Genomic DNA, 48,992 nt, shown 5'->3' with positions numbered 1-48,992 from the left:
GTTGCGGGACGTATAATAGGGGGAGGCATAAACGTTGTAAAGCATTGTTTTAATGAAAAAGAACTGTTTGCTTGTTTTGTGGTCACACCTATAGACGGATGAAGTCTGATGGAATGCTCAAAAGGGCGCTTGTTACAGTATTTTGTAGAGTATTTACTTTATGTTGTGGTTACTTAATAAAATAGTGTTTTATTGCTATCTTAATGAAAAGTAAGAATAAAATGACTTTGAGTAAACATGTGTTCGCCCGAAAGTGTTTGCAACATATTGTGAACTAATTCAAAATTAACTGGTATAGCCAGTTGTGCTGAATTTATCTAAGGGTTTTTATGAAAGTCACGAATCTATTTAAAGACAAAGTTGGTGCGATTTCTGCTCACCAATCAGAGTTTATGAATTGGATGTCTCCAACGCTACGCGATTACTGGAGTGACTTCTTAGGTCGAGCACAAAGCAGCTTCCTATTTTCTAAAGTTCGCGATCACCAGCAACCAGCGGTAAACGAAGAGGTGATTCCTCAACCTGAGCCAATCGTGCTAAAGCCTGAAGCGCAAGTTCTATTTAATGAGCTAAGCGAGAAGGTGGGTGAAGTGATCCATGTAGGTGATTGGGTTCACGTATCTCAAGAGCGCATTAATCAATTTGGTTCTGTAACCGAAGATATGCAATGGATTCATACAGATCCAGAGCGTGCGGCTTCTGAATCTCCATTCAAAACAACGATTGCACATGGCTTCCTAACACTAGCGCTGTTGCCTAAGTTGACAGATTCTGTGGATCCAGAAAAACCAATGTTCCCAACAGCAAAACTAGTGGTGAACCTAGGTTTGAACCAAGTACGTTTCCCTTACCCAGTAAAAGCGGGCAACAACGTACGTGCATCAAGTACGCTAACTAAAATTACGCCAATTAAGAAAGGTCTTGAGATTGAGCGTGAAATCAAAGTAGAAATTGAAGGCGTACGTCGACCTGGTGCTGTAGTTGTTTCAGTGATTCAATTGCACTTCTAATCGAATTCAAAGATTCAAACGAAAAAGAGAGCCGAAATTGGCTCTCTTTTTTTGTGTCTGCGTTTTATTGATTAAAGCTTTTTACTGGGGTGTAGCCGTAATCTGCAATCGCTTTTTGACCTTGCTCCGATTTCAAAAACTTCACGAAGTCTTTACCTGCTTTATCTAAACCATCCACTTTGTACAAAACTAAGAATGGACGAGCGAGTTTGTAGCTGTGGTTAGCGATGTTAGTTGCGGTTGGGTCTGTACCTTCAAACTGAATGGCTTTTACAGAGCGATCAACCGAGCCTACCGAGATAAAACCAATAGCGTGTGGGTTATGGTTCACAATGGTTTTTACCATACTGTTGCTGTTTACCACCAAGTTGTTCGGATTGATGTCTGATACCAAACGGTCGTTGATGATCTTAGTGAGACCTAGCAAGCTTTCAAAGCTGTAACGAGAGCCAGAAGAGGCTTCACGCGTTACAACGGCGATAGGTTGGTCTGATCCACCCACCTGTTTCCAGTTGTCGATTTTACCTTTGTAGATATTAAACAGTTGTTGTTCCGAAAGGTTAGTTACAGAGTTAGTGCGGTTAACGACAACAGCAAGACCATCATAAGCGATAGGGAATACGTTGAGATCTTCGCCTTTCTCGCTTTCTGTTAGATAACGTGAGCTCATTCCAATTTCAACTACGCCCTTGTTCACCATAGTGATACCAGCGCTTGATCCAATGCCCTGTACTGCAATGTAATCGTCAGGGTGCGTTTTATTATATTCTTCAGCCAGTACATCCATTACGCGTGCCACAGAGGTAGAACCTGAAATGTTGACTTCTTTTGCCATAGCAGAAGGAAGAGACAAAGCCATGGCTAGTAAGGTCGCCACAGAAAGACGTAACATATTTAACTCCAAATACGGTATAAAGCAGCGCTCATCATATTTCGTTCAGGTTACACTTTTGTGAATGGTCGTTGATATCCATAGCGAAAGATCGATTGCACTCACTTTAAGTTGATAACTATCAGTAATGTAGGATGAGTGGATTTTACTGATTTGAAACGAAAGAGGTGACACAGTTAGCTTTTCGGCATCAGATGGGGTGTTATTCTATGTTTGAGCGGGCGCATGCCCCGATGGTGATTTCTGCCTCTCTCAGGCACTTGGGTATATACTAAGAACAACATATCAGGAGTACGCTCATGTCCGTGTCTCAAATGGCGACCAGTCGCTTGCACAAGTTGGTTCAAACGCTCTGCGCTAGGCGTAATGTCAATTTGCCAGTAGAAGCGATAGGGAAGTGTTTATACGAGCCCATAGAGAACGGTGTAGAGCTTTATCACGCACACTTCTTACTTGATTCACAACACAGTGAATACACGTCTCCCATCGCTAAAATTCTATTTGATGCCAACACTCAACTTTGGTGTTTCTATGTGCCTACATATCGTGGAGAGGAGTTGATGTGGGTGCCTTATGAAAAGCTACCAAGTAGTGAGACGCTTGAGGTGCTTCTCGCCGAATTAGAAAGCGATCCTCAAGCGTGTTTCTGGGATTAACAGGTTTCTCTATCTGCTAATGCGTAACGTATCAAGCGTTACTTTGCGATTTGGCTACGAAATTCTTTTGGTGTAATGCTATAAATCGATTTAAACGCAGTACTAAAGTGTGCGGCGCTCTTAAAGCCGGATTCAAATGCAATTTGAGTAATCGACTTTTGTGACACTCGCAGCTGTGTTGCTGCGTGGTTGATGCGTTTCACCTTCAAAATGTGCGAGAACGAAAGGTTTTCTGCTGCCAGTCTGCGTTTCAATGTCGCGATAGACATGCTCATGTGTGTTGCTAGCGCTTCCAACGTGATGTCTTTCTCGATGTTCTTTTCAATGTACTTAATTGCCTTCTGAGAGGCAGTGAGACTGCTTGCGTCATCAATGATCGATAAGATGTCCGGCTGTACTTCAACCATCAGTGATAACAAGGAAAGCGCAATATGACCTTGGGCGTATTGTGGCGCTTTATTGTCTGCTAACTGAATTAACGTGTCTTTAAGCTTTACAATTGATGATTGGCTTTCTGAAGAGAAAGGGTAGAAGCGACGCTCTTCTGTCTCTGATTGTACGCCTGGATGCGTAGATTTAAACTCGCTAAACAAGCCAATATCAAACACAAGCGCGAGTGCTTTAAACACTCCGGGCTTAGCTTCAGCGCTGCGTAGGTCTGCAGAATTATATAGAGTGAAGTCTCCTGCGTTTAATTCAATTTGCTCACCACTTGGTTGGTTAATGATGAGTGAGCCTTCTTCAACAACATATAAGCCATTGTGAGTGGCGGTGTAGCGTTCACTTTTGCGGGCAGTGAAGTGATTAAAGCGAATGATCTCAATGTTCGGCATATTCGTTCTTATCTTTTTGCATGACATATAAAAAAGGCGCTCCATTGAGCGCCTTTAAACTTCAATCGGTATTATTCACTCACAGTTTCTTCTGTTTGTGGCGCTGGTTTATCAGCGAATACCTGGGTCGGCTTTGCAACGATGCTGCGGTTCTCTTGGTTCACGTCTGCTAGAACGATTTCCAATGTATCACCTAACTTGTATACCACTTCTTTATCGATAGAAATGGTACCGTTGTCGCCGTTACACTCAATTCTTTCTTTATTATCAAGAATCAAGCTACCAGGAATAAAGGCTGCTGCGCCATTTTCGAGAAGTCGAACACGTGCTCCGGCACGATTAATATCGAAAATCTCACCTGTGAAACACGTTTGCTTGTTCGGCTCGTCTGCAAGAGTGCGTGCGTATAGCCAATCAGACACGTTTCGCTCGGCAATTTTGTGGTGTTTACGGTGTAGAGCTAGCTCTTCGCCCACTTCATCGTCTGGCTTTTGAACCGGTTCTTTGTTCAAAATCACGGCTTTCAGCATGCGGTGGTTGATCATGTCACCGTATTTACGAATTGGTGAAGTCCAAGTTGCGTAGATATCAAGACCCATTGCATAGTGAGGAAGAGGTTGATTGCCCACTTCGCTGTACGTTTGGAACTTACGGATACGGTTATCTAGGTAAGAAGTCTCTTGCTCACCCAACCAACGGCGAAGCGCTGCGAAGCCTTCTAGTGTCGCGATAGATTCAGCAGTGAACTCTAGTGCGCCTTCTGGGTTTACCAGTTCAACCACTTCTTCAATCTTCTCAGCTTTGAAGCCAGCATGCGTATTGAATACACCCGTTTCGAACTTTTCACGTAGCGTACGACCCGCACAGATGTTTGCCGTGATCATAGATTCTTCAACTAGGCGGTTTGCGCTGCGACGCATGTCAGCATGGATTGCAACAACGTCGTTGTCTTCGCTTAGTTCGAAGCGGTAGTCAGGGCGATCTGGGAATACCACGGCATTCTTTTCACGCCATTCAGCACGAGCGCGAGAGAAGTCGAATAGGTCGCGTACGATAGTCGCGATCTCTTCCGACGGTTGCCATACGTCTGAACTGCCGTTTTCTAACCAGTCTGATACGTGATCGTAAGCTAGGCGAGCGTGTGATTTAATGTTCGCTGCAAAGAAGTTGATGTCATCACCAATCACGCCTTCTTTATTTACTGTCACTGTGCAGCAGATAGCGGGGCGGACTTCCCCTTCAATTAGAGAACATAGGTTGTCCGCTAGATCACGAGGTAGCATTGGGATGTTACGACCTGGTAAGTAGATAGTGTAGCCACGTTCACGCGCCACTTTATCCATATCATCTTCAGGTGTGATGTACGCTGTTGGGTCTGCGATTGCGATAGTCAGTTCGAAATCACCAGATTCTGTTTTCTTCGCGTAAAGTGCATCGTCCATATCTTTGGTTGATTCACCATCGATAGTTACGAAAGGAACGTGTGTCATGTCTACGCGTTCTAGATCGGCGTCGTCTTTCAGTTCCCAGTTCTCGATGCCTGCTGGCTCAGAGTTTGGTAGATCATTCTGAGCAAGCGTTACCCACCAAGGCGCGATCTTGTCGTTTGAATCGGTAATCTTCTCCGAAATTTCTACGAAGAAAGTGTTATCACCTTTAAGTGGGTGACGAATAAGATGCGCGACAACCCAGTCACCTTCAGCAAATTCGTCAGGTTTTAGACCTTTCTTTAGTTTTGCTTTAAGAGAAAGCTTTTTAAGCTGTGGGTGATCAGGAGCTACGTTTAGCTTGCCTTTGAACATTTTTACTCGACCAATAAAGCGAGTTACGGCTTGTTCTAGCAGTTCTTGTGGTTCTGCGACTTCACGTTCGTTTTCAGTGCGGATGATGGCAACGACTTTGTCGCCGTGCATGCACTTTTTCATGTACGCAGGTGGGATGAAGAAGCTGGTTTTACTGTCCACTTCCAGGAAGCCAAAGCCTTTATCGGTTGCTTTGATTGAGCCTTCTTTTTTAGGCAGGTTTTCTTGGATTTGCTGCTTAAGCTGAGCTAATAGCGGGTTATCTTGAAACATCTTTTCTTAACTTACCGTTGGAATTGGGCACACTATAATCATTGCGCACTATTATTACTACCTAAAGCACAGAAATTCGCTGTGAATTATTGATGAATTGAACAGCTTGTTGGTGCTTTTCTCTCCGGAGAATGGGGGGAGAGGTGGAAATTTATGCGAATAATACCATTAGTGAGAATAAATTGTGATGTAATTCAATTTTTTCTAGCTTTTTTTATGCATTTAAGGAATAATCCGCCTCCCTTAGTCGTCCCTAATGGCTTATCGCGGTTGTGTACTGTACTAGCTCCTGTCTGAACGGATTTAGTAATTGGATGGATCAGTATCGAATTGGAAGAGCATATGGGACTGTTTTTTTGTTTAATTAAGTAGGATCCCAATGCAAGATTCTGTTATTCAATTCAGCGATTTATCTCTGAATGATTCTATCCTTTCTGCTCTAGACGGAATGGGTTTCGTGTCACCAACTCCAATTCAGGCTGCGGCAATCCCACACCTGTTGGAAGGTGCTGACGCGCTGGGTAAAGCACAGACGGGTACAGGTAAAACGGCAGCATTCTCTCTGCCTCTTCTAAACAAGCTTGATCTTGACCAACGTAAACCACAAGCAATCGTACTTGCTCCAACACGTGAGCTAGCGATTCAGGTTGCGGCTGAGATGAAGAACCTTGGTAAAAACATCAAGGGTCTTAAAGTTTTAGAAATCTACGGTGGTGCATCTATCGTAGATCAAATGCGTGCACTTAAAAACGGTGCACACGTAGTAGTTGGTACTCCTGGTCGTGTACAAGACCTTATCAACCGTGAACGTCTGCATCTAGACGAAGTTAGCACTTTCGTACTTGATGAAGCGGACGAAATGCTAAACATGGGTTTCGTGGACGACGTAACTGCAATCATGGAGCACGCTCCGGAATCTGCACAGCGCGTTCTTTTCTCTGCAACTATGCCTCCAATGCTTAAAAACATTGTTGAGCGTTTCCTACGTGATCCTGTAACTATCGACGTTGCTGGTAAAAACCACACTGTAGACAAAGTTCAACAACAGTTCTGGGTAGTGAAGGGTGTAGAGAAAGATGAAGCTATGTCTCGTCTTCTTGAAACTGAAGAAACTGACGCGTCAATCGTATTCGTACGTACTCGTCAAGACACTGAGCGTCTAGCTGATTGGCTATCTGCACGTGGCTTTAAAGCTGCTGCACTACACGGTGATATTCCTCAGTCTCTACGTGAACGTACTGTTGATCACATCAAACAAGGTGTTATCGATATCCTAGTTGCAACTGACGTTGTTGCACGTGGTCTTGATGTTCCACGTATTACTCACGTATTTAACTACGACATCCCATTCGATGTTGAGTCTTACATCCACCGCATCGGTCGTACTGGTCGTGCTGGACGTAAAGGTAAAGCGATCCTTCTAGTTCGCACTAACCAAATCCGTATGCTTCGCACTATCGAGCGCGTAACTAAGTCATCTATGGAAGAAATCCAACTTCCTCTACGTGACCAAGTTGCAGAAGCTCGTCTAAACAAGCTAGCGGCTGAACTGGAAGCAGAGAAAGAGCACAAAGCTCTAGACAAGTTCGCAGAGCTTGTTGAGAAGCTACAAACTTCTCTAGAAATCGACCCAACAATGCTTGCTGCAATGCTTCTTAAGCGTCAGCAAGGTAAACGCCCGCTATTCTACATTGGCGAAGACCCAATGATTGAAGCGATTGAGCGTGACAAGCAACGTCGTAAAGAGCGTCGTGAAGGCGGTCGTGACGGTGGTCGCAACTTCAACAACCAAGACTGGGATACTTACCAGCTTCAAGTTGGTCGCGAGCAAGGCGTTCAAGTTAAAGACATCGTTGGTGCTCTTGCAAACGAACTAGGTCTAGGTAAAGGCTCTATCGGTGCAATCAAGCTAGCACAAGGTCATACATTCGTTCAGCTACCTAAAGCAATGACTTCAGATGCTGCGAACAAGCTAAGCAAGCTACGTATCCGTCAACAAGATGTTGGTGCTGTAGTATGTGACTTTGATGACTTCCGTGAGTCTCGTGGTGGTCGCCGTGACGGTGGTCGTCGCGATGGCGGTCGTCGTGATGGCGGCGGTTACCGTGGCAACCGTGATGGCAACCGCGAAGGTGGTCGTCGTGAAGGCGGTCGTCGCGAAGGTGGCTTCCGTGGTAACCGTGATGGCAACCGCGATGGTAACCGTGAAGGTGGCGAACGTCGTTTCGATCGTAACCGTGGTGGTGACCACCGTGGTGCACACCGTGGTGAACGTGGTCACGGCCGTGGTCGTCGCTCACAAGAAGCATAATATCTGCACACTATTGCATTAAAAAATAGTTGAATTTGAAAGCCGAGCAGTTAGCTCGGCTTTTTTGTCCCTGCTCATCCATGCCCAATTCATTCAAAAAAATTCGTAATATTTTTGCTTTATTCTTCATTTATTGACGTTTTTTAAGTGTCTGGTTCCACTTTAGTTGAATGAGTCGATATATTTCATGGTTCAAATAAATTTTAAACTTGCGGTAGATCAATAAAATTTACGCAAACGAACAACTAACTCTAAAAGATAGTTGAAAGATTAAAAAATTATTGAATAATAGAAGGCACAAACAAGAAGTACGCAGCGCGGAAGCGCAATTACAACCTCTGCTCCACAACAGGAAACTATTTCATGTCTAATTCGTTTGTACTGGTGATCAACTCTGGTAGCTCATCACTAAAATTTGCAGTAATCGACTCTCAATCTGGCGATGCTGTGCTAAGTGGTCTGGGCGAATGCTTTGGTCTATCAGACGCTCGTATGAGCTGGAAATTCAACGGTGAGAAATTTGAGTACGCTATTCAAGGCGATGAGAATCACCATCAACTTGCAGTAGCAAAACTAGTTGAGTTAGTAAAAGAGTACAAATTAATTGAAGATGTTGTTGCTGTTGGTCACCGAGTGGTTCACGGCGGTGAGAAGTTTACCAAAACGGTCCGTTTAGATGAGTCTGTTATTGCAGACGTAGAAGCGCTAAGTGATTTGGCTCCTCTACATAACCTTGCTCATGCGATTGGTATGCGTGCTTCAATGGCGGCATTCCCTGAGCTACCTCAGTTTGCTGTGTTTGATACTGCTTTCCACCAAACAATGCCTGCAAAAGCTTACACTGGTGCAATCGCGAAAGAGCTTTACTCAGACTTCGGCATCCGTCGTTACGGCTTCCACGGCACTAGCCACTACTTTGTAAGTCGCGAAGCTGCGAAGATGATTAACAAGCCGGTTGAAGAATCGAGCTTCATCTCTGTTCACCTTGGTAACGGTGCTTCTGTTTGTGCAATCAACAACGGCGAATCTGTAGATACGTCTATGGGCTTCACGCCACTGTCTGGTCTAATGATGGGTACACGTTGTGGTGACCTTGACCCAGGCATCATTGAGTACCTACTGAAGAAAGGTTGGTCTCAAGAGAAAGTGTTCAACTCATTGAACAAAGCTTCTGGCTTCTTAGGTGTTTCTGGTCTAACAAGCGATGCACGCGGTATTTTGGAAGCGATGGAAGAAGGTCACGAAGGCGCTGCTCTAGCATTCCAAGTATTCACATACCGTGTGTCTAAATACATCGCGTCTTACCTTGCTGCTCTTGATTCATTCGACGGCATCATCTTCACTGGCGGTATTGGCGAAAACTCTATGCCAATTCGTCGCGAAATCCTAAACAACCTAAAACTTCTAGGTTTTGTTGAAGATGTGAAAGGTAATGAAGATGCACGATTTGGTAACGCAGGTGTTGTTGCTACATCTGAGTTACTTGGTGCGAAAGCGCTAGTTATTCCTACCAATGAAGAGTGGGTTATCGCTCAACAGTCGGTGGAACTGCTGTAAAACGGCAAAAATTTTGGGAACTAAGTCAAAGCCCTTTCCGGTTGGAAAGGGCTTTTTTTCGTCTTGGAGAGAGGCGAGTAACGATTTTATCGATACTGTTACTCCTCATTCCCTTGGTAGTTTAAGTATTGAATGCACAGCTCATGGAAAGCTTTAGCTTGAGGCGATATTGTTCGGTCCGTTAAGGTAAAGATTCCCACCTGCCTTTTCAAAGGTGGATCAATAAGCGGAATCCAAACTAATCGAGTTTCATTGGTTGGGAACGCTAACTTTGGCAAGGTGGTGACACCAATACCGAGCTCAAGGACTGAGAACAAAGACGTGATGTTTTCAACAGAATACAAAGCTTGTTCACTTAACGCGCGCGCAGGAGTGGGATCGAGTAGGGTGCAAGTTCCGTTGCGAATAAAAGGTTGCTCTAACAGCGTTTGCCACTCAATACCTTCCGGATGCTGAGCGATAGGGTTATCCTTCAAACACACCACACCAATGGGGTCAGAGATTAACGGGGTAAACTCGATACCGCCTTCGTCCAAGTGTGATGGGTTACCCAACGCTAAATCCACTTCGCCTGATAACAAACGCGCTTCGACGCCAGCGGCGTTATCATCAATTAGGCTGACTTCTACATTCGGGTATCGTTCACAGAATGCGCCGAGCACACTGGGAATCAGCTTGGCAGCAACAGAAGGAACGCTGGCGATGCGTACCCGCCCTTGCTGCCCTGCGGCGGCGGCTTTCAAGTCATTATCCAGTGCGTTATAGATGTTGAGAAACTGAATGATCTTAGGCAGGCAGATCTCGCCGAAAGGTGTGAGTTTGGATTTATTTCCAGATTCAAATAGGCTCTGACCAAGTATCTTTTCTAGTTCTTTTATGGATGTCGACAGTGCTGCTTGAGAGCGATTTGCTCTATGTGAAGCGGCTCGAAAGCCACCTTCCTCGACCACCATCACAAAATGCTTTAATTGTTGAAGCTTGATACTCACGGCGAAACCTCTGCAATCCCTTTATTTACCTTAGTTTTAATAAGGTGATAGATTTTTCTTATCAAATGTAAAAAATTTACCGTTCGATTTATCGCCTGTCAATGTGCAGTATTTAACCATCTTGAAACAAGGTTGTTACAAAGGTTGAAAGGCACGTGAATACTTCTACGAAAAAATACCCAGTCAAAACTGCATTGTTTGCCTCTAAAGCGCCGCTTGAATGGGCAATCGTCAACAATGGTACTTTATACACCGCGCAAATCCCGATTGATGATACTGGTGCTGTCGTGGAAGGCGGTATCGAAGCGCAAACTCGTCAAACCTTTAATAATCTCGTTCACACGCTGGAGTGTGCAGGGGAGTCTTTAGATTCTGTTCTGCAAGTGCTGATTTATGTGACGGATCGTGAGTACTTAAAAACGGTTAACCAAGTCTACGCTGAGTATTTTGACGCACCTTACCCTAATCGTGCCGCTATGGTTGTGGCAGGACTAGCGCGTGAAGAGATGCTGGTGGAGTTTGTGGTGTATGCATCAGCGAGTCAACCAGAGTAAAGAATAATAATCAAAGCCTCATCACCGGGCTTTGTCAGTGAGATCAGTGAGCTGGTGGCGATCACCAGACGTCAGGAAGAATAAGGACAGAGCAATGACTTTTATCAATAATGTTCAAGCAGAGAAATCTCTCTACATTGCAGGCGAATGGCAATCTGGTATTAATACGATTGCGAACATTAACCCTTCAGACATCAGTGAGAATTTAGGCGATTTTGCTCAGGCGAGTGAAGGTCAAGTAGAGCAAGCCATTCAAGCTGCCAAAGTCGCACAACCAGAGTGGGAAAAAACGCCGATTGAGCGCAAACAAGCGGTTTTGCAGGCGATTGGTGACGAGCTAATTGCTCGCTGTGATGAACTTGGCACTTTGCTTTCACGTGAAGAAGGTAAACCTTTTGCTGAAGGTCGCGGTGAAATCTACCGTGCAGGTCAATTCTTCCAATATTTCGCGGCGGAAGTGCTGCGTCAAATTGGCGATAACGCAGCTTCTGTCCGTCCAGGCGTTTCCGTTGAGGTCACTCGTGAAGCCGTCGGCGTTATCGCCATCATCTCTCCTTGGAACTTCCCAACCGCTACGGCTGCATGGAAAATCGCGCCAGCACTTGCGTTCGGCAACAGCGTAGTATGGAAGCCCGCTAACCTAACACCTGCTAGTGCGGTTGCACTGACAGAGATTATCCATCGTCAAGGCTTACCAGCAGGCACGTTCAACCTTGTGTTGGGCAGCGGCTCGCAAGTGGGTAACACGCTTATCAACTCGAAAGATGTAAATGGTGTGAGCTTTACTGGCTCTGTGGATACCGGACGTAAAGTAGCGGCAGCCACGGCACCGAATTTTGTTCGTTGCCAGTTAGAGATGGGCAGTAAGAACGCACTTGTGGTTGCTGATGATGCAGACATTCAAATCGCCGTTGAAGCAACCATTGCAGGCTCTTTCTCTGGCGCAGGTCAGAAGTGTACCGCGTCTTCTCGCTTAGTCGTCATGGATGGCATTCACGATGCTTACGTGGAAGCACTGATCAAACGAATGAGCGAGCTTAAAGTCGGTCACGCTTTAGAAGAAGGCGTTTTCATGGGACCTGTTGTGGATGGAAACCAATTGAATGCGAACTTCGAATGGATTGAGAAAGCACGTCAAAGCGGTGCCGAGTTAGCGTTCGGTGGCGAGCGCTTGAACTTAGAGCATGACGGTTTCTACATGTCGCCAACTCTTTTCCTCAATACGCAAAACAGTTGGGAAGTGAACCAAGAAGAAGTGTTTGCGCCAATGGCAAGCGTGATTCGAGTTTCTGACTTGGACGAAGCCATTGCTGTAGCAAACGATACTCGCTTTGGCTTGACGGGCGGCATCATCACGCAAAGCCTCCGTAATAGCGCCATCTTCAAACAACAAGCTCAAACTGGTTGTGTCATGGTCAACCTACCAACCGCAGGAACGGATTATCACGTGCCGTTTGGTGGTCGTAAAGAGTCGAGCTTTGGTCCACGCGAGCAAGGTCAATACGCAAAAGAATTCTACACCGTGGTGAAAACCGCTTATCAACGTCCTTACTAAGTGAAATAGGGCAGCCGAGCATTCCGCTGCCCAACCTTAAAGGCTTATTAACGTTTAAGGAGTGGTTATGTACCAACAACGGATTGTGATTGATGGATTGCAGTACTGCAATTGGGATCGAGAATACTTCCAAACGCTGAAGGCGAGCGGTATTACGGCTGTACATGCGACGATTGTTTATCATGAGAATGCACGCGAGACCTTAACTCGCTTTGCCGAATGGAACCTGAGATTCGAACAAAATGCAGACCTGATTATGCCTATTTACTCGATGGTTGACGTCGAGAAAGCAAAGGCAGAGGGTAAGGTTGGCGTCTTTTTTGGTGCGCAGAATTGCTCTCCGATTGACGATGAAATCGGCTTAATAGAAGTCATGCGCCGTCAAGGTTTGCTGATTATGCAGTTGACGTACAACAACCAAAGCTTGCTGGCAACAGGGTGCTATGAGCAGAACGATTCTGGTGTCACGCGTTTTGGTAAACAAGCCATCGAAGAGATGAACCGTGTCGGGATGATCATCGATATGTCCCACAGTGCTGAGCGCTCAACGCTGGAAGCGATTGACCTTTCTTCACGTCCCATTTGTATTAGTCACGCGAACCCAACGTTTGCTCATGATGCTCTGCGCAACAAATCGAACAACGTCATTAAAGCGCTCACCGAACGTGGCGGCTTGATTGGCTTTAGTCTTTACCCATTCCATCTTCCCAACGGAAGCCAATGCACGCTAGAAGATTTCTGCCAAATGGTCGCGAAAACTGCCGATCAGTTCGGTGTGGATCACTTAGGCATCGGCAGTGATCTTTGTTTAAACCAACCACAGCAAGTGCTTGAGTGGATGCGCAACGGTCGTTGGTCCAAAGCAATGGACTATGGTGAAGGCTCCGCTAGTAATGCGGGGTGGCCTGATGCTTTGCCTTGGTTTAGTGGCAGTAAAGGGATGGAGAACATTTACAACGGCTTAATGCGTCATGGATTCAGTGAATCCGAGGCAGGAAAAATCCTGGGTGAGAACTGGTTTAACTTCCTTAAAGAAGGGCTGGAGGCGAGCTAGGTCGTAACCCAAATAAACATGGAATAGCTCGCTCAAAAAATAATAACAAGGCGAGTGTTAAAGTCACTTTTTGTAGCCGTTATGGCAGCTGCAATAAACCTCTGGAGTCAGAGTATGTCTGATCTAACCAATAGCATGAAAGCTTCAACGATGAGCGTGTCATCAAAGAAGCAACAAGCAAAACACAACGACACTTCAGCAACGGAAAATTCACCGGATAAGTTAGGGTTAAGTAACCCGGCACTTTGGTATAGCGGTGGCTTTATTGCCTTGTTCGTAGCTATCGCGCTTTACGATGGAGAGTTGCTATCAACGTTAGTTAATACGGGATTTGCGTGGTCAGTAAAAGTCTTCGGTCCGTACTGGCAGATACTGCTTCTTCTCACTTTTCTTATTGGTCTTGGCTTGGCTGCAGGGCGAACAGGCAAGGTGATTTTAGGCGGAACAACGAAGCCTGAAATGGATGGTTTTCGTTGGATGGCAATCATCTTCTGTACGCTTTTAGCTGGCGGCGGCGTATTTTGGGCGGCGGCAGAGCCTATCGCGCACTACGTGAGTCCTCCACCTTTGTATGGTCCGCAAGACAATCCTCAGCAAGGTGCCATTAATGCGTTGTCACAGTCGTTTATGCACTGGGGTTTTCTCGCGTGGGCTATTGTTGGCAGCTTAACGTCTATCGTGGTCATGCATTTACACTACGATAAAGGACTGCCGTTAAAACCTCGCATCTTGCTTTATCCAGTGCTGGGTGAGCGAGCGCTAAAAGGTCAAACGGGTGCGCTGATTGACGCATGTTGCATCATCGCCGTAGCGGCTGGAACCATTGGACCGATTGGGTTCCTAGGTTTACAGGTTAGCTACGCGTTAAATGCACTGTTTGATATCCCTGATGGCTTTACCACACAGTTGATCATCATCTTATTTGCGATTGTGTTGTACACCGTATCAGCTTTAAGTGGCTTAAACCGCGGCATGCAAATGCTGAGCCGCTACAACGTGATTCTCGCGTTAGTGTTGATGGTTTATATCCTTCTATTTGGTCCAACAGATTTTATCTTCAATGGTTATATTCAAGGCGTAGGTACCATGCTGGATAACTTTATCCCAATGGCAACTTACCGTGGTGATGAAGGTTGGTTGAGCTGGTGGACAGTATTCTTCTGGGGCTGGTTCTTGGGCTACGGACCGATGATGGCGATCTTCATTGCACGTATCTCTCGTGGTCGCAGTATTCGTCAAATTATCTCGACGATCAGCATTGTTGCTCCGCTTACTACATGTTTTTGGTTCACCATTGTTGGTGGTTCTGGCTTAGCGTTTGAAATTGCGAACCCAGGCAGTGTGAGTGCAGCATTTGAAGGCTTCAATTTACCGGGCGCGTTACTCGCAGTGACTCAACAACTGCCAATGCCACTACTTGTTTCAATCTTGTTCTTGATTTTGACCACGATCTTCATCGTCACTACCGGTGACTCAATGACGTACACCATCAGTGTTGTGATCAGTGGTGAGACAGAACCAAATGCGATTATTCGTACTTTCTGGGGCGTGGCTATGGGTATCACGGCGTTGATTCTCATCTCACTTGGCTCTGGTGGTATATCAGCCCTGCAATCCTTCATCGTGATTACAGCCGTTCCAGTGTCATTAATTCTGTTACCGTCACTTTGGAATGCGCCGCAGATCGCTATGAAGATGGCAAAAGAGCAAGGGCTATAACAACGGTTATAACAAAAAGATCAAACCCAATAACGTGGCGCTTGTGTGGGTGATTCCTCCCCACACCCGCACAAGCCCTTATTCTTACAATAAAAAATAAGTGGTGAGCAAAATGGATGCACATCGTTCTACTTACACTGAAACAACACTTCGCAACGCTGCAATTGTGATGGCACCAGACAGGCTAGGGGCTATGCACCAAAATCGAATCAGCTTTGTACGAAGCGTGATCCGAAAAATGGCGAGTCAGGAATGGCAAGTGAGCAAACATGAGTGGCAACTGTGTCCACGCGGTTTTGGTCATGTAATTTACAAATTAGCGACGCCGGAACACGTTTATCACTTGGTTGTGTTTTGCGATGAAATTGCTGATGAAGAGCGTAACGACCGAGTCATTGCTGAAAAATGGGACGTAACCTTTGCGCTGGTCAAAGGTGAAGTTAATGTTGAGTTGCTAGAGCAACTTAGAGCTAATGTGCCTTTGCAAGAAGCGGGGCGCAATCCAAACAACGTGCTTGTTCTTGCTCGTGCGAATAAGAGTGTTCGTGTGTTTGAACACATTGTGAATGCGCTTTCTAAAGGTGAGCAGCCAGAGCCTTCGGAACTAGCAGAAGTGGGTTACATCCTAAGAACCACCGCCGTTTATGGTAACGGTAAATTTGGTATTGCCGATTTTAAACTGCTGGAGAACAACCCTGATTTCAACCAATCGTTCAGTGCACAAATGTGTGCCGTTTATATGCTGCGTGAATTCAGTTTAGATTGGGTTCATTACCTTGCTGCGAAAAAAGGCGGAGATAATGCAGTTGCACTTCACAAAGGCCTGCAGCGCTATCTTGGTGTGGGGAATGCAACTGGTTTGGGTATGGCGCCATATTTAATCAACCATCCATGTATTGTCGACCAATGGATGACATCACGTGAGCGTGCTATTGCCAATGTGCTTGCCATGCCATGTGAATCTACCGAGTTAGAGCTGCCGTTAAAAGCCCTGCTTAAAAAAGCACAGCGACACTTAGAGCAAGTGATAACAATCAATGAACATCAAGATCAGCTTAATCATCAAGCGATTGCGGATCTCCAAGCGCTACAAATTAACTTAAATGCTTTGATGGCAGAGCACTCGAATTGGGCAAGCTTGATCAAACAAACCACAACCATGAGTTTGGAAGCCCAAGAAATCCTAACTTCATGTTTGATCGAGCTTTACCCGTCTTTGGTTGATGAATTTGAAAACCAAATGAACACCGATGAGTCACTCTCTATTCCTGGTGGTAAAAGCGTTCAAGATGTTTTGCAAATACTAGAGAGCAAATACCGTTGGTCAATCGATGCCGACTACACGTTACCAGAGAACAACTATTGGTTCTGGTATCGCTCACAAGACAAAGAAGAACCGAGACTAGGCATTCGTGGGGAAGAAATCGGTGAAGAACGTGAGTTGCCACTCGATATAGGGCGACAAGTAAACCGCCTCTACCATGCGCTGCAAACGTGCCAGCCAGAAACATCGTTGGCGGAGTTCTTACTGCAGCATCCGCAGTATCGTGCAATCACTCGTCGTGTATGGACGCTCGGCAATCGAGAAATGGGCGATATCCAGATGAATGTACTACGTGAAGACGCACTACCGATGCATCTACTACGCTGTAAGTTAGCAATCTTTGGTGCGACTAAGTTTGATCCGCGTTCAGACCGATGGGTGCGCGTGACCTTTTTCCAAGGCGCGCCATTGCTTGATGAGATTCAGGACCCGCGTTTCAGCGATACGTGGATTTTCCCAACCATGCCAGAGCGTGAAGAAATCGCGCAAAGCGACAATCAAAAAATCACTGGAGGTTTTGCATTATGATCGTTTCGCATAACGAGCTGGTAGCAGCAGTAAACAAAGCTTTTCTTGGTATGCGCCGTCATTGCGGTGAAGCCGATGTGATTGCCAATATGGTTGCAGATCTGCAAATGGTGGGTTTGCACGGCGTGCGTCACTTCAACAACGCCAGCCTGTTTCTCAACTTAGATTCAGATTGCGCGGTCACTATTACGAGTAACACCGACTCTCATATCGAAGTCGAGTTAAACAATGGCAGTATCGCCTGTCATTTACCTGCGGTGTTGGATTTTGCGCTTGAGAAAATGGTCAGCAGCAAGAGCGTTACTATCACACTGAAGCAATGCCACAATCGTTGGTTAGCGTTTAGTGAGCTAGTTAGGCTATCTGCCAAAGGCATTGCGTGCCGTGCTCAGTGGGTTAATGGCACTAGCCCAAAGCGAACCTTGTATGTGTTAAACCGTGGGCGGATTGCACCAGAGGTATTCTTTTCTGATCAGATTGAAGACAACAGTACCGATTATCACAGTATGACGATAGAGCTTGCCGTAACGGATTTTGATATCGAAGCAAGTTCACAAGGTTACGCAATTCATATTGATGGAGATGAACTGAATCGTGCACAGAAAACGTCGTGGGAAGAGGGTATCTTTGTTGAAGACGCAGAATGGGAAGCTCTTAAACAAACTGCCACAGTCTTCCTTGTTGAGAACAGTGAACGCTCGGTACAAGGCGCGGGCGAGTTAGTGTAGTGCAACCAAAACGGCATCATTGGGAATAGACAGAGAGGTAGCTGAATGCTGCCTCTTTTCGTTTAAGAATAAAGCAGGATTATGATTCTCAACTACGCTAATGACAGGTTGTTTGCATGACGAAGGAGAATCAAATGAGCACCATGCAAATCGATATAGAAGAGAATAAGCGCAATGCCATAGCTTTCTATGAGATGGCGTATCGAGGAGAACCGAGAAAAGCGGTCGAGCTGTACGTGGGGGATGAATACATTCAGCACAATCCGTTAGTGGGTAACGGTACCGAGCCATTTATTGCTTATTTCGAGCGAATGCAGGAAGAGTATCCCAACAAAGATATTACGTTTGTTCGCGCAGTTGCAGAGGGGAATTTGGTGGCACTGCATACTCATCAGACGTGGCCTGATGATGTGGAATATGTAACGATGGATTTCTTCCGCTTTGATCTAAACGGTAAGATTGTCGAGCATTGGGATGCGTTGCAGGAAATACCGAAAGAGACAGCAAACGGGAATACCATTTACTAGCGCACCGAGCCTTGCCATACGCGTTAAGCACGGCAAGGCACTGAGATTGTAATTAAGTCTATTGCGCTTGGTTATCCAACCACTCACGTGTCACCGTGTCTAAATCTCGTCCTTCACGACAGATTTTGTAATCCAATTCCGCAATGATATCGTTTGAGAAACGGAGCGTGTCCAATCTATTCAACTCATCTTGAGTAAATTTATCTGATTTGTCTTGGCGCAATAGCAATACCGCTTTATCGACAATACCCAGCAAACCTTTTGGTTCTGCGATTTCTCGAATTGCGTACTTATAGTGAAGAAATTGAGGCTTCCAAAGCGGCACGATAACCCATTGTTTGTTCTCTACCGCCTTCTCAAATGCAGTAAAGCAATCTTCTTCCGTCCCTGTGTGGAAATGGTAGCCTGCTTGGGTTAGTGCGTATTCGTCCATCATCTTGATCGAAAAGCGCGTAATGCCTGCACCAGGGTTGATGCCTTGAATATCGGATTTCATTTTCGCTACAACTTCAGGTTTAGTCAGGTCGCTCACTTCTGATACGAGTGCTTCTGGAACGTAATCTGGTACACCCCAAAGTGCGTAAGGTTCGTAGTGTAAGCCGAGCTCCAGTAGGGGTTGTACTTCTTCTACCGATGCTTTGTAAATGCCGTGACTTGATGGTAACCAAGCCGAAGAAAGCATGTCGATTTCACCAGATTTGAGCTTTGAGAAGTTCTCTTCATGGGGTGAATAAATACGCTCGACCTCAAAACCCATATCATTGAGTATATGGCTGACAAGAGAAGCAGTGACACGATGAAATGAGAGGTTAGTGACACCGAGTTTTATAGCTTTTGACGTGTTAGTTTGAGTCATACTGAATTCCTTATTTTTATTCGTGCGAAGTTGAGTCGTGCACTGTGTTTTCGAAGTGATAGTAGGCTCAAGATAGGAAGGGATAAATAGCGAACGCTTTGAGTCACTGTCAAAAATGATTTGATAATCAAGTGCGATAATTACATGAAGGATGTTGAGCAAGGTTGCGGGAAAGGGGGCTTAAGTCGCGGATCAATACAGTAAGAACAGTCCTTCGTATCCACCAATATGAATGTCGGAAACATAGTCTCCGACATTGCCATCCTTGTCGACAGGTCGCATTGGTTTGTCTAGCGTGATGGTGATTTTGGGCGCAGTAAAATAGTCCGCGCTTTTGCCAAAAAAATCTGTGCGATATAACACGCGCCCTTTGCTAAATTCTCTTGCTAACACCATCTCAATTGGACCATCAGAAACTACGGATTCCTCTGAGCGAAAGGCAAAATAGGTATATGTCGGTAGGACGTGAGCAAGACCATCGGGCAGATCTGCGTGCACCACTTCATTCATGGAAGAGTCACCAACCACGGTGTAATCAGCGGCTGAAGGAGTGCTGGTGGACATCATCAAAGGTATTGCTGTAAAGCCTTCTGGGATTTGATTTACTGGTTCGCCTAGATCAACGGCAAGTAATGCACTTGGTTGATAAGCGATGTTTTTGGGTACTCCGGCTTTCCAGAAGTTGTCGACAGTGGTGTTGTTGCTGCCGTACAGATAACCGCTGTTCCATTGATTAAAATAGCTGTATCCCGAGTGGTGATTTAAGTAGAACGCTGCTAGTGCAGAGTATTGATCCTGCTTCCAATTGTCTTCAGTGTTTCCGAAGTACTGAACTCGACCATAACGTGTTGTTGCTTGGTAAATCACTTTCTGACCTACTTTGGCGAGAGCGGCGTTATCCCAGAATTTAGCCAAACCTGCATAGCCACTAAAGCCAGTAGAAGGGAATAGATAGTGCTCCCGTAAGTACAGGGAACCTGCTTTAACTAAATGACTCTGTCCATTGCGACCATATAAGTTTGCCGTGCCTATGTTGAGACCAATTAGCGCATCCGGATCCAGCGTTGCCAGTTTGTTTAAGAATGCCGAAAACTGAGCTTTGTACGCATCATCAGCGGCTTGGCTTCCTGCAACCAAACCAAGTTCATCTACCATACCACCGGAATAGATGTAGAACTGATTTGCACCAAGCAGTTTGTTTGTATCGTCATTGTATGCACCGTTTAAGCCTTGTTTCGCCCATTCTGCTTGGTAATAGTGGTGAACTGCATTGGCAAAGTTGGGATTGCCGAGATTGGTTAATGCCCACGAGGAGGTTTGGTTCCACATTCGCCCAAATGGAATGACTCGAGACTCCCAACGGAAACGAGCGGTCGCATTTTTGTTTGAGCGGTTTTTATATTCATTCCAAGAGAGATAATTGTCTTGGTTAAGATCCGCAGATTTATCAAAGCCACGAATTTTGCGCCAACGTTGAATCGTTTTTCCGTCAGGTGTTGCCGTTGGTGCATTCGTCAACTTAACGGTTGGAAAACTGTTCTTGAGCTTCACTTCTTTTAGGTGAGGGCGATTCTCAATATTGTCACCATGCCAAGTCACTCTCGCAACATACAAGCGACCACCATCTCGCAAGAAGGTCGAACCAAAGTACTGACCGCCGCCATAGGTTTGTCCACTGCCATCGTGCGTTGTGGCACGAACCCAATCTGATGGAACAGACCAGTTTACAGTCTGGTTTTTGGTCATGCTCTCGGTTTTGTCTCTCTTAATATCGAAGCTTGTCCATTCCGTTACCCGACCGAACGAATCGACAGAAGAAGGGTATTCAATGGTGAAGCTGCCGCCTTGAGCAAATTGGGTGAACTTAAAAGCTAAGCGGTCGAACTTTTCTGAGTGATAAACATAGAGCGCCCCGCCATTATGAGCTTGACCGAATACGTCAGCGTTCCATGGCGGTGATTGATATAGCCAAAAACCGGCGTGGTCGGCGCTAGCGGTATAGCCAACGATCATCGGTTTTCGAATAAGCAGGGTATTTTCGCCATGAGTTTCGTCTACCTCGGCGATGATGGTGTCTTCGGCAAAATGGAGAAAGTAATCCTCGTAATCAATCCCATTCAGCTCTGCCTCGTTGCGAATATCGTTTTCTACCCATCCTGTATTGAGTTCAAGTTTTTGGTTGTACATGTAGCCAATGGCTTTGACGCGCTCGTTATCAGCTTTGTTTGGATACGTTCCAAAAACAACATCGGCATTCTCTAGCTCCCATTCAATCGCAGCAGCGGCTGAGATTGGGGTATCTTGCATATCAACGCCTTGTTCATGTAACCCTGGTAGAATGATTGCTGTCGCTGCCCATGTCATAGGCGCAGAAAGTAAGCTCAGAGCGCCCAAAGCTGAGAGCATAAAATGCATTGGCTTCATCATTGAGTTGTCCCAATCAAAAATGTTGATTACTCAAATTGCGAATCAAATTAAGAAGAAGTATTAGCGATAGGTATGACCAATTCAAGGAAGGGTGAGTGTGTCTTTTGGTTTATCACTTTTATATCGAATCAATAGTTGTCGCCATTCAGTAATTTATAAAATTAATATTTACTGTCTCAAAAATGAAACTTGAAGAATAAAAGTTTCGATATTTCTAGTTCTTTTCAAAATGAAAATTTACGTATTTACGATGGTATTTCATGAAGAGCTAAAATAAGCATCAGATTTTATATTTTAAAAGTGATCTTTGTTGAGTTATTCATCAAAATGATTATCAAAATAAACTCATAAAGGTAAAATAGAGTGGCAATATAGTTCGCCTCGCTGGGGTTCTTTCAGTTTTGGCATATAGAGCGTATAAATCCGAAGTTGTGCTAGATAGTCCTCACACGGCTAGCCGCCTTTTGTTTATTCAGTTCATTGCCACTTTCTTATATTGAAAGTGCATATGAAACTAACTTTTTTTGTCTATATACACTTATAAAAGTCAGATAGAAAAAATATAAGTATTTTATTTAATCGCTTGTTTACAATAAGTAAACATTTGACCCTTTTGGATAAATGTCGCATGAATGCAAAGAATAAACTTTTAGCATCAATAGGTATTTTAATAATTACGATCGTAACTATTATTTCAGTGTTGAGTTACAACCAAATTAACTCTTCTTCCACAAACTCTTACCAAACTAACCTTTCTACCAGTACACATTTAATAACGTCAGCTGTTGAACAAAAGATCCAAACTTACTTTACGAGCTTAGAAGCGACAGCGTCTGCCATTGAAGTCAACAACCAAACTGCATCTATTGATAACCGTATGGTGGAGATGTTGGTTCAAGGTACAAAGAGCCTCGGGGTTTCCAACTACTTTATCGCGCTTCCTGACGGAACTCTTTACGATTCAGATTCAAAAGGTCTGCATCCAACTTTTAATGCTAAAAAGCTGCAAAGGGAGTGGTATGTAAAGGCTATGTCTGGGCAGGACCAAGTTGTCACTAAGCCGTTTAAAGCGAGTACGGGACAGATGTCTATTTCTCTCGTTATTCCGGTAAAACGAAACGGTGAGGTCGTGGCGATTGTTGGTTTGAGTCTGCTGATGAACGATTTGACTCGCTTCATTAATGGGTTGGCGGAAGACAGCAATGTTTTTGTTGCTCGTGAAGATGGTTACTTGATGGCGGCGTATGAAGAGCAGCTTGTCGGCGAAGATTTGTTTGAGTTACGACCTTCATACAAGCAGTACGCGAGTGATGCATCTAGCTCACACTCTTACACGGTTCCAGACCGTGGTGAGTTTTACGTTGTATCTGAACGTTCGAAAGCGCTTGGTTGGACCGTTTGGGCTTTCGCGAGCTGGGAAGACATTAAAGCGACGTCTCGTGAAGCAGTGATCACCAACTTAGTTTCTGGTCTTGTGTTCATTATTATTGGCACGCTAGGTGCGTCATTGTTAATTCAAAAGTTGTTGTACAACCCAATTGGTGGCGAGCCGAAAGAGATTGAACGTCTAGTCGACAAGATTGCGAATGGTGATCTGACTGATATTCCAGCTGCAAAAGGCAGTGACATTGGTGTGTATCGTTCAACATTGTTAATGGCAGATAAGTTGAAGACTATGATCACCGACATCAATTTGTCTTCGGAAGAGCTTATTGAAGCGTCGAGCAAGCTGGAGCGTTCATCTATCAAAGTGGATGGCTCATCTAAATCTCAAATGATGCAACTGGAGCAAGTTGCAACCGCAATGAACGAGATGACAGCAACGGTGGCTGAGGTTGCCCAAAGTGCGGTTGAGGCATCAAGCTCATCAAGCGATGCAAATAACAGCTCAGAGCAAGGTTTGACGGTTGTTGCTCAAATGAACTCTGATATTACGACGCTTGTAAACGACATCAACCAGGTCCAACAGGTGATACGTAACGTTCATACTGAAACGGAAAATGTCGGCGGTATTCTGGATGTGATTCGTGGCATTGCTGATCAAACGAACCTGCTTGCACTGAATGCTGCTATTGAAGCTGCACGTGCTGGTGAGCATGGTCGCGGTTTTGCTGTAGTAGCGGATGAAGTTCGCTCTCTTGCGACGAAAACGCAACAAAGCACCAATGAGATCCAATCGATGATTGAAGTTCTGCAAGAGCAAGCGAACAAGTCGGTATTGCTGATGCAAGACAACTCGGACAGTGCAAAACGCACGCTTGATAAGGCAGAAGAGGCGACGTTATCTCTAGACCAGATTCGCCATGAAATCCAGCGAATCCAAGATATGAACCACCAAATTGCCACTGCGGCTGAAGAGCAATCTCAGGTGGCGCATGAGATCAACGAAAGCGTGATTAACGTGAATGATCTTGCACGTGATACGACGGTAGATGTTCAAGACAATGTGGATACATCAGAAGCCTTGATTGCGATGTCGAATAAGCTTCGTGATAGTGTCAGCATGTTTAAGTTGAACTAAGTTATATCGTTCAAGTTTAAGACTTAACACCAACGAAAGAGAGGCGCATGCCTCTCTTTTTATTGCTTTTCATTGACTTCCTTTCCATTAGGTTTTTCAACAAATCTCGTTAAAACCTAAACTCATTGCACCAGTCATATACTCTGCTATGTTGGTTGTTTATTATACAAAAAATTAACAATCTAAATTTTTATACATTTTTATTGCATAAAATCTCTTTCTTGCTAGTATAACCCCCAGATGACAATTAATGCAGTATGGCAGCATGAGTATTCAAGTTAAAAGTATCAATAAATCTTACGGCGATACCCAAGTTTTACACGATGTCAGTTTTAATTGTGAAAGCGGTGAAACGCTGGTGTTACTCGGTCCAAGTGGTGCAGGGAAGAGCTCTCTACTACGTGTTCTTAACCTTCTTGAAGGCGCGGATAATGGGCAATTAAACATCGCTGATGACGCATTCGACTTTTCAACTGAAATCAAAGAGAAACAAGGTTTAGCGCTTCGTCGTAAAGTGGGCATGGTTTTCCAACAGTACAATCTATGGCCACACATGACAGTGATGGAGAACCTGATTGAGGCTCCGGTAAAAGTCTCTGGCATGGATAAAGAACAAGCGAAGAAGCAGGCAATGCAAATTCTCGCAACGCTGCATTTGGCAGACAAAGCGGATGCATGGCCGATGCAACTTTCTGGTGGTCAGCAACAACGTGTGGCGATAGCCCGTGCGCTGATGATGAAACCAGAAGTATTACTTTTTGATGAGCCTACCGCAGCGCTTGACCCTGAAATTACGAATCAAGTGGTCAAGATTATTAATGATTTAAGCGAAACGGGAATTACACAAGTTGTTGTGACCCATGAGGTGGATTTCGCCAAGAAAATCGCTAGCCATGTTCTATACCTAGAAAAAGGGCACATCGTAGAGCACGGTACGCACGACGCATTTGTTAATCCGCAAACCACTCAGTTTGCCGATTACCTAAATCACTAAATTACGTTTTTAAAGTTCAGTCTATTTAACAGATAAGCTCGGCTGTCATTGCGAGTGTCAGCCCACTAAGTACACACGGAGTATTGCAATGAAAAAGATTCTACTAGCTTCACTAATCGGCCTTGTCTCAGCGAACGCAGCAGCACAAGAAGAGATCAAATTTGCGATGGAAGCGACTTACGCACCGTTCGAATACATGGATGAAAACAACCAAATCCAAGGTTTTGATGTGGATCTGGCGAACGCACTATGTAAAGAAATGGAAGCAAAATGTACCTTCCACAACCAGTCTTTTGACAGCCTGATCCCTGCATTAAAATTCAAGCGTTATGATGCGGCTATCTCTGCAATGGATATTACTGATGCACGTTTGGAGCAAGTGAACTTTTCTGACCCTTACTACGACAACTCAGCAGCGTTTGTTTCTATCAAAGAAAAAGTGGCTGATCAAAAAGCACTAGAAGGTAAGCGTGTTGGTGTTCAAAACGGTTCAACACACCAAAGTTACCTGATTGAGCAAATGCCGGGCGTAACCGCGGTTCCTTACTCAAGCTACCAAGACGCGTTCATCGATATGAAAAATGGTCGTATTGATTCTGTATTCGGTGACACAGCAGTCGTAGCAGAATGGTTCAAGAAAGAAGACAACCTAGCTTACGTGGGTGAGCACGTCACTAACCCTAAATACTTCGGTAACGGTTTCGGTATCGCAGTAAACAAAGGTAACGACGAGCTAGTGAACAAGCTGAACACAGCACTGAAAACAGTGAAAGCAAACGGCGAATACGACGTAATCTACAACAAGTACTTCGGTAAGTAATATGGCACTAACGGGTTACTCTTTATCGCTTGTTCAAGCTAGTTGGATGACTGTCCAGCTAGCCTTCACAAGCCTATTAGTCGGTTTGATTCTGGCAGTGGTATTCGCCAGTGGTGAAATGTCTCGCCGCGTTTTCGTTAAATGGCCAATGACGGCGTTTGTGACGATTGTACGTGGCTTGCCAGAAATCCTTGTCGTGTTGTTCATCTATTTTGGTTCGACGCAGGTTCTGTTTTTAATCACCGGAGACTTTATAGAGGTTAGCCCGTTCTTGTCTGGCGTGGTGGCGTTGTCGTTAATCTTCGCTTCTTATGCTTCTCAAACTCTACGTGGCGCATTGAAAGCCGTTGGAAGAGGGCAAAGAGAGGCAGCAAGTGCACTCGGCATCAGTCAAGCACACGCTTTTGTTCGCATTGTTTTGCCACAAGCAGTAAGACACGCACTACCAGGTTTAACTAACCAATGGTTGGTTTTGCTGAAAGATACCGCGCTTGTATCACTGATTGGCGTAACGGATTTATTGAAGCAAGCACAGCTAACATCTGCAGCAACGCATGAAGCGTTTACATGGTACGCAACTGCTGCGGCGATTTACTTAGGCATTACTTTGATTACGCAACGTGCCGTAAAACTGATTGATAAGAAGTTCTCAATTCAAGGCATGAGTATGGGACAGGAGGCTACCGCATGAACGAACAACATGTTTGGCAAATGCTGGATGGCTTAGGCACTAGCCTTCAATTGACTGCCGCTTCTTTGGTGGTGGGCTGTCTCTTAGCTTTGATGATGACGCTGACTCTGATCTTACGTACTCCGGGTTTGCATTGGTTAAGTCGTGGCATCATCACCTTGTTTACTGGTACACCTTTGTTGGTGCAGATCTTCTTGGTGTATTACGGTCCAGGTCAGTTTGATGTCGTAAGAGAAAGCGTATTCTGGACATGGTTAAGCCAACCTTGGTTCTGTGCGATGCTAGCACTAGCACTCAATACCGCTGCTTACAGCACTCAGTTGTTCAAAGGAGCGTTTAACGCGATTCCTTCCGGTCAATGGCAAGCGTGTCGTGCATTAGGCATGAACAAAACAGCAACACTGAAAGTGCTTCTGCCATACGCTATTCGTCGTGCTGTTCCGGCTTACTCGAACGAAGTGATTTTGGTCTTCAAAGGCACGTCACTAGCAAGTACGATTACGATCATGGATCTGATGGGTTACGCGCAGCGCATTAACGCACAAACTTACGATACGTTGACAGTATTTGGTGTTGCAGGCGCATTTTATTTAACGGTAAATGGTGTGCTGACTCTCATTTTCCGTCAGGTAGAGAAGAAAGCATTGGCGTTCGAAGCCGCATAATCCTTCAATCAACACTCATCGTTTAGTTCCACAGTGCCTCTGCGAATGACTCTCTTGCAGGGGCATTTTTTATATTTGTCATGGCAAATTCCTCGAGTTCCACCAAACTTAATTCAACCCAATTGCATTGGTGGCATCATGGAAAGAAGACACTTTTTAGCACTGTGGACATTGTTGTTCGCCCCCTCTTTAAAAGCGAAAACACCAATGCGGTCGACGCCAGCACAAACAGAAGGACCATTTTATCCAGTAGTGGATATTCCTCTTCGTCAAAACTTGATTCTGCAATCAGAAGGCTTGGTCGGTGAACCTATCGTGTTGCAAGGCAGAGTATCAGATACATCGGGAAACCCTGCCTCAGGCATCAAAGTAGAAATCTGGCAATGCGATGGGCAGGGGATTTACGATCATCCTAAGCAACCAAATAACGAAAAGTTTGATGCTCACTTTGCTGGCTTTGGCGCAGTCGAAACTCAATCGGATGGTCGCTACTTGTTTCAGACCTTATACCCTGTACCTTATGCTTCTCGCCCACCGCACATTCACGTTAAGTTGTGGCGAGATAATCAAGAACTTCTGACCACTCAGTTGTACTTGAAAGGCAATACTGGCGATGAATGGTGGGGAGGCAAAGCCCGTGATTATCTGCAGTTTGAAACTATACGAATCGACGGGCGGTTAACGGGCGAATTTAACTTTGTGATTGGCTAGCTAATCCGATTAAGCCATTAACTCAACCAATTGCGCCAAGCATTCTTTGTCCAGTATTGGATGAGGCTCAACACCCGTGACCAGTACTATATCCACGGAAGGCAGCGATGGCATATCGTTTAAGATCTCGAGATCATCGCTAACGCTAATACTGCCCATAGCACCGATAGCCATGCCTGAACGTACAATCGCTCTTTGTGCCGATGCTGTATTGCAACACGCCAGTAGTTGATAAGGGATACCACGTTTGGTTAATCCGTCTACCGCTGCCGCATGGTATTTGCAGTCGGTTTGGAAAAGGGCAAGAGGGAGAGGTTGGGCGGTCTCGATGTTAAAATCAGGGTGAGCAATCCACACGCCTTTGTCGCTTGCTAGCCAATAACCTTCTTCACTGTCCGGTGCTCTAGTCACAATAGCGGCGTCTAGCTTTCCTTCATCCAGCTTTTCTCTCAAGGTGATGCTGGGCTCACTGAAGACTTGAATCGAACACGTGGGTTCAGATTGTTGTAATACACGAATGACTTTAGGCAGGATATTGTCGTTGTAATCTTCTGGACAACCTAAGCGAAGAGGGCGCTTATTTTCATAGCGTTTCACCTGTTTCAGCGCTTGATTATGTAAGCTGACTAGTTGCTCTGCATGAGAGCGTAGTGCCAATCCCGCTTCACTTAAGACAAGATTGCGACCTTCTTTTTCAAATAAGCTGACACTGAGCTCGTCTTCCAGCTTACGCATTTGTGCACTAAATGCTGATTGGGTACGATTGATCTGCTTGGCAGCACGAGTGAAACTTCCCGTTTCTACAAAAGCAAGAAAGCTGCGCAACGCATCGATATCCATATCTAAAACTCATCCATCGTTTTTGTTGAAGTGTTCCATCAAAACTATCCGTTAGTCCCCTTAAATACAATCAGATATTGTGAATGGGTAATCAAAACACGAACCGCATGGAGGCGTCATGAAACTGTTTATTGCTAACCAAAACTACTCAAGCTGGTCACTTCGCGCATGGCTGATCTTTTCTCAATTCAAACTGGATGTGGAAGTCACCAAGCTCAAGTTATTCACGGAAGATTTTTATAAGACCTTGGAAGATATTACACCAACGGCGAAAGTACCGGTCTTGATGGATGGCGATGCAACAGTGTGGGATTCATTAGCGATTTTGGAATACGTAAACGAGCAATACTTGCAAAGTAGAGCATGGCCAAGCAACTCTGCAGAAAGAGCTAAAGCACGCGCCATCGCTTCAGAAATGCATTCGGGTTTCTTTGATTTAAGAAACGAACTCCCAATGAATATCCGCGCGCGCAGAAAAGTCGATTTAACTGAAGGTGCACGTAAAGATATTGCTCGCATTGACGCTATTTGGGCAGAACAAGCCAAGCTGCATCCGAACGGCTGGTTATTTGGAGAATGGTCGATTGCAGATGCTATGTATGCACCTGTGGCATTGCGTTTCCAAACTTATGGTATCGAGCTATCGGCAGGTGCCAAAGCCTACCAACAGAAGGTGCAAGCAAGTGAATCTCTAAAGCAATGGTTGGAAGAGGCGAGTCAAGAAACGGATATCGTAGAAGAAGATGAAGCAGGGGTAGAGGTTTAACGGCACTAGAGCCTCACTTGATGTGAGGCTCTATTAAAAATAACTTATTTACCTTTCATACATTGCAGTACTTCTGTTCGCTCGAAATGATTTTCTTCTGCATAGCTCCCCATTAAACACCCTGTATAAAAGAGAAAAGCATTTTTCAAAGCGTCTTTACTGTCAAACTTGCCCTTTTGTTTTTTGATTTCTCGTGCCATTACTGCCTGGCAGCTCTTGGTGTAAGGCTCAAGAGCTTGTTCACATTTACTAGTACTATCGAACCCAAAACAGTGCTGAAAGGCGGTTTCTTTGCAAACATAACTAGAACCTTTACTGAATAAGTTTTGCATGACCACTGCTTCCTTGATTGAAGTGAGTTCTTTAGGATCATCCATATTGACTAGCTGGAAGGCTTTTTTTGCTACCACGCTATCGCGGTAAAGTATCTCGAGTTTCCAACGACCGGACACCAGCTCGCTTTTATCGCCGAAATACCACATCGCGAGGTTACGATCATGCTTAAACATGGTGTCAGGCCAAGTGGATTCGGTGAACCCTTTGCCCGTTTTAGGATCGACAATCTTTGGATGCGTCATCCGGACAGTAATTGGGAATTTGTTGGTTTTTGCAAGGCTAGGCTCTATTTCACCCTGTGCATTCTTGGGCAACGTAACCGAGTATCGAAAGCCAATGTATTGGCCGAGTTTTGGCATCACCATTTGTGTTGGAGTCACGGTGTACTCTTTTCCCTCTTGCGTTATTACACCACCTTCAATAATGCTGACACGAGGAGATAGTAGGTCTGAGATGTTTTTCTCTTCGCTTGCTTGAGAGGTCGTTGTTAGAGCAGCGGCATAAGGTGAACCCTCGACTGAAAACAGATCAAACTCATGACCTTCAGGCAATGTAATATCATAAAGTGGGTTGTTGAATGCTGTGAACTTCTTCAAGGCTAGTTGTTGAGTCAGGTCCAGTTTGGTCAATTTATTATTGTTTAGCTCTAGTGACGTTAAATTTGGGTTTTTACCCAATTGGAATTCGGTCAACTGGTTATAGTCTGCTTTGACTTCTTGCAACTGTGTCTGTTGGCTTAAGTCCAAACTGGTGAGCTTATTATTGCGCACGTTAAGGTGCTTAAGATTCGCGCTTTTCGACAAATCAATCTCTTGCAATTGGTTTGATTGAAGAGATACGTGCGAAAGCTTTGGGTTATGGCTTAAGTCGATCGTAGTTAGGCTGCCACTTCCAAGAAAGAGTGTCTTGAGTTCGGAGTTTTGGCTAACGTTAAGTTCTGTCAGTTTATGGGCACTGAATCCAAGGTCACGCAACCGTGATAGTTGGCGAACGTCTATTTCTGCAATAGGCATTTTGTATGCGTAGAGACTTTTCAGCTTCGAGTTCTTATTGATGTTGAGCTGTGTCAGGTTGTTTTCTGAAATAGTCAGAGTTTCAAGCTCTGGGTTATGAGATAGGTCGATATCTCTCAATTGGTTGTTCGCCAAGATCAGGCGTTTGAGCTTTGGATTATGTGTAGTATCGACGCTTCTAATATTGTTATTTAGAAGAATCAAGTGTTCTAGTGCAGGGAAAAATTTAATTTCTTCCACAGAGCTAATGTTATTGTTGGAGCAGTCGAGTTCGGTCAAAATGTTTGGCGAAGACGCTTCGTAGCCGGAAAAGCAATCAGCAAAGTTTAGGTCGACGAACTGAATGTCACCAATGGTTTCTGGAGTGGAACCATAAGCAAAACCGGATAACGCCAAACTACTTGTTGCCATCACCATTTTACCGGATAACCAGATTAGGTTTACCACTGACGCCTTCATATATTAATCCTTTTCGAAGTATTTTCTTTTTAGTTTTAGGCGCTCAATTGCCTTGCCGTTAGTGAATGCTGTTTCGACAATGAATAGAGCAACAATGAATAGTTCTGCAGCAGTTTACGCAATCTCTCAAAATAAAACTCTAGGTAAACTACCGGAACTATTAGCTTTTTCATCTAAATTTTTCGAATGGTGATGAAGGTAACGTCGGTGGGAGGGGGCATTTCGAAAGCAAATAAAGTAGCGATGAATTGTGCAATGGGTGACAGGCAATATCTGTTTTTTGTAAAATTATCTGACCGTGATGAAAGTCGGTTATGTGACTCTTAGAGATGAGTCATAAAGACTTGAGACAAAAAATACGGAGTACAGATAACAGCGATAATATCCGTACCTCGTAGGCTTGTTGAGTCGCTGAGTACTCGTCTAGTTACCCAATTCACTTTTACCTTTTCTTCGTAAGTTAGCACTTAAATTACTCGTTATATTCCAGTTCAGAAAAGGCTTAGCGCCTAACTAAACATTAAGGCGTCGCACTTCATCTCCTGCCTTTTTTACCATTCAAATCAAACCACTTAGCCTTTGATTAATGCGCTTCAGTCATAGCTAAAATGCAAAGTATTCATTTTACTCATACGGTCAAATCAATAATATTTTTGTGGTTATCGAATGAGGGCGTTGGTTTTCATATCAAAAACACTTGTGGTGCGTTGGTCGAACTGGAGGTGCCTTTGATATGAGAATTAATCTGTTAAAGGAAACTATTTATGGCTCAGTTAGTCGATGAAATTGCATTTCAATCAGGGGTCAAACTGCATAATCGTATCGTGATGGCACCGATGACGATTCAGTCTGCATTCTTTGATGGCGGCGTAACGCAAGAGATGATCAACTACTATGCAGCTCGTTCCGGTGATGCAGGGGCGATCATTGTCGAGAGTGCGTTTGTAGAGAATTACGGTCGTGCTTTCCCGGGTGCGCTGGGTATTGATACCGACAGCAAAATCGCAGGTTTAACCAAGCTTGCCGATGCGATTAAAGCAAAGGGCTCCAAAGCGATTCTGCAGATTTACCATGCCGGTCGTATGGCAAACCCTGAGTTCAATGGCGGACACCAACCGATTTCTGCAAGTCCTGTCGCTGCGCTGCGTGACAACGCTGAAACACCACTTGAGATGACCAAAGAACAAATCGAAGAGATGATCGAGCGCTTTGGTGATGCAGTAAACCGTGCAATCCTTGCTGGCTTCGATGGAGTTGAAATCCACGGCGCAAACACATACCTGATTCAGCAATTCTTCTCGCCACACTCAAACCGTCGTAACGACAAATGGGGTGGTAACATTGAAAGACGTACTTCCTTCCCATTAGCTGTACTTGCAAAAACTAAGCAAGTGGCTGAGCAACATAACAAATCTGATTTCATCATCGGTTACCGCTTCTCTCCTGAAGAGATTGAACAACCGGGCATCCGCTTTGATGACACCATGTTCCTGCTAGATAAGCTTGCGACTCACGGCTTGGATTACTTCCATTTCTCAATGGGTAGCTGGTTACGTAACTCAATTGTTACGCCAGAAGACCAAGAGCCGCTAATCGACAAATACCGTAAGCTTCAATCTGAAAGTGTTGCGAAAGTACCAGTGATTGGTGTTGGTGGTATTGCTCAGCGCAAAGATGCAGAAAATGCCCTAGAGCAAGGTTACGACATGGTTAGTGTCGGTAAAGGTTATTTGGTTGAACCTACTTGGGCAAACAAAGCGCTTAACGATGAAACTTGTGCTGAGTTCGCGGACATCGCGCAACAAGAAGCGCTGCAAATTCCAACACCACTTTGGGAAATCATGGACTACATGATTGTGGACAGCGCAGCAGAAGCATTGAAGCACCAACGCATCAAAGAGCTGCAGAACGTTCCAATCAAATTTAACTCAGGTGAATACACGGCGTATGGTCGCGGTCACAATGGTGATTTACCTGTTACGGTAACTTTCTCTGAAGATAAAATCCTCGACATTGTGGTGGACTCTTCCAAAGAATCAGACGGTATCGCAAACCCAGCGTTTGAACGTATTCCTCAACAAATCCTTGATGGTCAAACACTGAACATCGACGTGATTTCAGGTGCGACAGTCAGCAGCCAAGCGGTACTGGACGGGGTCTCGAACGCGGTTGATCTCGCGGGCGGTAACTCAGAAGCACTGCGCTGCAAAGCCAAAGAAGCGGTTGCATGGTCATCGAAAACCATCGAAGAAACCGTGGATATTGTGGTTGTTGGTGGCGGCGGTGCCGGCTTGAGTGCAACGTTGACGGCACTAGATAAAGGTAAGTCGGTTATTTTGCTTGAGAAGTTCCCTGCAATCGGTGGTAACACGGTGCGTACTGGCGGTTGGGTGAACGCGGCAGAACCAAAATGGCAAGGTGATTTCCCAGCACTTCCTGGTGAAAAAGAAACCTTGATGCTGCTAGCGAAAACAGCGGAATCCGAGTTTGCGGGTGAGTACTTAGAAGACTTTAAAGTACTTAAAGCGCAACTGGATGGCTACTTTACAGATCTTGAGAACGGCAAGCAGTACTTGTTTGATTCTGTCGAATTACACCGCATTCAAACCTACCTTGGCGGTAAACGTACCGACCTGAACGGTGAATCGATTTATGGTCAATACGATTTGGTTGAAACTCTAACATCTCGCTCTATGGAATCCATTGATTGGTTGAGTGAAAAGGGCATTGATTTTGACCGTAGCGTTGTTGAGATTCCCGTTGGTGCTTTGTGGCGTCGTGCACACAAACCTAAACGTCCAAAAGGCGTAGAGTTTGTAGACAAACTATCAAAACGCATTCAAGAACAAAACGGTCGCATCATTACTGACACACGTGCAACGGATTTGATGGTTGATAACGGTAAAGTGGTGGGCATCAAAGCGGTTCAAGCGGACGGTACAGAACTTATCCTTCATGTGAATCATGGTGTGGTGTTGGCTTCTGGTGGTTTCGGCGCAAACACTCAGATGATCAAAAAGTACAACACATACTGGAAAGAAATCGCGGACGACATCAAGACCACAAACTCACCAGCATTGGTTGGTGACGGCATCGAAATTGGTGAGAAAGCGGGCGCAGAATTAGTCGGCATGGGCTTTGTGCAATTAATGCCAGTTGGTGACCCTAAATCAGGTGCGCTGCTAACCGGTCTGATTGTGCCACCAGAGAACTTTGTATTTGTGAACAAGCAAGGTAAGCGCTTTGTTGATGAGTGTGGTAGCCGTGACGTGCTTTCTGAGGCGTTCTTCGATAACGGTGGTCTGATCTACATGATTGCGGATGAGAACATTCGTCAAACCGCAGCGAATACATCAGATGAAACCATCGAGCACGAAATCAAAGAAGGCATCATTATTCAAGCTGATACGCTAGAAGAGTTGGCTGAGAAAATTGGCGTTCCGACGCAAGAGCTAACTAACACCATCGCACAATACAACGCTTGTGTGGATGCAGGACAGGATCCTGAGTTCCATAAGAGTGCGTTCGGTTTGAAAGTGGAAAAAGCACCGTTCTACGCAACGCCACGTCAGCCTTCGGTTCACCATACAATGGGTGGCTTGAAGATTGATACTAAGGCGCGCGTGATTGGTAAAGATGGCGAAGTTATTCAAGGTCTGTACGCAGCAGGCGAAGTAACGGGTGGCATCCACGCGGGCAACCGCCTCGGTGGCAACGCGCTGATCGATATCTTCACTTATGGTCGTATCGCTGGTGAAAGTGCTTCTGATCTTATTTAAGCACTCATTCAAGAGCGAAACAGAGCAAGATAAGTAATCAATAAGAGGGGAGTGATGCTTCCCTCTTTTTCCGTATTTAGTGTTTGGAGAAATCGATGAGCACCAATAAATACAGCGCCAGATTTCAGATGATGGGCACCTTTATCGATGTGGTGGTGTATCACTCGAACGGTGAGCAACTAATAAGAGAAGCCTACGCGCAACTCGCCGATTATGCAGAGCGATTTACGGTCAATCAATCCAACTCTGAGCTGATGTGCGTCAACCAAAATGCGGGTATTACACCGGTGGTGGTAGCGCAGGATCTATTTGACCTGATTAAGCTTGCTAAACAGCACAGTGAAGACACAAGAAACCCGTTTAACGTTGCAGTTGGTCCGCTTGTAAAAGCGTGGCGAATTGGTTTTAAGGATGCCAAAGTGCCGTCTCCTGATGTGATTACCGGCAAGTTATCGTTGGTCGATCCGACCAAGATCATTTTGGGCGAAGATGAACACTCGGTGTTCTTATCTCAAAGGGGGATGGAGATAGACTTGGGTGCGATTGCTAAAGGTTACTTTGCCGATCAGGTAAAGCACAAACTGGTTGAAGCAGGCGTACAAAGCGGTTTTATCAGTTTGGGTGGGAACGTACTGACCATCGGTCATTCGCCAGATAACAGCAACAAAGCATGGAATGTGGGCATTCAGAACCCATTATCAGAGCGTGGTGACGTCCTTCGCGTCGTACCTTTACAAGGCATGTCGATGGTGACATCGGGTATCAATGAGCGATTTTTTGAATCCAACGGGCAGCGTTATCATCACTTGTTGGATGCCAAAACAGGGATGCCAATCTCAACCGATATCGGCAGTTTGACGATTATCTCTCACCTGTCTGTCGATGGTGAAATTTGGAGTACCGCTGGCTTTTTACCGAGCGTAGAAGAATCGATGTCGTACCTAAATCAGCAACAGGGTATCGAGGCAGTGGTTGTTTCAAAGCAAGGTGAAGTGCACGTCACACAAGGGCTGATGGATTATAAAGGCTGTATTTTATTGCGCGAAGAGCCAGTTCTGGAAGAGTAAGATGAGGCAGAGATTCAAACCTGCCTCGTATCATTAAATTATCGCGTTAGCGTTAATCGTCCGCACCGCATTTAGCGCACTCTTCGTACGTGCGTTCGCCTTCACTGATCACAACATAACTACCCACACATTGGTCACATAGCGCCAGTTTTGGGTAGGCAATTTTCTCTTTCTTAGACGTCGTGTCGCCTTCAGTTACGTAGTATTTTCGCATTGTCATGATTCATCAGCTGGAACAAGGGCTGCATTATATCCGTAATTGAAATTCGCTGGTGGATTTCTTCGTGTCGAAGTCAAATTTTTCTGCATAAAAACAGCAGTTGGATTGTTTATCCATTTGTTAGACTGTCAATATACTAACGTTTCTACATGTTTTGATAGCTCGGTCCGCCGCCACCTTCTGGTGCTTTCCATGTGATGTTTTGCGACGGATCTTTGATGTCACAGGTTTTGCAATGCACACAATTTGCTGCATTGATTTGGAATGTTTGCTCGCCTTCGACTTCCACCACTTCATACACGCCAGCAGGGCAGTAGCGCTGGCTTGGCTCATCAAACTTCTTCAAATGGACTTGAATTGGAATATGAGGATAGGCGAGTTGCAAGTGGCAAGGTTGATTTTCTTCGTGTTGTGTACCAGACAAAAATACTGATGAGGGTTTATCGAAGCTGATTACACCATCTGGTTTCGAGTATTGAATAGGTTGGCACTCATCAATTGGTTTCAGCTGTTCATGATCGTGCGAAGGATCTGTGATTGTCCATGGTATTGGTTTTTTCACCAGAGGCTGCCACAGATTGTGTTCGAAGGTGGAAAGTGCTCCGCCTAGTACGCTGCCGAATTTGTGAATGTTCGCACCAAAGTTGCGTGTGTCACTAAGCTCTTCATACAACCATGAATCTTCAAACTTGGTTTGGTAATCCGGTTCAGAATTGGATTGTGTGATTGCTTCAGCAATCGCCTCTGCGGCTAACAAACCGGATTTCATCGCAGTATGGCTGCCTTTGATCTTAGCGACGTTTAAGGTGCCCGCATCACAACCAATCAATAAACCGCCGGGGAATTGCTGTTTCGGCAGAGAAGACAACCCACCTTTCGCAATGGCTCTTGCACCGTAAGCGATGCGTTGAGCGCCTTTCAAATGTTGTTCGATAGCAGGGTGGTGCTTAAAGCGTTGAAATTCGTCAAACGGACTTAAGTAAGGATTGCTGTAATTCAAGTCGACAATAAGCCCGACAGCGATTTGGTTGTTCTCCATGTGGTAGAGAAAACCGCCGCCGGTGGTGTTGGATTCACTCAGTGGATACCCAGCAGAGTGAATCACGCTGCCTGATTGATCTTTGGCATTGGCAGGTAACTCCCAAATCTCTTTAAGTCCAAGCGCATAATGTTGCGGTTGTTTATCATCGTCTAAACCAAATCGTTGGATGAGCTCTTTACCTAAATGACCTCGGCACCCCTCGGCGAATACGGTGTATTTGGCTTTTAGCTCAATACCGGCTTCAAAGTTGGGTTTGGCTTCTCCGTTCTTGTCCAAGCCCATATCGCTGGTGTTTACCCCTGTAACTGCGCCAAATGCATCGTAGTTAATTGTGGATGCGGCGAAACCGGGATAGACCTCAACACCAAGTGATTCTGCTTGTTCTGCTAACCAACGACACAAGTTCGCCAAACTGATGACGTAGTTGTTTTCATCATTGCGCATTGGGTTGGGGGTAAGAAAGTGGGGAACACGAACGTGATTAAGTTCTGTGGTTAGGTATAAGAAGGCATCGTTTTTTACAGCGGCGGAAAGCGGCGCGCCCATGCTTTGCCAATCAGGAAAGAGTTCACCTAATGCACGCGTTTCGAATAGCGCGCCAGATAAGATATGTGCACCAACTTCTGAACCTTTCTCTACCACACAAATAGACAGCGGTTCACCTTCACGTTCTTGGTTGAGTTGCGCTAAGCGGCATGCTGCACTCAAACCTGCAGGTCCGGCGCCGACAATCACAACATCAAATTCCATGCATTCTCTTTCCATCTTCTTGCTTCCTTTATGCGAAACCTTTCTTTGTGTTTCAGGTGCTTCTTCTATTACGCAGTGCTCGTATAAAGAACTATAGTCCAGTTGACGTAAACGTAAACTAAACTAAGCTCAAATGGTAACGTCATAAGGCGTGATAAAGATTTTTAGTGACAATGTCACAATGCGTTTTTTGTTACCAAGGTAATGAAAAGACTGAGCTTTAACACCAATCTTTGTCACGCATGACCCAATTGCTAGGACGCGTATCGCTTTGCGATCTGCTAGGAGGGAATGTGAAAGTACTGGTTGCGATTAAACGTGTAATTGACCCTTACGTTAAAGTAAGAGTCAAATCTGATGGTTCCGGCGTGGAAACCAACAACGTGAAGATGACGATGAACCCATTCTGTGAAATTGCGGTGGAAGAGGCAGTTCGCCTTAAAGAAGCTGGAGTCGCAGAGGAGGTGTTAGTGGTGTCGATTGGTGACACCAGTTGTCAGGAACAATTGCGCTCAGCACTCGCATTAGGTGCGGATCGTGCGATTCATATTGATGTTGAACAGTCACCAGAACCGCTTGCGGTCGCGAAGTTACTCAAAGCCGTGATCGAGCAAGAACAGGCTCAATTGGTGCTGCTGGGCAAACAATCAATCGATACGGATAACAACCAAGTCGCGCAAATGTTGGCGGCACTGACGAATCGTCCGCAGGGGACATTTGCTTCGGAAGTGAAAGTAGAAGGGGAAACGGTTCTGGTTACGCGAGAGATCGACGGTGGCTTAGAGACGCTCAAACTGGATTTGCCTGCGATCATCAGTACGGATTTACGTTTGAATGAACCGCGTTACGCCTCGCTACCGAATATCATGAAAGCGAAGAAGAAGCCGCTATCGGTAATGACGCCAGACTTCTTTGGTGTGAGTGTTGAGCGCTCTCAGCAAGTGCTGGAAGTCATGACGCCGCCTGCTCGTAAAGCCGGTGAGATGGTTGGCAGTGTGAGCGAGTTAGTCGACAAACTCAAAAATGAAGCGAAAGTGATTTAGGAGGCATAACTATGGAAAACAAACCGTTAGCAACCTTGGTCGTTGTGGAGCACGATAACCAATCACTTTTAGCGGATACATTACGTGCGTTGAGCGCGGCTTCTCAGATTCAACAAGACGGTGCCTCTTTGCCTGTAACCGCCTTGTTAGTCGGGCATCAATGCGGCTCAGTATTGAATGAGTTGAAGTGTGCAGAGGGCATCTCACAGATCATTGCGATTGATGCTGCTGAATATCAGCATGCATTGGCAGAAAACTTGTCTAGCTTGATTGCCGAAGTTGGTCGAGATTATTCGCATATCCTTGCCCCTGCGAGTACTTTCGGTAAGAACTTGATGCCTCGTGTCGCTGCTTTACTGGATGTTGGGCAATTGTCAGATGTGATTGCGATCGAATCGCTCGATACGGTTATTCGCCCCATTTATGCCGGTAATGCGTTAGCCAGAGTTCGTTCGGACGATACAACCAAAGTAATGACGATTCGAAGTTCATCGTTTGACGCAATTCCGGTGTCTGACTCACCAGTAGTCGAGAATGTCGTGACGTTAGAAACTGTCATTAAGGCAGAGCACAGTGAGTTTGTTTCACAGCAAAAAGCGGAAAGTGAAAGACCAGAACTACCTGCGGCAAACGTTGTTGTCTCTGGTGGTCGAGGGTTAGGCAGCAAAGAGAATTTCGCGCTGGTGGAACAGCTTGCTGATAAGCTTGGTGGTGCAATTGGTGCATCACGCGCTGCGGTAGACGCAGGCTTTGTCTCTAACGATTTGCAAGTTGGACAAACGGGTAAAATTGTCGCGCCTCAACTGTACATTGCCGTGGGTATTTCCGGAGCCATTCAGCATTTGGCTGGGATGAAAGATTCCAAGGTGATTGTGGCGATCAACAGTGATCCTGAAGCACCAATCTTCCAAGTCGCAGACTATGGTTTGGTTGGCGATTTGTTTGAGATTATGCCGGAATTATTGGAGAAGGTTTAATTTCGCTATTTTTCGGGCGTCATTCCCTGGAGTGAAGAATGAGCGAGTAGGGAATCTCTCTTTAAATTCATCCTCAAAACAAAAGGGCTTCCAATCGGAAGCCCTTTATTGTTCGGGACAAACGTTCTCTAAACACTCGCTTTTCTCAAGTGCTCCGCCAGTACTTTTGTGAACCTTGCTGCTTCACCGCCGGTACATGCTCGGTGGTCAAACGTAATCGACAGCGGCATGGCTTTGACTGCCACAGCTTGCCCGTCTCGAATTACGACTTTCTCAATGATTCGACCTGCACCGACAATCGCGACTTGTGGCGGCGTGACCACTGGCGTTGCGTAAATGCCTGCAATTGCGCCAAAGTTTGAAAGCGTAATGGTGGCGTGCTGTAACTGCTCACGACCGATCTTGCGTTCACGTATGCCTTGTACGGTTTGGTCTAACCAACGACGTACCTCTTGTGGCTCGTATTCATCAGCGTGTCTTAGAACCGGTACGTATAAACCGTGTCGACTGTCTACGGCAATACCAATGTTCACCGTACTGTGGACACAACGCGTCATGGTTTCGGCATCGAACCATGCATTCATGGCAGGCTCTTCCTGACAGGCATGCACGATCGCTTGGACCAGACGAATACTGATGTCTTCGCCTTGCTTCCAGCCTTCCAAAACGGCTTCTTCGGTAATGGTGACAGCTGCGACATTGTGATGGGATTCAGCCATGGTCGATACCATGGTTCGGCGTGCGCCTTTAAGCACCTCTGTGCCCGGACGCTGCTTGCCTGCTTCATCGTAGATATCGGCATCGACGATCAAACCATCCGGACCGCTGCCTTTGACCAAATCTAAATCCACACCCAGTTTTTTCGCTAATAGGCGAGCAGAAGGAAGCGCAGTGATGAGGTTATCTGGCGATGGATTATGTTCACCACCAATCCAGAAATCGTCCACATTCACGCTGTGTGCATGTTGGGAGACATTACCAACCACCGTTGCTGCATCGGCAGTTTGTTTCTGTTCGGAGACGGTTTGTTCTGCTCCCGTTTCATCGATTTCAAGAAGTAGAGCACCAATGTTGATTACGTCGCCTTCTTCACCATAACGACTCACGATACGACCACCATAAGGCGCAGGAACATCCACGGTCGCTTTTGCTGTTTCGACGGTAAGCACCACTTGATCCAGCTTGACCATATCGCCAACACTAATATGCCATTTCACAATTTCTGACTCAGCGAGACCCTCGCCGAGATCGGGTAAGTTAAATGTCTTCATTTCCAATCCTCCACGAGTTCGCGCGCGGCGAGCACAATGTCTTCTTCCTGAATCATGTAATAATCTTCGTTGCGGTAGTACGGCATGATGGTATCCATACCAGTGACACGTTTTGGTGGCGCTTTGAGGAGGCACATCGCATGTTCTGCGGTTCTGGCTAGCAGTTCTGAGCCGACACCACAGGTTTTGCTGGCTTCATGTACCACCAAGAGGCGTCCGGTTTTCTCAAGCGAACGGAAGATGGTCGCGGTATCAATGGGTTTGATGCTGGCTAAATCAATCACCTCAACTTCGATACCTTGATTGGACAGCGTTTGAGCCGCTTGCAGTGATTCGACAACACACGCTCCCCAAGTCACTAACGTAATGTCGCGACCTTTGCGTAGGGTAAAGCAAGTGTCGAGAGGTAGCGCTTCGCCGTTATCCACCACTTCAGATTTCACTGTGCGATAGATACGTTTTGGCTCAAAGAACATCACCGGATCGTTGCTACGAATTGCTGCTAGGAGCAAACCATAAGCGCGTTGCGGAGATGAAGGAATCACAACCTTAAAACCTGCGGTGTGAGCAAACAATGCTTCGACACTTTCAGAATGGTGCTCTGGTGCGTGAATACCACCACCAAAGGGCGCGCGGAACACTGCAGGGCAGGTGAGTCGACCACGAGTACGGTTACGCATTCGTGCTGCGTGACACATCAAATGCTCCAATGCAGGGAAGACAAAGCCTTGGAATTGAAACTCTACCACAGGTCTTAAGCCTTGCGTTGCCATGCCGACAGTGACTCCGCCAATAAGCGCTTCAGCTAAAGGTGTGTCGATAACACGCTTAAGACCGTATTTTTGCTTGAGCCCTACAGTGGCGCGGAATACACCGCCGTTATCACCCACGTCTTCGCCAAGGACGATGACATTCGGATCGTGTTCCATTTCATGGTGCAGCGCGAGGTTCACTGCTTCAACTAACGTGAGTTCAGCCATGTTTCCCTCCCTGCATTCGCATTGCTTTGTTGATTAGCTCATCCCTTTGCGCATGAAGCTCTTGGGGTAGGGATTCATAAAGGAAATCGAAGCCCGTTTCAGGCGCTTGATTCGGCATGTTGAGATAACGTTCAACGGCGAGTTCAACTTGTTCTTTACAGTGGGCTTGCCACTCTTGCTCTTTCTCGTTACTCCAAACGCCTTGATTGGTGAGAAAGGCTTTAAGTCGACGGACGGGCTCATATTGCCAAGCCGTTTGAACCTCGTCCTCGTTACGATAGCGGGTCGCGTCGTCGGCGGTGGTGTGATCGCTCAAGCGGTAATTTACTGCTTCAATTAACGTCGCGCCTTTGCCTTTTCTCGCTCGTTCAAGGGCGGTCATTGTTGCATCAAATACCGCGACGACGTCATTGCCATCCACCGTAAGACCAGGGATACCGGCGCCTTTAGCTTTTTCTGAGAGAAATTCCGCAGCACATTGCAAACTGCGCGGAACGGAGATCGCCCATTGGTTATTGTTCACCACAAAGACTAATGGGATGTTCCAAGCGCCCGCACAGTTAATGGATTCAAGGAAGTCGCCTTTGGAAGTGCCGCCATCACCGCACATCACCAAAGCCGCATCGTGATTGCCTTGGATTTTCAGTGCTGCTGCAACACCAACGGCATGGGTACACTGTGTTGCGATTGGGACACAGAAGGGCAGATCTTTGCTAGGAAAAGGGCTACCTTCGGGAGCGAAGTCGCTGCCGCGTTCATCGCCTCCCCAGTATTGCAGGTTCTTCTCCATTCCTATACCACGACACCACATGGCGGGCATATCGCGATAATAAGGAACAAATACATCACTGGCTTTTAGCGCTCTGCCTACCGCTATCCCAACGGCTTCCGAGCCAAGGTGTGATGGGTAGGTGCCTAATTTACCAGTGCGCTGCAAGGCAACGGCTTTGTTATCGTAAGTGCGAGTTAATATCATGTCTTGATAAAACCCGACCAATATTTCGAGATCAGCCCAGTTGGGTAGTTGGCTGACGAGGTTCCCATCATGGTCGATAAACCGATGCATGGGTAATGCCTGAACGTTCATCTCAAGCTCCTTTTGACGCTGCGGGTCTTTTGGACTGCAGCTGCTCATTGTTTCGATCTCAGCCTGTATGGGTACTCAGGCTTTGATATCAGCGCAAAAGGTCATACCTAGGATTGCAGTTGTTTTGATAGTTATCGACGCTTTTGGTGCTCGTCTCTCTAACAAAAGTGTGTTCTGGTAAAACACAAGGCGTCATTTATTACTGCTGTTTACACCGCCTAATCCAGTGATGAATCTTGGTATAACCAGATACAGTAAGTGTAAACAAATTGTTAAATTATGCTTTAATTTGAGTTGTAATCCACAGTAAAGTTTCGCTTACACCGTATTTTTCTAGGATAAAACACTGCTTTTTTGAATTGTACGTTTTCGAAGTTGAAGGGAATCACTGAGTTTGACAGGAAATTTGTAATAAAATTATGCTGTAAAATTCGACAGGTTGAGTGATTTATCAACCATATTCGCGCAGATCTAGTAACACGTTAATCTCTCCGTCACGCTTTGACGATAGATTTGAATTTGTCGCTTCCCTCGATAGTTGAATGAAGGTAGTGTGGCGACTAATGAAAGTCAGTGATACGCATGGAGAAGTTATGTACCACATTCATGTTTACTTCCCGCTTCAGCAGCAGGATAAAGCTCAAGCCTTGAATGAGATCATTCGTCAAGAACGCCAAGATGTTTTGCGCGTTTTCCCTTTAGTGTGCAAGTTGGTTGGTCCACATAAGATGCCGATGTTTGAGCTACATGTTGAATCGATAAGTGATGAGTTTATCGCATGGCTTGATACTATTCGTGGCGGTTTTTCGGTTTTGATTCATCCAGTCAGTGACAACGAGCTGCGTGATCATACCGAGCGTGCGATTTGGTTAGGTCGTGAGCTTGGCGTGTTTGAAGAAAAGCTCGAAGCATAATTCGTTTGGGTAGACCGTTTCTTTCCCTCCTGTTTGGTCTATCCAGATTCAGCAATTCCGTCCATCGTGTGCTAAACCTTAATAACGGTAGTGATAAAGTCGTCACTGCCGTTTTGATTATATTTATGATGTTTAACAATGCGTTAAAACAAGATTAAGCACAAAAACAGGGAAGTGCAGTTTACGACCCCAACGCCATTGGCAGTGGAAAAGGACATTTCTGGAGGGGAAAGGGTATGCTTACAATACTCTTAGTAGCACTTGCGCTGTATATTTTCTGGTTGTTGTTTCGTAACGGTCCTGCGTTTGCAGAGCGAGTGCCGAACAAAAAACGTAACTGGGTCGGACCTACGTCAAATCAAAAAGAATGGCAGGGCTATTGCTCCGAAGTCTTTCAGCCATTCAGCTCTCAAACTACCTTCTATGCCATCGCTTATTTTGCCAATTTTGTCGCTGCGGCAAACGCCATATCATGGTCGATAGTGTACGAGGGCGATTACTCCGTCATCATCAGTCGCTTTGGCAGCTACTTCATTCTCAACACGCACGATGCCTTGGTAATATCTGGGTTCGTCGCACTGGCGTGTTTCATCATTAATTGGCAAATGGCGGTGCACTGCGCGGGGATCATGAGCCAGTATTTGGTGCGAATCTTAATCATCAATCGCACGCGCTTCGTTGCGATTAGTTTGGTGTTCTGCAGTTACTTTGCATACCTGCTGACTGTCGGCATTTTTTGGTTGTTCCACGACGGATACTCTATTTGGCATGGGCTTACGCTCACTCCGGTATTTCTGCTGTTGGCTTTGTTGCTTGCGGTTGTGTTGCCATCAATGAAGAAAGAACCTGCCGAGAAAGAGTAAGCGCCACTTATTTCATTGAGTTGCGGTAGTAATTCCACTGAGGTTGAGGTAGGATTGCCGACCTTTTTTCGTCAGTGGGAGGACTTATGTATATCGGCTTTGACTACGGCACCGCGAACTGTTCGGTGGCGAAAATGGAACAAGGTGAACCGCAGCTTTTAAACCTTGAAGGGAATAGCCCTTACATTCCTTCCACCCTTGCTGCACCAACGCGTGAATCGGTGTCTGAACACTTGTTCCGACATCGCAGCATCAAACCTTTCGATCAGGTTGGTGAGCAGGTTTTGCGTCGCGCGATCAACCTTAATCGTGAAGAAAGCATTGAACTTGAGCCAGAAGACATGGCGTTTGGTCAAGCGGCATTGAATCGCTACTTGGAAGATCCTCGCGATATCTATTACGTGAAGTCCCCAAAGTCTTTCCTCGGTGCTTCTGGTCTGCGTGATGTTCAGCTGAGTTTCTTTGAAGATCTGGTTTGCGCCATGATGGACAACATCAAATCGCAAGCAGAGAACAGCGCGCAGCAAATTATTACTGATGCAGTGATTGGTCGTCCGATCAACTTCCACGGTCGTGGTGGTGAGACGGCAAACATTCAAGCGGAAGGCATTCTTTTAAGAGCAGCAAAACGTGCTGGTTTTCAGAACATCGAATTCCAATTTGAGCCGGTAGCGGCAGGTCTGGAATACGAAGCAACGCTAACCGAAGATAAAACCATTCTGGTGGTTGATATCGGTGGTGGTACGACAGACTGTTCTTTGATTGAGATGGGACCATCTTGGCGAGGTAAAGCCGACCGTACAGCAAGTCTGTTGGCGCACAGTGGTCAGCGTATTGGTGGTAACGATTTGGATATCGCCTTGGCGTTCAAACAACTGATGTTCCCATTCGGTATGGAGAGCAAGATGGAATCGGGCATCATGATGCCAACCACGCAGTTCTGGAACCCAATTGCGATCAACAATGTGGAAGCGCAGAGCGATTTCTACTCACGTGAAAACTTATCGGCGTTGAAACTGCTGCACAAGCAAGCGCAAGAGCCTGAGAAGCTGGCTCGTTTGCTAGAGGTTTACCACGAATCACTGGGCTACAACATCGTGCGTCGCGCAGAAGAAGCCAAAGTCGCGTTGTCTGACCAAGCGTCTTACCGTGCGGGCATTAACTTGTTGTCTGAGTTGATTGAAGTCGATGTTCAACGTGATGAGATGATTGAAGCAATTGAATCACCAAAGAACAAGATGACGGCTTTGGTTACTGAAGCGGTAGAGCAAGCGGGCGTGAAGCCGGATGCGATCTTTATGACGGGCGGTTCGGCACGTTCACCTATTTTGCGTGATGCAGTGCAGACAGTATTGCCAAACATTCCAGTGGTGAGTGGCAACTACTTTGGTTCGGTCACTGCTGGTCTAGCGCGCTGGGCAGAGGTTTGCTTTCAGTAAGACTGAGCGAGGAACGAACGAGTAGGGAATCTCTAAAGTGCACATCAGTACAACCAAAGGTGCACACGGCTAGAATCATAGGTACCAAAAGAGAAAGAGCCCGCTGAAGTAGCGGGCTCTTTTCGTTTAGGCGATTAATGGTGGTGCGTGTGCTTCTCCATGTGGTCTTTCTTCTCAACCGCCATTTCTACTTCCACTTTACCTGCTTTTTTGAACGTCAAAGTCACAGGGAAACGGTCGCCTTCTTTTAGCGTTTGGGTTGGGTTGAAGATCATGAGATGGAAGCTGCCTGGCTTGAATTCCACTTTCTGCTGAGGCTCTACCACGACTTCATCAATCTTAATCATCTTCATCATGCCGTCTTCTTTCGTGTGAGTATGAATTTCCACACGGTCAGCAATCGGTGTCGAAGCCGCAATCAGTGCGTCGTCGACGTCACCTAGGTTACTTAGCTGGAAGAAACCGCCAATTACTGGTGCATTTGGTGGCGCTTCACGGCTCCAAGGATGATCGATGTGAATCTTGCCTGCTTCGTATTCGTGAGCAAGGCTGAGTGGGCTTGCAAATAAAGCGACAAGAGCGATAGCTGTGGTTTTGATTGTTTTAAGCATTAGTGTTTTCCTTATGAAATTTGGCTTCTCCGATTCGAAAGTCCGATCGGCTTAATAGTTGTTTTCGTGTGCCACATGCAGAGCATTAGGCGAGGAAAGCACAAGGCGGTGATTGTTTTGGTGCGACGTGTTTATAGACTTGTTTGCCACAAATCGCGAATTGGTAATGTATGAGCGTGTTCTTAGTGCGCCTTAACCAAGAAAGCGTAGCAAGATAAAGTCCTAGCGCGATAGAAATAAAGAATTGCGCTGCTTGCAATAACGGACACTCAAATTGAAATCCATCATGCAGATTAAGGTCTTGAACAAATTCAGAATTGGGCAGTGCGTTGGCTTCAATCAGTTCGTTAATATCCACCCATTTAAAGCCATCAGCGGTACACAGCAACACCTTTTCATCTTGAACTTGGTTTAGCCAATTTTCGCTGTGGATTTGCGTAGGGTTTAGTGCCGCAGTCGACGTTAGGTACAGTTGAAACAGCACAGCGATAATGATCGTGATAGCGCTTAGTGTCTGTTTTCCTTGCTGTATTCTGAGTATATCCATGCGACTCGATAGTGAGATTTTTAACGCGGCGATACTAACAAACGAACAATAATTTGTAACTATAAGTTTATAAAATGGTGATGTGAGTGTGTTTTATTTGTTTTGTGGTTATTTGTTCTGAGAACCGAAATCGCAAATGTCGTTATCTAGTAGCCTTCTAAATCCATTGGTAGGCTGAATTTTAGGAATTTTGTTGGTGATTTTACGTGCTAGAATCGAACTGATTCAATTCAAACTGATTATCTATTCCTCACTTGTTTTCCATTAACGGAATTATGACAGTAATTTAATAAAGGATACGGTATTCTCCGCACCTTTGTAGTTGCTTGAAGCGCCCATCACATAAGGGCTGCGGAATCTTAAGAAATTTCTCCAATGAAATACGAACAACAGATCGGATATCGATATCCTAAAGGTCGATTTGCTATGGTGAGCGTGTACGCGTTTACTGGCGCTGCGATTTTAGCATCGACTATTTTTTCTCTTTTACTGTTTTTGTCGATTGACGAAAACCCAATGATGCAGGCGCTATTTGGCGGTCTGGCAATCATCTTTGAAGCGGGCAAGTTTTACGCTTGGTATGAATACGGTGAGCGTCGTGCACACAGAAACTACACCGGAGCCCTAACGGCGTTAGTTTTCTATTTGGTGCTTGCCGCTATTTCTATCGGCGGCAGTATCGGTGGCATCAACAGTGCGACCAACAGCGCCCAAAGTCATATCTCTGTAGAACAAGCGAAAGTGGAAGCCTACAACCGTCAGATTGCGTCAATCGATAAGCAGATTGAACTGAACAACATGGCGGCGCAAAAGTACATCGAGATGGAGCGTATCGCAACTGGCGTAACGCGCATTCAAGAGCAGAACAAGAAGCTACGTGAAGAGCAACAACGTTTAGCAACAGAGCGTGATAGCTTACCGCCAGTGGCGCAAGGTTCGGTGATTGGTTTGATCGACAGCTTAGCGAAAGCATTTGGAACGACCTCTTCTC

Annotated in this window: 41 protein-coding genes (1 of these 41 only partly in view); 26 read left to right on the top strand and 15 right to left on the bottom strand. The window is 45.6% G+C overall.

All coding sequences use genetic code 11. The features are described from left to right. Window positions 1-329: 329 nt before the first annotated feature. Window positions 330-1,010 carry a MaoC family dehydratase gene (locus VHA02S_RS10240; RefSeq protein ID WP_005452183.1) on the top strand — a complete coding sequence of 227 codons (681 nt, stop codon included), beginning with the start codon at window positions 330-332 and terminating at the stop codon, window positions 1,008-1,010. Window positions 1,011-1,074: 64 nt separating this feature from the next. Here VHA02S_RS10240 and VHA02S_RS10235 read toward each other — a convergent pair whose 3' ends face one another. Further along, complete coding sequence (locus VHA02S_RS10235) at window positions 1,075-1,902, bottom strand: phosphate ABC transporter substrate-binding protein (RefSeq protein WP_038897478.1); 828 nt, start codon at window positions 1,900-1,902, stop codon at window positions 1,075-1,077. 299 nt (window positions 1,903-2,201) lie between these two features. Between VHA02S_RS10235 and VHA02S_RS10230 the strand changes: the two genes are divergently transcribed. Beyond that, entirely contained in the window at window positions 2,202-2,558 is a 357-nt protein-coding gene (locus VHA02S_RS10230) for a DUF3024 domain-containing protein (RefSeq protein WP_005452180.1), read from the top strand. A gap of 38 nt (window positions 2,559-2,596) precedes the next feature. On the opposite strand, the gene VHA02S_RS10225 is transcribed toward VHA02S_RS10230, so the two are convergent. Both VHA02S_RS10225 and rnb read right to left on the bottom strand, forming a co-directional pair. Further along, on the bottom strand, window positions 2,597-3,391 hold the full coding sequence (locus VHA02S_RS10225) for an AraC family transcriptional regulator (protein ID WP_005452179.1): 795 nt from the start codon (window positions 3,389-3,391) through the stop codon (window positions 2,597-2,599). 71 nt (window positions 3,392-3,462) lie between these two features. Continuing rightward, window positions 3,463-5,466, bottom strand: a complete 2,004-nt coding sequence (rnb, locus tag VHA02S_RS10220) for an exoribonuclease II (protein WP_038897479.1) — start codon at window positions 5,464-5,466, stop codon at window positions 3,463-3,465. 379 nt (window positions 5,467-5,845) lie between these two features. On the opposite strand from rnb, the gene VHA02S_RS10215 reads away from it, so the two are divergent. Next, window positions 5,846-7,777 carry a DEAD/DEAH box helicase gene (locus VHA02S_RS10215; RefSeq protein WP_009696353.1) on the top strand — a complete coding sequence of 644 codons (1,932 nt, stop codon included), beginning with the start codon at window positions 5,846-5,848 and terminating at the stop codon, window positions 7,775-7,777. A 363-nt stretch (window positions 7,778-8,140) separates the two neighbouring features. Beyond that, on the top strand, window positions 8,141-9,334 hold the full coding sequence (locus tag VHA02S_RS10210) for an acetate/propionate family kinase (RefSeq protein WP_009696351.1): 1,194 nt from the start codon (window positions 8,141-8,143) through the stop codon (window positions 9,332-9,334). Window positions 9,335-9,432: 98 nt separating this feature from the next. Here VHA02S_RS10210 and VHA02S_RS10205 read toward each other — a convergent pair whose 3' ends face one another. Continuing rightward, on the bottom strand, window positions 9,433-10,323 hold the full coding sequence (locus VHA02S_RS10205) for a LysR family transcriptional regulator (protein WP_005450182.1): 891 nt from the start codon (window positions 10,321-10,323) through the stop codon (window positions 9,433-9,435). 155 nt (window positions 10,324-10,478) lie between these two features. On the opposite strand from VHA02S_RS10205, the gene VHA02S_RS10200 reads away from it, so the two are divergent. From VHA02S_RS10200 to VHA02S_RS10170, 7 genes are all read left to right on the top strand, one after another. Further along, window positions 10,479-10,877 carry a RidA family protein gene (locus VHA02S_RS10200; protein WP_009696349.1) on the top strand — a complete coding sequence of 133 codons (399 nt, stop codon included), beginning with the start codon at window positions 10,479-10,481 and terminating at the stop codon, window positions 10,875-10,877. Between the two features lie 94 nt (window positions 10,878-10,971). Continuing rightward, entirely contained in the window at window positions 10,972-12,432 is a 1,461-nt protein-coding gene (locus VHA02S_RS10195; protein WP_038897480.1) for an aldehyde dehydrogenase family protein, read from the top strand. Between the two features lie 67 nt (window positions 12,433-12,499). Continuing rightward, a complete protein-coding gene (locus tag VHA02S_RS10190) occupies window positions 12,500-13,486 on the top strand; it encodes a membrane dipeptidase (RefSeq protein WP_038897481.1) in 987 nt (328 codons plus the stop codon). A 150-nt stretch (window positions 13,487-13,636) separates the two neighbouring features. Then, window positions 13,637-15,205 carry a BCCT family transporter gene (locus tag VHA02S_RS10185; RefSeq protein WP_370445504.1) on the top strand — a complete coding sequence of 523 codons (1,569 nt, stop codon included), beginning with the start codon at window positions 13,637-13,639 and terminating at the stop codon, window positions 15,203-15,205. 112 nt (window positions 15,206-15,317) lie between these two features. Beyond that, a complete protein-coding gene (locus VHA02S_RS10180) occupies window positions 15,318-17,057 on the top strand; it encodes a hypothetical protein (protein WP_038897483.1) in 1,740 nt (579 codons plus the stop codon). Continuing rightward, window positions 17,054-17,785 carry a DUF3726 domain-containing protein gene (locus VHA02S_RS10175; protein WP_038897484.1) on the top strand — a complete coding sequence of 244 codons (732 nt, stop codon included), beginning with the start codon at window positions 17,054-17,056 and terminating at the stop codon, window positions 17,783-17,785. Before VHA02S_RS10180 ends, VHA02S_RS10175 begins: the two co-directional genes overlap by 4 nt. A gap of 134 nt (window positions 17,786-17,919) precedes the next feature. Beyond that, window positions 17,920-18,312: a nuclear transport factor 2 family protein gene (locus VHA02S_RS10170; protein WP_080640336.1), complete on the top strand. Its 393-nt coding sequence runs from the start codon at window positions 17,920-17,922 to the stop codon at window positions 18,310-18,312. A gap of 58 nt (window positions 18,313-18,370) precedes the next feature. Here the strand turns inward: VHA02S_RS10170 and VHA02S_RS10165 are convergent, their stop codons facing one another. Both VHA02S_RS10165 and VHA02S_RS10160 read right to left on the bottom strand, forming a co-directional pair. Then, window positions 18,371-19,168 (bottom strand): glycine betaine ABC transporter substrate-binding protein, encoded by a 798-nt coding sequence (locus tag VHA02S_RS10165; RefSeq protein WP_038897485.1) that lies wholly within the window; start codon window positions 19,166-19,168, stop codon window positions 18,371-18,373. Between the two features lie 192 nt (window positions 19,169-19,360). Further along, window positions 19,361-21,595 carry a hypothetical protein gene (locus VHA02S_RS10160; protein WP_038897486.1) on the bottom strand — a complete coding sequence of 745 codons (2,235 nt, stop codon included), beginning with the start codon at window positions 21,593-21,595 and terminating at the stop codon, window positions 19,361-19,363. A 628-nt stretch (window positions 21,596-22,223) separates the two neighbouring features. Between VHA02S_RS10160 and VHA02S_RS10155 the strand changes: the two genes are divergently transcribed. The 6 genes from VHA02S_RS10155 (at window position 22,224) to VHA02S_RS10130 (ending at window position 27,997) form a co-directional block, all read left to right on the top strand. Then, the gene (locus VHA02S_RS10155; protein WP_005450160.1) at window positions 22,224-24,116 is read left to right on the top strand and encodes a methyl-accepting chemotaxis protein; all 1,893 of its coding nucleotides are present in this window, start codon (window positions 22,224-22,226) and stop codon (window positions 24,114-24,116) included. Between the two features lie 265 nt (window positions 24,117-24,381). Next, complete coding sequence (gene artP / locus VHA02S_RS10150; protein ID WP_101905864.1) at window positions 24,382-25,110, top strand: arginine ABC transporter ATP-binding protein ArtP; 729 nt, start codon at window positions 24,382-24,384, stop codon at window positions 25,108-25,110. Window positions 25,111-25,198: 88 nt separating this feature from the next. Then, on the top strand, window positions 25,199-25,930 hold the full coding sequence (locus tag VHA02S_RS10145; protein WP_005443853.1) for an arginine ABC transporter substrate-binding protein: 732 nt from the start codon (window positions 25,199-25,201) through the stop codon (window positions 25,928-25,930). 1 nt (window position 25,931) lies between these two features. Beyond that, window positions 25,932-26,621, top strand: a complete 690-nt coding sequence (artQ, locus tag VHA02S_RS10140; RefSeq protein WP_005388570.1) for an arginine ABC transporter permease ArtQ — start codon at window positions 25,932-25,934, stop codon at window positions 26,619-26,621. After that, window positions 26,618-27,286, top strand: a complete 669-nt coding sequence (gene artM, locus VHA02S_RS10135) for an arginine ABC transporter permease ArtM (RefSeq protein ID WP_005450156.1) — start codon at window positions 26,618-26,620, stop codon at window positions 27,284-27,286. The genes artQ and artM overlap by 4 nt, the downstream gene beginning before the upstream one ends. Window positions 27,287-27,424: 138 nt before the next feature. Then, complete coding sequence (locus VHA02S_RS10130) at window positions 27,425-27,997, top strand: dioxygenase family protein (RefSeq protein ID WP_038897488.1); 573 nt, start codon at window positions 27,425-27,427, stop codon at window positions 27,995-27,997. A gap of 9 nt (window positions 27,998-28,006) precedes the next feature. Here VHA02S_RS10130 and VHA02S_RS10125 read toward each other — a convergent pair whose 3' ends face one another. Next, the gene (locus VHA02S_RS10125) at window positions 28,007-28,837 is read right to left on the bottom strand and encodes a LysR family transcriptional regulator (protein ID WP_029790706.1); all 831 of its coding nucleotides are present in this window, start codon (window positions 28,835-28,837) and stop codon (window positions 28,007-28,009) included. Window positions 28,838-28,955: 118 nt separating this feature from the next. Between VHA02S_RS10125 and VHA02S_RS10120 the strand changes: the two genes are divergently transcribed. Beyond that, window positions 28,956-29,603 (top strand): glutathione S-transferase family protein, encoded by a 648-nt coding sequence (locus VHA02S_RS10120; protein ID WP_038897489.1) that lies wholly within the window; start codon window positions 28,956-28,958, stop codon window positions 29,601-29,603. Between the two features lie 44 nt (window positions 29,604-29,647). Here VHA02S_RS10120 and VHA02S_RS10115 read toward each other — a convergent pair whose 3' ends face one another. After that, entirely contained in the window at window positions 29,648-31,411 is a 1,764-nt protein-coding gene (locus VHA02S_RS10115) for a leucine-rich repeat domain-containing protein (protein WP_038897490.1), read from the bottom strand. A 764-nt stretch (window positions 31,412-32,175) separates the two neighbouring features. On the opposite strand from VHA02S_RS10115, the gene ard reads away from it, so the two are divergent. Together ard and VHA02S_RS10105 are read left to right on the top strand one after the other, a co-directional pair. Beyond that, complete coding sequence (gene ard / locus VHA02S_RS10110) at window positions 32,176-35,190, top strand: flavocytochrome c (protein ID WP_038897492.1); 3,015 nt, start codon at window positions 32,176-32,178, stop codon at window positions 35,188-35,190. Between the two features lie 95 nt (window positions 35,191-35,285). Beyond that, window positions 35,286-36,257, top strand: a complete 972-nt coding sequence (locus VHA02S_RS10105) for an FAD:protein FMN transferase (protein WP_038897493.1) — start codon at window positions 35,286-35,288, stop codon at window positions 36,255-36,257. A gap of 52 nt (window positions 36,258-36,309) precedes the next feature. Here the strand turns inward: VHA02S_RS10105 and VHA02S_RS25805 are convergent, their stop codons facing one another. Beyond that, window positions 36,310-36,477, bottom strand: a complete 168-nt coding sequence (locus tag VHA02S_RS25805; RefSeq protein ID WP_153303268.1) for a hypothetical protein — start codon at window positions 36,475-36,477, stop codon at window positions 36,310-36,312. 145 nt (window positions 36,478-36,622) lie between these two features. After that, a complete protein-coding gene (locus VHA02S_RS10100; protein ID WP_038897494.1) occupies window positions 36,623-38,284 on the bottom strand; it encodes an electron transfer flavoprotein-ubiquinone oxidoreductase in 1,662 nt (553 codons plus the stop codon). A gap of 278 nt (window positions 38,285-38,562) precedes the next feature. On the opposite strand from VHA02S_RS10100, the gene VHA02S_RS10095 reads away from it, so the two are divergent. Continuing rightward, window positions 38,563-39,312: an electron transfer flavoprotein subunit beta/FixA family protein gene (locus VHA02S_RS10095; RefSeq protein WP_038897495.1), complete on the top strand. Its 750-nt coding sequence runs from the start codon at window positions 38,563-38,565 to the stop codon at window positions 39,310-39,312. A gap of 11 nt (window positions 39,313-39,323) precedes the next feature. Next, the gene (locus VHA02S_RS10090; RefSeq protein WP_038897496.1) at window positions 39,324-40,289 is read left to right on the top strand and encodes an electron transfer flavoprotein subunit alpha/FixB family protein; all 966 of its coding nucleotides are present in this window, start codon (window positions 39,324-39,326) and stop codon (window positions 40,287-40,289) included. Window positions 40,290-40,417: 128 nt separating this feature from the next. On the opposite strand, the gene VHA02S_RS10085 is transcribed toward VHA02S_RS10090, so the two are convergent. From VHA02S_RS10085 to pdhA, 3 genes are read right to left on the bottom strand one after another with little or no spacing between them, the layout of a single operon-like run. Next, complete coding sequence (locus tag VHA02S_RS10085) at window positions 40,418-41,560, bottom strand: dihydrolipoamide acetyltransferase family protein (RefSeq protein WP_038897497.1); 1,143 nt, start codon at window positions 41,558-41,560, stop codon at window positions 40,418-40,420. After that, the gene (locus VHA02S_RS10080; RefSeq protein ID WP_038897498.1) at window positions 41,557-42,540 is read right to left on the bottom strand and encodes an alpha-ketoacid dehydrogenase subunit beta; all 984 of its coding nucleotides are present in this window, start codon (window positions 42,538-42,540) and stop codon (window positions 41,557-41,559) included. The genes VHA02S_RS10085 and VHA02S_RS10080 overlap by 4 nt, the downstream gene beginning before the upstream one ends. Further along, window positions 42,533-43,627 (bottom strand): pyruvate dehydrogenase (acetyl-transferring) E1 component subunit alpha, encoded by a 1,095-nt coding sequence (gene pdhA, locus VHA02S_RS10075; protein ID WP_038897499.1) that lies wholly within the window; start codon window positions 43,625-43,627, stop codon window positions 42,533-42,535. The genes VHA02S_RS10080 and pdhA overlap by 8 nt, the downstream gene beginning before the upstream one ends. Before the next feature lie 593 nt (window positions 43,628-44,220). On the opposite strand from pdhA, the gene VHA02S_RS10070 reads away from it, so the two are divergent. The 3 genes from VHA02S_RS10070 (at window position 44,221) to yegD (ending at window position 46,843) form a co-directional block, all read left to right on the top strand. Beyond that, window positions 44,221-44,541: a DOPA 4,5-dioxygenase family protein gene (locus VHA02S_RS10070; RefSeq protein ID WP_005450131.1), complete on the top strand. Its 321-nt coding sequence runs from the start codon at window positions 44,221-44,223 to the stop codon at window positions 44,539-44,541. Between the two features lie 236 nt (window positions 44,542-44,777). Then, window positions 44,778-45,404, top strand: a complete 627-nt coding sequence (locus VHA02S_RS10065) for a hypothetical protein (RefSeq protein WP_009696323.1) — start codon at window positions 44,778-44,780, stop codon at window positions 45,402-45,404. Window positions 45,405-45,490: 86 nt separating this feature from the next. Continuing rightward, window positions 45,491-46,843, top strand: coding sequence for a molecular chaperone (yegD, locus tag VHA02S_RS10060; protein WP_038897500.1), 1,353 nt, complete (start codon window positions 45,491-45,493; stop codon window positions 46,841-46,843). A 134-nt stretch (window positions 46,844-46,977) separates the two neighbouring features. Here the strand turns inward: yegD and VHA02S_RS10055 are convergent, their stop codons facing one another. Then, the gene (locus VHA02S_RS10055; RefSeq protein ID WP_038897502.1) at window positions 46,978-47,454 is read right to left on the bottom strand and encodes a copper chaperone PCu(A)C; all 477 of its coding nucleotides are present in this window, start codon (window positions 47,452-47,454) and stop codon (window positions 46,978-46,980) included. Between the two features lie 85 nt (window positions 47,455-47,539). Then, window positions 47,540-48,001: a hypothetical protein gene (locus VHA02S_RS10050; RefSeq protein WP_005450125.1), complete on the bottom strand. Its 462-nt coding sequence runs from the start codon at window positions 47,999-48,001 to the stop codon at window positions 47,540-47,542. A 375-nt stretch (window positions 48,002-48,376) separates the two neighbouring features. Between VHA02S_RS10050 and VHA02S_RS10045 the strand changes: the two genes are divergently transcribed. Continuing rightward, window positions 48,377-48,992, top strand: the 5' portion of a protein-coding gene (locus VHA02S_RS10045; protein WP_038897503.1) for a hypothetical protein. Its footprint extends 425 nt past the window's final position; 616 of the gene's 1,041 nt are visible here — the first part of the coding sequence; its start codon is at window positions 48,377-48,379; its stop codon lies off the right edge, out of view.

The organism is Vibrio harveyi NBRC 15634 = ATCC 14126 = KCTC 12724 (assembly GCF_001591145.1).
Taxonomy (GTDB): domain Bacteria; phylum Pseudomonadota; class Gammaproteobacteria; order Enterobacterales; family Vibrionaceae; genus Vibrio; species Vibrio harveyi.
The sequence above is the reverse complement of the archived record's forward strand: the minus strand, read 5'-3'. Positions and strand labels throughout refer to the sequence as shown.

Coding starts and splice junctions, on each gene's coding strand:
- VHA02S_RS10090 (WP_038897496.1), top strand. CDS start 39,324: ATGGAAAACAAACCGTTAGCAACCTTGGTCGTTGTGGAGCACGATAAC.
- VHA02S_RS10155 (WP_005450160.1), top strand. CDS start 22,224: ATGAATGCAAAGAATAAACTTTTAGCATCAATAGGTATTTTAATAATT.
- ard (WP_038897492.1), top strand. CDS start 32,176: ATGGCTCAGTTAGTCGATGAAATTGCATTTCAATCAGGGGTCAAACTG.
- VHA02S_RS10215 (WP_009696353.1), top strand. CDS start 5,846: ATGCAAGATTCTGTTATTCAATTCAGCGATTTATCTCTGAATGATTCT.
- VHA02S_RS10070 (WP_005450131.1), top strand. CDS start 44,221: ATGTACCACATTCATGTTTACTTCCCGCTTCAGCAGCAGGATAAAGCT.
- VHA02S_RS10130 (WP_038897488.1), top strand. CDS start 27,425: ATGGAAAGAAGACACTTTTTAGCACTGTGGACATTGTTGTTCGCCCCC.
- VHA02S_RS10080 (WP_038897498.1), bottom strand. CDS start 42,540: ATGGCTGAACTCACGTTAGTTGAAGCAGTGAACCTCGCGCTGCACCAT.
- VHA02S_RS10145 (WP_005443853.1), top strand. CDS start 25,199: ATGAAAAAGATTCTACTAGCTTCACTAATCGGCCTTGTCTCAGCGAAC.
- VHA02S_RS10085 (WP_038897497.1), bottom strand. CDS start 41,560: ATGAAGACATTTAACTTACCCGATCTCGGCGAGGGTCTCGCTGAGTCA.
- VHA02S_RS10235 (WP_038897478.1), bottom strand. CDS start 1,902: ATGTTACGTCTTTCTGTGGCGACCTTACTAGCCATGGCTTTGTCTCTT.
- VHA02S_RS10065 (WP_009696323.1), top strand. CDS start 44,778: ATGCTTACAATACTCTTAGTAGCACTTGCGCTGTATATTTTCTGGTTG.
- VHA02S_RS10195 (WP_038897480.1), top strand. CDS start 10,972: ATGACTTTTATCAATAATGTTCAAGCAGAGAAATCTCTCTACATTGCA.
- yegD (WP_038897500.1), top strand. CDS start 45,491: ATGTATATCGGCTTTGACTACGGCACCGCGAACTGTTCGGTGGCGAAA.
- VHA02S_RS10105 (WP_038897493.1), top strand. CDS start 35,286: ATGAGCACCAATAAATACAGCGCCAGATTTCAGATGATGGGCACCTTT.
- VHA02S_RS10100 (WP_038897494.1), bottom strand. CDS start 38,284: ATGGAAAGAGAATGCATGGAATTTGATGTTGTGATTGTCGGCGCCGGA.
- VHA02S_RS10120 (WP_038897489.1), top strand. CDS start 28,956: ATGAAACTGTTTATTGCTAACCAAAACTACTCAAGCTGGTCACTTCGC.
- VHA02S_RS25805 (WP_153303268.1), bottom strand. CDS start 36,477: ATGACAATGCGAAAATACTACGTAACTGAAGGCGACACGACGTCTAAG.
- VHA02S_RS10185 (WP_370445504.1), top strand. CDS start 13,637: ATGAGCGTGTCATCAAAGAAGCAACAAGCAAAACACAACGACACTTCA.
- VHA02S_RS10125 (WP_029790706.1), bottom strand. CDS start 28,837: ATGGATATCGATGCGTTGCGCAGCTTTCTTGCTTTTGTAGAAACGGGA.
- rnb (WP_038897479.1), bottom strand. CDS start 5,466: ATGTTTCAAGATAACCCGCTATTAGCTCAGCTTAAGCAGCAAATCCAA.
- VHA02S_RS10180 (WP_038897483.1), top strand. CDS start 15,318: ATGGATGCACATCGTTCTACTTACACTGAAACAACACTTCGCAACGCT.
- VHA02S_RS10160 (WP_038897486.1), bottom strand. CDS start 21,595: ATGATGAAGCCAATGCATTTTATGCTCTCAGCTTTGGGCGCTCTGAGC.
- VHA02S_RS10190 (WP_038897481.1), top strand. CDS start 12,500: ATGTACCAACAACGGATTGTGATTGATGGATTGCAGTACTGCAATTGG.
- VHA02S_RS10230 (WP_005452180.1), top strand. CDS start 2,202: ATGTCCGTGTCTCAAATGGCGACCAGTCGCTTGCACAAGTTGGTTCAA.
- artQ (WP_005388570.1), top strand. CDS start 25,932: ATGGCACTAACGGGTTACTCTTTATCGCTTGTTCAAGCTAGTTGGATG.
- artM (WP_005450156.1), top strand. CDS start 26,618: ATGAACGAACAACATGTTTGGCAAATGCTGGATGGCTTAGGCACTAGC.
- VHA02S_RS10050 (WP_005450125.1), bottom strand. CDS start 48,001: ATGGATATACTCAGAATACAGCAAGGAAAACAGACACTAAGCGCTATC.
- artP (WP_101905864.1), top strand. CDS start 24,382: ATGAGTATTCAAGTTAAAAGTATCAATAAATCTTACGGCGATACCCAA.
- VHA02S_RS10240 (WP_005452183.1), top strand. CDS start 330: ATGAAAGTCACGAATCTATTTAAAGACAAAGTTGGTGCGATTTCTGCT.
- VHA02S_RS10055 (WP_038897502.1), bottom strand. CDS start 47,454: ATGCTTAAAACAATCAAAACCACAGCTATCGCTCTTGTCGCTTTATTT.
- VHA02S_RS10210 (WP_009696351.1), top strand. CDS start 8,141: ATGTCTAATTCGTTTGTACTGGTGATCAACTCTGGTAGCTCATCACTA.
- VHA02S_RS10225 (WP_005452179.1), bottom strand. CDS start 3,391: ATGCCGAACATTGAGATCATTCGCTTTAATCACTTCACTGCCCGCAAA.
- VHA02S_RS10165 (WP_038897485.1), bottom strand. CDS start 19,168: ATGACTCAAACTAACACGTCAAAAGCTATAAAACTCGGTGTCACTAAC.
- VHA02S_RS10175 (WP_038897484.1), top strand. CDS start 17,054: ATGATCGTTTCGCATAACGAGCTGGTAGCAGCAGTAAACAAAGCTTTT.
- VHA02S_RS10115 (WP_038897490.1), bottom strand. CDS start 31,411: ATGAAGGCGTCAGTGGTAAACCTAATCTGGTTATCCGGTAAAATGGTG.
- VHA02S_RS10170 (WP_080640336.1), top strand. CDS start 17,920: ATGAGCACCATGCAAATCGATATAGAAGAGAATAAGCGCAATGCCATA.
- pdhA (WP_038897499.1), bottom strand. CDS start 43,627: ATGAACGTTCAGGCATTACCCATGCATCGGTTTATCGACCATGATGGG.